This window comes from Shewanella sp. BF02_Schw, assembly GCF_014596695.2.
GTDB lineage: Bacteria > Pseudomonadota > Gammaproteobacteria > Enterobacterales > Shewanellaceae > Shewanella.
In genome coordinates this window covers 1,038,087-1,095,757 of sequence record NZ_JABKAW020000001.1, presented here as the reverse complement: position 1 = coordinate 1,095,757, position 57,671 = coordinate 1,038,087, and the positions used below count along the sequence as shown (strand labels likewise).

At 41.3% G+C, this 57,671-nt stretch carries 53 protein-coding genes and 1 riboswitch (2 of these 54 cut by a window edge); of the genes, 11 read left to right on the top strand and 42 right to left on the bottom strand.

Going from position 1 to position 57,671, the window contains the following annotated elements; genetic code table 11:
• Together HNW13_RS04965 and HNW13_RS04960 are read left to right on the top strand one after the other, a co-directional pair.
• Positions 1 to 683, top strand: partial view of an efflux RND transporter permease subunit gene (locus HNW13_RS04965; RefSeq protein WP_192115103.1) — the final stretch only. 2,383 nt of this gene lie to the left of the window's left edge; only the last 683 of its 3,066 coding nucleotides appear in the window; the start codon falls outside the window, past its left edge; the stop codon is at positions 681 to 683.
• 229 nt (positions 684 to 912) lie between these two features.
• Complete coding sequence (locus tag HNW13_RS04960; protein WP_101086860.1) at positions 913 to 1,797, top strand: MBL fold metallo-hydrolase; 885 nt, start codon at positions 913 to 915, stop codon at positions 1,795 to 1,797.
• Between the two features lie 117 nt (positions 1,798 to 1,914).
• On the opposite strand, the gene HNW13_RS04955 is transcribed toward HNW13_RS04960, so the two are convergent.
• From HNW13_RS04955 to HNW13_RS04935, 5 genes are all read right to left on the bottom strand, one after another.
• Entirely contained in the window at positions 1,915 to 2,646 is a 732-nt protein-coding gene (locus tag HNW13_RS04955) for a serine/threonine protein phosphatase (RefSeq protein WP_123884430.1), read from the bottom strand.
• A gap of 407 nt (positions 2,647 to 3,053) precedes the next feature.
• Positions 3,054 to 3,230: a Trm112 family protein gene (locus HNW13_RS04950; RefSeq protein WP_101086858.1), complete on the bottom strand. Its 177-nt coding sequence runs from the start codon at positions 3,228 to 3,230 to the stop codon at positions 3,054 to 3,056.
• Positions 3,220 to 4,227, bottom strand: coding sequence for a tetraacyldisaccharide 4'-kinase (lpxK, locus tag HNW13_RS04945; RefSeq protein WP_192115104.1), 1,008 nt, complete (start codon positions 4,225 to 4,227; stop codon positions 3,220 to 3,222). Before lpxK ends, HNW13_RS04950 begins: the two co-directional genes overlap by 11 nt.
• Positions 4,228 to 4,243: 16 nt before the next feature.
• Complete coding sequence (msbA, locus tag HNW13_RS04940) at positions 4,244 to 6,046, bottom strand: lipid A export permease/ATP-binding protein MsbA (RefSeq protein ID WP_101086856.1); 1,803 nt, start codon at positions 6,044 to 6,046, stop codon at positions 4,244 to 4,246.
• A 37-nt stretch (positions 6,047 to 6,083) separates the two neighbouring features.
• Positions 6,084 to 8,534 (bottom strand): DNA internalization-related competence protein ComEC/Rec2, encoded by a 2,451-nt coding sequence (locus tag HNW13_RS04935; RefSeq protein ID WP_279575198.1) that lies wholly within the window; start codon positions 8,532 to 8,534, stop codon positions 6,084 to 6,086.
• Between the two features lie 76 nt (positions 8,535 to 8,610).
• Here HNW13_RS04935 and HNW13_RS04930 point away from each other — a divergent pair, with 76 nt between their 5' ends.
• A complete protein-coding gene (locus tag HNW13_RS04930; protein WP_192115106.1) occupies positions 8,611 to 9,117 on the top strand; it encodes a DUF2062 domain-containing protein in 507 nt (168 codons plus the stop codon).
• Positions 9,118 to 9,189: 72 nt separating this feature from the next.
• Here HNW13_RS04930 and HNW13_RS04925 read toward each other — a convergent pair whose 3' ends face one another.
• A complete protein-coding gene (locus HNW13_RS04925) occupies positions 9,190 to 9,621 on the bottom strand; it encodes a MarR family winged helix-turn-helix transcriptional regulator (protein WP_101086853.1) in 432 nt (143 codons plus the stop codon).
• Between the two features lie 199 nt (positions 9,622 to 9,820).
• On the opposite strand from HNW13_RS04925, the gene HNW13_RS04920 reads away from it, so the two are divergent.
• Positions 9,821 to 10,615 (top strand): siderophore-interacting protein, encoded by a 795-nt coding sequence (locus HNW13_RS04920; RefSeq protein WP_192115107.1) that lies wholly within the window; start codon positions 9,821 to 9,823, stop codon positions 10,613 to 10,615.
• A gap of 212 nt (positions 10,616 to 10,827) precedes the next feature.
• Here HNW13_RS04920 and HNW13_RS04915 read toward each other — a convergent pair whose 3' ends face one another.
• Genes HNW13_RS04915 through HNW13_RS04895 form a run of 5 tightly spaced genes read right to left on the bottom strand, consistent with a single transcriptional unit; the run spans position 10,828 to position 14,886 of the window.
• Positions 10,828 to 11,070, bottom strand: a complete 243-nt coding sequence (locus HNW13_RS04915; protein WP_192115108.1) for a DUF3624 domain-containing protein — start codon at positions 11,068 to 11,070, stop codon at positions 10,828 to 10,830.
• Between the two features lie 14 nt (positions 11,071 to 11,084).
• Positions 11,085 to 11,666, bottom strand: coding sequence for a GNAT family protein (locus tag HNW13_RS04910; protein ID WP_192115109.1), 582 nt, complete (start codon positions 11,664 to 11,666; stop codon positions 11,085 to 11,087).
• Between the two features lie 24 nt (positions 11,667 to 11,690).
• Complete coding sequence (lolE, locus tag HNW13_RS04905; protein WP_192115110.1) at positions 11,691 to 12,932, bottom strand: lipoprotein-releasing ABC transporter permease subunit LolE; 1,242 nt, start codon at positions 12,930 to 12,932, stop codon at positions 11,691 to 11,693.
• Positions 12,929 to 13,633: a lipoprotein-releasing ABC transporter ATP-binding protein LolD gene (gene lolD / locus HNW13_RS04900; protein WP_162024358.1), complete on the bottom strand. Its 705-nt coding sequence runs from the start codon at positions 13,631 to 13,633 to the stop codon at positions 12,929 to 12,931. The genes lolE and lolD overlap by 4 nt, the downstream gene beginning before the upstream one ends.
• An 8-nt stretch (positions 13,634 to 13,641) precedes the next feature.
• Positions 13,642 to 14,886, bottom strand: coding sequence for a lipoprotein-releasing ABC transporter permease subunit (locus HNW13_RS04895; RefSeq protein WP_192115111.1), 1,245 nt, complete (start codon positions 14,884 to 14,886; stop codon positions 13,642 to 13,644).
• 157 nt (positions 14,887 to 15,043) lie between these two features.
• Here HNW13_RS04895 and HNW13_RS04890 point away from each other — a divergent pair, with 157 nt between their 5' ends.
• The 3 genes from HNW13_RS04890 to HNW13_RS04880 are packed head-to-tail and all read left to right on the top strand — an operon-like array spanning position 15,044 to position 20,216.
• Positions 15,044 to 15,643, top strand: coding sequence for a hypothetical protein (locus HNW13_RS04890; RefSeq protein WP_192115112.1), 600 nt, complete (start codon positions 15,044 to 15,046; stop codon positions 15,641 to 15,643).
• Between the two features lie 54 nt (positions 15,644 to 15,697).
• Positions 15,698 to 19,234, top strand: a complete 3,537-nt coding sequence (gene mfd / locus HNW13_RS04885) for a transcription-repair coupling factor (protein ID WP_192115113.1) — start codon at positions 15,698 to 15,700, stop codon at positions 19,232 to 19,234.
• Positions 19,224 to 20,216: a peptidoglycan binding protein CsiV gene (locus HNW13_RS04880; RefSeq protein ID WP_192115114.1), complete on the top strand. Its 993-nt coding sequence runs from the start codon at positions 19,224 to 19,226 to the stop codon at positions 20,214 to 20,216. Before mfd ends, HNW13_RS04880 begins: the two co-directional genes overlap by 11 nt.
• Positions 20,217 to 20,354: 138 nt before the next feature.
• Here HNW13_RS04880 and nagZ read toward each other — a convergent pair whose 3' ends face one another.
• Positions 20,355 to 21,380, bottom strand: coding sequence for a beta-N-acetylhexosaminidase (gene nagZ / locus HNW13_RS04875; protein WP_162023361.1), 1,026 nt, complete (start codon positions 21,378 to 21,380; stop codon positions 20,355 to 20,357).
• 233 nt (positions 21,381 to 21,613) lie between these two features.
• Between nagZ and HNW13_RS04870 the strand changes: the two genes are divergently transcribed.
• The gene (locus HNW13_RS04870) at positions 21,614 to 22,990 is read left to right on the top strand and encodes an L-serine ammonia-lyase (RefSeq protein WP_101086843.1); all 1,377 of its coding nucleotides are present in this window, start codon (positions 21,614 to 21,616) and stop codon (positions 22,988 to 22,990) included.
• Positions 22,991 to 23,199: 209 nt separating this feature from the next.
• Here the strand turns inward: HNW13_RS04870 and HNW13_RS04865 are convergent, their stop codons facing one another.
• The 3 genes from HNW13_RS04865 to HNW13_RS04855 all read right to left on the bottom strand — a co-directional run bounded on the left by HNW13_RS04865 (position 23,200) and on the right by HNW13_RS04855 (position 26,718).
• Entirely contained in the window at positions 23,200 to 23,667 is a 468-nt protein-coding gene (locus tag HNW13_RS04865; RefSeq protein ID WP_101086842.1) for a CreA family protein, read from the bottom strand.
• A gap of 325 nt (positions 23,668 to 23,992) precedes the next feature.
• A complete protein-coding gene (gene yegD, locus HNW13_RS04860) occupies positions 23,993 to 25,399 on the bottom strand; it encodes a molecular chaperone (protein WP_101086841.1) in 1,407 nt (468 codons plus the stop codon).
• Between the two features lie 254 nt (positions 25,400 to 25,653).
• On the bottom strand, positions 25,654 to 26,718 hold the full coding sequence (locus tag HNW13_RS04855; RefSeq protein ID WP_194956093.1) for a rhodanese-related sulfurtransferase: 1,065 nt from the start codon (positions 26,716 to 26,718) through the stop codon (positions 25,654 to 25,656).
• Between the two features lie 237 nt (positions 26,719 to 26,955).
• Here HNW13_RS04855 and HNW13_RS04850 point away from each other — a divergent pair, with 237 nt between their 5' ends.
• The gene (locus tag HNW13_RS04850; protein WP_192115115.1) at positions 26,956 to 27,672 is read left to right on the top strand and encodes a glutathione S-transferase; all 717 of its coding nucleotides are present in this window, start codon (positions 26,956 to 26,958) and stop codon (positions 27,670 to 27,672) included.
• Between the two features lie 176 nt (positions 27,673 to 27,848).
• Positions 27,849 to 28,049, top strand: coding sequence for a hypothetical protein (locus HNW13_RS04845; RefSeq protein WP_101086839.1), 201 nt, complete (start codon positions 27,849 to 27,851; stop codon positions 28,047 to 28,049).
• 205 nt (positions 28,050 to 28,254) lie between these two features.
• On the opposite strand, the gene HNW13_RS04840 is transcribed toward HNW13_RS04845, so the two are convergent.
• The 11 genes from HNW13_RS04840 to hinT form a co-directional block, all read right to left on the bottom strand.
• On the bottom strand, positions 28,255 to 28,803 hold the full coding sequence (locus HNW13_RS04840) for an NAD(P)H nitroreductase (RefSeq protein ID WP_101086838.1): 549 nt from the start codon (positions 28,801 to 28,803) through the stop codon (positions 28,255 to 28,257).
• A 158-nt stretch (positions 28,804 to 28,961) separates the two neighbouring features.
• Positions 28,962 to 29,555, bottom strand: a complete 594-nt coding sequence (locus HNW13_RS04835; protein WP_192115116.1) for a DoxX family protein — start codon at positions 29,553 to 29,555, stop codon at positions 28,962 to 28,964.
• A 92-nt stretch (positions 29,556 to 29,647) separates the two neighbouring features.
• Positions 29,648 to 30,493: a DUF6279 family lipoprotein gene (locus HNW13_RS04830; protein ID WP_192115117.1), complete on the bottom strand. Its 846-nt coding sequence runs from the start codon at positions 30,491 to 30,493 to the stop codon at positions 29,648 to 29,650.
• A gap of 321 nt (positions 30,494 to 30,814) precedes the next feature.
• Complete coding sequence (locus tag HNW13_RS04825; protein ID WP_192115118.1) at positions 30,815 to 31,813, bottom strand: phosphotransferase; 999 nt, start codon at positions 31,811 to 31,813, stop codon at positions 30,815 to 30,817.
• Positions 31,814 to 31,849: 36 nt separating this feature from the next.
• Positions 31,850 to 32,560 carry a nicotinamide riboside transporter PnuC gene (gene pnuC / locus HNW13_RS04820; protein ID WP_192115119.1) on the bottom strand — a complete coding sequence of 237 codons (711 nt, stop codon included), beginning with the start codon at positions 32,558 to 32,560 and terminating at the stop codon, positions 31,850 to 31,852.
• A gap of 5 nt (positions 32,561 to 32,565) precedes the next feature.
• The gene (locus HNW13_RS04815) at positions 32,566 to 32,826 is read right to left on the bottom strand and encodes a hypothetical protein (RefSeq protein WP_101086833.1); all 261 of its coding nucleotides are present in this window, start codon (positions 32,824 to 32,826) and stop codon (positions 32,566 to 32,568) included.
• Positions 32,827 to 32,879: 53 nt separating this feature from the next.
• A complete protein-coding gene (locus HNW13_RS04810) occupies positions 32,880 to 35,081 on the bottom strand; it encodes a TonB-dependent receptor (protein ID WP_192115120.1) in 2,202 nt (733 codons plus the stop codon).
• 55 nt (positions 35,082 to 35,136) lie between these two features.
• Positions 35,137 to 35,244, bottom strand: a riboswitch (TPP riboswitch).
• A gap of 125 nt (positions 35,245 to 35,369) precedes the next feature.
• Positions 35,370 to 35,762 (bottom strand): YcfL family protein, encoded by a 393-nt coding sequence (locus HNW13_RS04805; RefSeq protein WP_192115179.1) that lies wholly within the window; start codon positions 35,760 to 35,762, stop codon positions 35,370 to 35,372.
• A gap of 37 nt (positions 35,763 to 35,799) precedes the next feature.
• Entirely contained in the window at positions 35,800 to 36,267 is a 468-nt protein-coding gene (locus tag HNW13_RS04800; RefSeq protein ID WP_101086830.1) for a PaaI family thioesterase, read from the bottom strand.
• Positions 36,264 to 36,773, bottom strand: coding sequence for a PaaI family thioesterase (locus HNW13_RS04795; RefSeq protein ID WP_101086829.1), 510 nt, complete (start codon positions 36,771 to 36,773; stop codon positions 36,264 to 36,266). Before HNW13_RS04795 ends, HNW13_RS04800 begins: the two co-directional genes overlap by 4 nt.
• On the bottom strand, positions 36,773 to 37,126 hold the full coding sequence (hinT, locus tag HNW13_RS04790; protein WP_162023370.1) for a purine nucleoside phosphoramidase: 354 nt from the start codon (positions 37,124 to 37,126) through the stop codon (positions 36,773 to 36,775). Before hinT ends, HNW13_RS04795 begins: the two co-directional genes overlap by 1 nt.
• 203 nt (positions 37,127 to 37,329) lie before the next feature.
• On the opposite strand from hinT, the gene HNW13_RS04785 reads away from it, so the two are divergent.
• Complete coding sequence (locus HNW13_RS04785; protein WP_192115121.1) at positions 37,330 to 39,087, top strand: PDZ domain-containing protein; 1,758 nt, start codon at positions 37,330 to 37,332, stop codon at positions 39,085 to 39,087.
• A gap of 154 nt (positions 39,088 to 39,241) precedes the next feature.
• Here HNW13_RS04785 and HNW13_RS04780 read toward each other — a convergent pair whose 3' ends face one another.
• The 16 genes from HNW13_RS04780 to HNW13_RS04705 form a co-directional block, all read right to left on the bottom strand.
• Complete coding sequence (locus HNW13_RS04780; RefSeq protein WP_011636991.1) at positions 39,242 to 40,093, bottom strand: CsgG/HfaB family protein; 852 nt, start codon at positions 40,091 to 40,093, stop codon at positions 39,242 to 39,244.
• A 2-nt stretch (positions 40,094 to 40,095) separates the two neighbouring features.
• On the bottom strand, positions 40,096 to 40,497 hold the full coding sequence (locus tag HNW13_RS04775) for a curli assembly protein CsgF (protein WP_192115122.1): 402 nt from the start codon (positions 40,495 to 40,497) through the stop codon (positions 40,096 to 40,098).
• A gap of 12 nt (positions 40,498 to 40,509) precedes the next feature.
• Positions 40,510 to 41,088 carry a curli production assembly/transport protein CsgE gene (locus HNW13_RS04770; protein WP_244262860.1) on the bottom strand — a complete coding sequence of 193 codons (579 nt, stop codon included), beginning with the start codon at positions 41,086 to 41,088 and terminating at the stop codon, positions 40,510 to 40,512.
• On the bottom strand, positions 41,085 to 41,717 hold the full coding sequence (locus tag HNW13_RS04765; RefSeq protein ID WP_011636988.1) for a LuxR C-terminal-related transcriptional regulator: 633 nt from the start codon (positions 41,715 to 41,717) through the stop codon (positions 41,085 to 41,087). The genes HNW13_RS04770 and HNW13_RS04765 overlap by 4 nt, the downstream gene beginning before the upstream one ends.
• Before the next feature lie 150 nt (positions 41,718 to 41,867).
• Entirely contained in the window at positions 41,868 to 43,526 is a 1,659-nt protein-coding gene (locus HNW13_RS04760; protein ID WP_192115123.1) for a curlin, read from the bottom strand.
• Positions 43,527 to 43,546: 20 nt separating this feature from the next.
• The gene (locus HNW13_RS04755) at positions 43,547 to 44,077 is read right to left on the bottom strand and encodes a curlin (protein WP_192115124.1); all 531 of its coding nucleotides are present in this window, start codon (positions 44,075 to 44,077) and stop codon (positions 43,547 to 43,549) included.
• Between the two features lie 721 nt (positions 44,078 to 44,798).
• Entirely contained in the window at positions 44,799 to 46,343 is a 1,545-nt protein-coding gene (locus tag HNW13_RS04750) for a curlin (RefSeq protein ID WP_192115125.1), read from the bottom strand.
• Positions 46,344 to 46,384: 41 nt separating this feature from the next.
• Positions 46,385 to 46,918: a curlin gene (locus HNW13_RS04745; RefSeq protein ID WP_192115126.1), complete on the bottom strand. Its 534-nt coding sequence runs from the start codon at positions 46,916 to 46,918 to the stop codon at positions 46,385 to 46,387.
• A gap of 503 nt (positions 46,919 to 47,421) precedes the next feature.
• A complete protein-coding gene (locus HNW13_RS04740; RefSeq protein WP_243756168.1) occupies positions 47,422 to 49,212 on the bottom strand; it encodes a bifunctional protein-serine/threonine kinase/phosphatase in 1,791 nt (596 codons plus the stop codon).
• Positions 49,213 to 49,326: 114 nt separating this feature from the next.
• Positions 49,327 to 50,793, bottom strand: a complete 1,467-nt coding sequence (locus HNW13_RS04735; protein WP_192115127.1) for a NarK family nitrate/nitrite MFS transporter — start codon at positions 50,791 to 50,793, stop codon at positions 49,327 to 49,329.
• 11 nt (positions 50,794 to 50,804) lie between these two features.
• The gene (gene nirD / locus HNW13_RS04730; RefSeq protein ID WP_101086822.1) at positions 50,805 to 51,131 is read right to left on the bottom strand and encodes a nitrite reductase small subunit NirD; all 327 of its coding nucleotides are present in this window, start codon (positions 51,129 to 51,131) and stop codon (positions 50,805 to 50,807) included.
• Positions 51,128 to 53,731 (bottom strand): nitrite reductase large subunit NirB, encoded by a 2,604-nt coding sequence (nirB, locus tag HNW13_RS04725; protein WP_192115128.1) that lies wholly within the window; start codon positions 53,729 to 53,731, stop codon positions 51,128 to 51,130. The genes nirD and nirB overlap by 4 nt, the downstream gene beginning before the upstream one ends.
• Positions 53,732 to 53,973: 242 nt before the next feature.
• Positions 53,974 to 54,666 carry an ANTAR domain-containing protein gene (locus tag HNW13_RS04720; RefSeq protein ID WP_192115129.1) on the bottom strand — a complete coding sequence of 231 codons (693 nt, stop codon included), beginning with the start codon at positions 54,664 to 54,666 and terminating at the stop codon, positions 53,974 to 53,976.
• Positions 54,654 to 55,874, bottom strand: coding sequence for a glycosyl transferase (locus HNW13_RS04715; RefSeq protein ID WP_192115130.1), 1,221 nt, complete (start codon positions 55,872 to 55,874; stop codon positions 54,654 to 54,656). The genes HNW13_RS04720 and HNW13_RS04715 overlap by 13 nt, the downstream gene beginning before the upstream one ends.
• The gene (gene cobA / locus HNW13_RS04710; protein ID WP_192115131.1) at positions 55,867 to 56,751 is read right to left on the bottom strand and encodes a uroporphyrinogen-III C-methyltransferase; all 885 of its coding nucleotides are present in this window, start codon (positions 56,749 to 56,751) and stop codon (positions 55,867 to 55,869) included. The genes HNW13_RS04715 and cobA overlap by 8 nt, the downstream gene beginning before the upstream one ends.
• Positions 56,751 to 57,671 carry the 3' portion of a molybdopterin-dependent oxidoreductase gene (locus HNW13_RS04705; RefSeq protein ID WP_192115132.1) on the bottom strand. 1,896 nt of this gene lie beyond the right edge of the window, so only the last 921 of its 2,817 coding nucleotides appear in the window; its start codon lies beyond the right edge, outside the window; its stop codon occupies positions 56,751 to 56,753. Before HNW13_RS04705 ends, cobA begins: the two co-directional genes overlap by 1 nt.

The following is a 57,671-nucleotide window of genomic DNA, read 5'->3' as shown; positions in this document are numbered from 1 at the left end:
AAGATCTCACAACCGAAGAAGCGCAAACCAAAATTACTCAGGTGATGGACTCAGTGAACTTCCCCTACGGGTACGGCTACTCGTTACGCGGTGGTTTTGAACGCCAAGATGAAGACCAGTCCATCATGGCGGTAAATATGATCTTGGCTATCGCAATGATTTATATCGTCATGGCGGCGTTATTTGAATCACTGCTGCTACCGACAGCTATTATCACTTCGATTATGTTCTCAATTACTGGCGTGTTCTGGGCATTGTGGCTCACAGGTACACCAATGTCGGTAATGTCGATGATTGGCATACTTATTTTGATGGGCATTGTGGTTAATAACGGTATTGTACTGGTAGACCAAATTAATCAGATGACACCCGATTTGGATAAGCTAAGTGATACCATCATTAACGTGTGTATTACTCGTTTACGTCCGGTATTAATGACGGTTGCAACCACAGTGCTGGGATTAGTGCCATTAGCAATGGGAGATACTCAGATAGGCGGTGGTGGACCGCCGTATTCGCCAATGGCCATTGCCATTATTGGTGGGTTAACCTTTTCAACCGTCACCAGTTTGTATTTGGTACCATTATGCTACCAAGCACTATATCTGGTGCGCCATAAAGCCGCAATTAGACTAGGGCTAGCCAATGCATTTGCTCAAAAACTGCTGCCTTGGACCAAATAGTCCTACACTTCAGTTCTGCTGGTGCATCGTTATTGTTTACAGTCGTCAATGTTTGCTATGGTCAATGTTTGCTACGGTCAATGCTTAATAAGCTACATTGGAGAAGCGTGATTTTATTTAATCAGATGCTAATTCACTGGATGTTGTTGCACGATAAGTGATCAACTTGTTACGCTAGGCAGTATTAATAACAATAAAATAATTGCTATGACAGCAATGAGGGATCGTCATGAAACTAACATTTCAACGTCACATCATCGGACTCAGTGCAGTAGCGATGCTTGCATTAGCTCAAACGTCAGCCATTGCTGATGATAAGTTCAGTGATGTGGTCATTAAATCCAACAAACTAGACAATAATACTTACATGTTTATCGGGGCCGGAGGCAATATTGCGGTTTCTGCTGGAGATGACGGCATATTAATTGTTGATGATCAATTTGCACCTTTAGCCGATAAAATTACCGCCGCACTTAATGATATTCAACCTGGCTTGCCTAAATACATCGTTAATACTCATTACCATGGTGACCATACGGGTGGAAACGCCCACTTTGGTGAAACAGGCTCTATCTTAGCTCATCATAATGTTCTCGAACGTCTCAAAGCGGATAGCAGTACTCCTGCGTCAGCATTGCCCGTTATCACTTATGAAGACAATATCTCAATTCATTTTAATCAAGATACTTTAGAGGTTATCCACCTAGGTCCAGGCCATACCGATGGTGACAGTGTCGTCATGTGGCAAAAAGCAAATATTATTCACATGGGCGATTTATACTTTAAAGACCGCTTTCCGTACATTGATTTAGCGGCGGGAGGCTCTGTAACAGGCTATCGTGAAAACGTCAGTTTGATCCTCGATCGTTTAGACAATAAAACTAAGGTAATACCCGGTCATGGCGAGTTAGCCGATAAAAATGCACTGCTAAAATTCAAGCATATGCTTGATGACAGTATTAATTGGATGCGTGGTGAAATTGAAATGGGCCATGATTTAGCCACCATCAAAAAACAGGGCGTTCCAGCAAAATATGCTAATTGGGCTTGGGAATTTATCTCGGCAGATAAATGGATTGAAACTTTATATCAAGACCTAGCCGCAAAATCTTAACTAGATAATCCATTTCGGTATATCAATCAAGATCACTACCGGTCTGCATACAAAAAGCTTGCTGTCTAGGCAAGCTTTTTGTATAAAATACCAACGTAGTTAAAGGTATTACAGACACTATGCCAGTGTTAAAGGCGCTTGCCTGAAATGCCACAACACCCAATACACTGGCTTCAAATCTTTTCCACCAATATCTCGAAAAGGTCTCGCGAAATAATATAACCATTGCCAGGAAGCTAAAAATTGCTTGGCTTTTTGCCATATTGCTTCACCACCCGCTAAACGATAACAAGCAATAGCTTGATTAATCACATTATTATTGGGTCCAATATAGCGATATAAGCTATGGATAAACACCAACACATCTCGAATTTGTTGTGAGACAACTGATTTATGCTGTTGATTCGCCTCAAAATCGATAAATTTAACCTCACCGGCTTGCCAGCTAATGTCACGTAAGGCTGGACGACCATGAGCAAGCTGCATAGAGTGTAGTTTCGCTAATGCTACGCTGACATCATTTAAAATGGGTTGCCATAAGGTTTGGCTTGTACGCTCGAGCAGATGATTAATGGTACTTCCTGCGTCTTCGACAACCATGTAACCGTCACCAAAATCGACAACCGCAGGCACTGGTGCACCTAAATGACTTAGCGTATTTAATACACCAATTTCTTTATGCAATGCAGCTGTGGAGTTTTGCTTTAATAAACGCATCGCCCCTGCAAGATGCTCTACTTGCTTCAACCAATATCGCTTACCTTGGTATTCGAAAGGCACTACACGTTCGCCACGGTGTTCACGATAAACCTTAGCCACATGTTGTTGAAAACCATCATTCTCAGTCATAAAACAACCTAGTCATCGACTCACTATTACTGATGACTAAATTATCTTACTAACGTTTATAGAACTCAATTAAATCAATGGTTTTTAGTGCTTTTTGATAGAATATTAGCTTTATATAAAAACTTCATACATAGCTTGTATACAAACTAAAAACACAAACGATACATTTGGTTACCATTGATATTAATCAGTATGAATATCCGATCAATTCATCATTAAATAGAACACACGATAAATGACCATGATTAATGACTAAGGTAAAAATGATTAGATAAACGGAGCTAAGAGCAAACTGTTGATAGCTGAATAAGAAAAATGTTGCAGCTCAATATAATGGCTTTCCTCAAACAAAAAAAGCGCCCTTTTGGGCGCTTAATCATTCAATCATTTTTCACATCATCGAACCGTTATTCAGTCACTAACGCTGTAGCACGATTTTCTAACAATACCGGAATACCTTCGGTAATAGGGTACGCTAATTTATCAAACTTGCAGATCAGTTGTTGCGACTCTTTGTCGTAATCTAGCTTGCCTTTACATACTGGGCAGGCCACAATTTCGAGTAATTTTTTATCAAATGCCATGAGACAATCCTTTTTTAGTTTGAGCCACTTGCTGTAATTGGCTCAACAATGCGTGATCAAATTCTGAGTTAAGCTTCGCATTTACAGGTAAATACCACCAGTTTGATTGTGCAAAATCGCGACATTTAACCGCATCTTTTTCAGTCATTAATAATGAATGCTGTACGGATAAGTCACTTAATTGCTTTTGGTCAAAAGCTTGGTGATCTGCGAACTCAACTGTTTGTACTACTTTATAGCCTAACTGGCTAATACTATTAAAAAAACGTTGCGGGTTACCAATACCCGCCATCGCAACGACACTGTGTTGCTGATTAAACTTATCGTCTAGGTTATTGTCAACCTGACAAAGCGGCGCGGGCTCTAGTGCCATCAGCACTTCACCGGTTTGAGCTGGTCCGCCATTATTTATCACAAAATCAACTGAATTTAACCGCCACAAACCTTCACGTAAAGGGCCTGCGGGTAACAAGCAGTGATTGCCATAACGACGCTCACCATCCACTAAAGCAATTTCGATATCACGGCCTAAGGCATAATGCTGTAAGCCATCATCACTAATAATCACATCAACATCAAAGTCTGCTAATAATGTATGCGCTGCGCTCACTCTCTTGGCACCGACAACCATAGGTACTTGAGTACGAGCCACTATCATTGCAGGCTCATCCCCTACATCATTAGCTTTTGCATTAGGATTGACAGCAACAACACCATCGATATTAACTCCATAGCCTCGGCTTATCACACCTGGCTTGTAACCATGTTGGCGTAACAGTTCAATTAAATAAATTACTGTTGGAGTTTTACCACTGCCTCCCGCGGTGATATTACCCACCACTATTACGGGGACAGGTAATACTTGCGCTTGTTTTAGCCCACAACTAAACAGTAACCGCCTAATAGTGGATATTAACCAAAATACCCCAGATAACGGCAGTAATAACCATTTAGCTTGATGACCTTGATACCAAATGCGATGAATAAGCTGTTGCATCACAACCACCTAATCATTATTGACTGAACTGCATCTGGTAAAGATTAGCGTAAATACCGGCTTGGGCAATTAACTCACTGTGATTACCGCGTTCAACAATTTTCCCTTGATCGATAACCAAAATTTCATCAGCGCTTTCTATGGTTGATAAGCGATGGGCAATCACAATAGAGGTGCGATTATGACGAAGATTATCGAGGCCTTTTTGAATCGCTTTTTCCGACTCAGTATCCAATGCCGATGTTGCTTCATCTAAAATTAACACTGGCGCATCACGTAACATGGCGCGAGCAATGGCAATACGTTGGCGCTGGCCGCCTGAAAGCAACACACCATTTTCGCCGACTTGGGTATCAAGACCTTCAGGTAAAGTATCAATAAATTCCATGGCATAGGCTAATTCTGCTGCATGCACAATTTGTTCGCGAGTCACTTCACCTGGATAAGCATAAGCAATATTATTGGCGATAGTGTCGTTAAACAAGGTAACTTGTTGCGACACTAAAGCGACTTGATTACGCAGTGATTTTAGTTGGTAATCATAAATACTGGTGTCATCAAGACGGATATCACCAGTTGATAAATTACCATAAAAGCGAGTAATCAAACTGGCAATGGTCGATTTACCAGAGCCTGAACGGCCTACTAATGCAACCGTTTTACCCGGCTTAACTTCAAAATTAATCCCATTAAGTGCTGACTTTTCTTGGCCAGGATATGCAAATGTCACATTATCAAAGGTCAACTTACCTTCAACTCTATCGATACTAAATGCGCCATTATCAGGTTCTGGCGGGGTGTCTAATAATTCAAATACTGTGGTACAAGCGGCAATACCACGCTGAAATTCCGCATTAACACGGGTTAAGTTTTTAATCGGTTGTAGCATGGCTAACATGGCGCCTAAAATAGCAGCAAAAGTACCAGCGGTTAAATCCGTTCTCATGCTATCCCAAGTAGCGGCATACAACACAAACGCCAATGCGAATGAACCAATCACCATAATGAGCGGCTGGCTGATTGACTGCGCAACCGCAAGTTTCATGTTTTGGTAGCGGTTACGATCGTTAACTTGAAAAAAGCGTTCAACCTCAGTTTTTTGTCCACCAAACACTAATACGTTTTTATGGCCCTTAATCATCTGCTCTGTGGTTGCGGTTACACCGCCCATTGCAGATTGAATTTGCTTAGAAACCTTGCGAAAGCGTTTGCTGACAACACTGATAACCACGCCCATGATGGGGCCTATCACCAAAATGCATAACGACAATTTCCACGAATAGTAGAACATAATGCCTAACATACCGATGGCCGTCATGCTGTCTCGGACGATTGAAATTAACGCACTGCCTGATGCTCGAGCAATTTGTTCGGTATCAAACGTAACGCGCGAAATCAAATTACCGCTATTTTCACGGTCAATATAACTCACAGGTAAACGTAGGTAATGCTCAAACACTTGTTGACGCATATCCATAATGAGCTGAGCACTCATGTATGACACACAATAGGTCGACACAAAGTTAGCCACACCACGTAAACTAAACATTAAAATAACCGCTATTGGGGCCATTAACATAATGTCTTTATTGGCGTTAAAGCCACCGTGTGTTGGTAAGTCGACACCGGCGACTATCGCTGGAGTTTGACTAAAGCCTTCATCAATAAACGGCTTAATAAATGCGATAAACGCTGCATCGACAGCGCCATAAGTAATAAGACCTAGAACAGCCATAATAAACATGGCTTTCATCGGTACGACATAGGCCATCAAACGTTTGAAAACGACCCACATTTCATTTTTAGGTGATGCTGACATTGAATCCAATACTTAACTAGCAAACATGAATAACATTCTACTCTGCTTTAAGTGACTCACCAAATCTAAACAAACGGTTATACCAAAATGGGGCAATTTGCTGACGATAAGTGGTCACTTTGTATCCTTCATCAGTGAAGTTGATGCTTATTTGTCCGACATGGCCAGTTTGTAATATTTTACTGCCTTGTTGTTGATACCGCGCCACAATATCCGGTTTAGGAAAACCATATTGATTAGAGAAACCTGCGGTAAAAATAGCTAATTGGGGGTTAACACTATCAATAAAGGCTTGGGTAGATGAGGTTCGACTACCGTGGTGCGGAACGAATAAAATATCGGCTTGAATATCTGCATTTACCGCGAGAAGTACTTGCTCTCGTGGAGCTTCAATGTCTCCGGTTAACAATACTGTAGATTGACCGTCAAACAATTTAACCACGCAGGAGCGGTTATTATCATTACTATTGGCGCTTAACAGATTTGGGATAAAACTCAGTTGTACACCGCGCCAAAATAATTCACCGTCACAAGTTTTTACGCCATGTGATGATTCAGTTAAGGCTGAGACTGACATTGAAAAATCAGCAATTAATGTCGCCTGTGGAAATTGTTCGACTAATACGTTTAATCCACCAGCATGATCATTATCGTCATGACTCACGACAATATAATCAATATAACGAATCCCCTTACTCGCCAAAAAAGGCAATATCGCACGTTGAGCATAACTGAACTCGCCATAAGCAGCGCCAGTGTCGTAAATAACCCCGTGCTGCCCTTGCTGTAAAACCACAGCCATTCCTTGAGCCACATCGATGGCATGAAGCTGCCATGGTGTTGAACCTAACGAAGACGCTGGCGATAACAATATCTCATGGGTCACTAACTTGTTCATGATGACTGGCAGCATAAGCACTGACACTATAACGCGATAACTCCACTTGCGCTGACTCGGCACATAACCGCGTAACATCAACAATATCAGCGCAAAAACAAAAAAGACTCCCGCAGCTAACTCTTGTTCGGTTAACACCAGTTGTTTTAACGGCAAGCGATCACTCAACTGCAATAACCACGCAAAGGGCTCCAAACTAAAATTAGCCCACTGAAATATCATTACGCTTAGGCTTTGCAATGAAACAATATCAATCGCTAACAACCATAGGATGCACAACGCCAGTAACCAAATGCAAAAACTCAGCATGGTTAATGGAATAACCACCAAACTAAACCAAGGTACCAGCAGCATATTCAACCAGATACTATGAGGTGCAATGCCACCAAATAATATCCCTTGCAAAACACCGAGTAACAGCGCTAAACGCCATTGAATAGACCACAATATAATAAGTCCATGTAAAATTTTATCCTTAAGCTGTATAGATTTTTGGATACATTTGTCCCTCAAAGTGAACTTAGAAACTTCAATGTCTGGGTTAACAAGAGCAGTGCCTAAGCTAGAACGTTGATCTACCGAATCAGGTTTCACCGACAATAAAATAATCACCAATGCACCAAAAGATAACCACAACCCAGCACCTAGTGACGCAAAAGGATCGACCAACAATACAAAAAATAATGCATATACAAGTCGATCCCAATGATGACTAAATTGTTTAATAAAGCTGAATATCATCAATAAAAATAGCATCAGCAATGCGCGTTGAGTGGCAATAGCAAACCCAGATAAGTAGCCATAACCTAAGGTAAATGCTGCCGCAAATACCATTGCGAGTTGAATTTTAGCCAAATGCTGCCAAGAGAAAACATAACGACTTACCCCAATCAAAATGCCATAGAATAAACCGAAAACCACCGCCAGATGTAAACCTGAAATCGCGACTAAATGCCCTGCCCCTGTCTGCCGCAACTGCTGCCAACGTTCAGAGGTTAACGCGCTTTTATCACCAAAAATCAACGCTTGTAAAATATCGCCCTGAGAAAAGTGTGCCAATAAAGGCGATAATGTTTCCATGATCTGTTGACGCATCGATCCACTGTGACTAAGCAACTCAGCTTGCTTAACTCGACCTTTGGCTACAATATGTTTACTAATAAAGTACTTTTGCTGGTTAAAACCACCTTGATTTTGGATACTCGAAATCCCTTTAACCTTTGCACTAAATTGCCATATTTGGCCAACAACAATTTTATCTGGCTTTTGCCATGTTAATCGGTAATATCGCTCCACATTATTAAGCGACAACGTCTCTAAAAAAGCGTCTTGATAAGGTTTTGCCATGACGCGCACATCAAAACTAATCCAGTCGCTGTTTTGGCTAACTAGTGATACTATCTGCGCCTTAAACTCGATTTGTTGCGACTTTTCAGCATATTGATGCATATATAGACAATGAAACAACAGGCTCAGCCAAATGACGGCGAATAAACAGCCAGCCATAAGCGGCCCTTTGCGAAGGCAAAGAAGCATAGCCAAGAATAGAATGGGCAAACACCATATTGGTGCCAGCGAAGGCCATAACATCGCTGATAAAGAACAGGCGCAAAAGCCATAGATAAATCGATTCATAATGAATTAGTTAAGACATTAATCGACAAATATGCCAAAAAAATTAATACAAAGATTTATGCCAAAACCAGAAACACTTCGTGAACATAAGTATTTACGGATGTTTGGCACACTATTGCACAAACCTAATTTATGGGCATTAAATCGCAAATCAGCGCCAGGAGCCTTTGCTGTTGGGCTATTTGTGGCTTGGATCCCCATGCCATTTCAAATGGTCGTTGCTGCTGGATTTGCCATTATATTTAACGTCAACCTTCCGGTTGCTGTGGCGCTGGTATGGATAACAAATCCACTGACGATGCCTATAATGTTTTATGGTGCCTACTTGTTAGGCGCTAAAATCCTAGGTCATAAAGCACAAGCATTTCAGTTTGAAGCCAGCTGGGCATGGATTGAAGCATCTGTATCAACCATCGGCCCACCCTTTCTCGTTGGTTGCTTAGCTCTTGGCATTATCAGTGCGCTAGTTGGGTTTATTGTCATTAAAAGTATGTGGCGCTATTCAGTTTTGTTTAAATGGCAAAAGCGTAAAGGTTAGAAAGTCTTCGATTGATTGGCTACTTTACCCATGTACTCGTATTAAGGTCGCTGTAGCGGCCTTTTCTATGGGCTAAAGGTGTTGATTTAAATTTTGCGCCATCTTCTTTGCTAAACGCGTAAAATCCGTAATTTCTTGGTCTGTTAATCCACTTTTCATTAACTCATTCACACGTAATTCTGCAATAGACAATTTCATAACAACCTTAACTCCCGCAGGGCTTAAACCTAAAAAATAGCTGCGTTTATCGTTAGGATTGTTTGACTTTTCAGCATACTTCAGATTAATTAACTCTTTGATCAACCGCGCCAGTTGCGCCTTATCAATCAATGTTTTCTGCACAATATCATTTGCTGTTACTTTTTTATCTTGATTAGCAATAATTTTTAATACCCGCAAATGTAACGGCGTTAACCCAAATTCAGCACTATCAATAGCATGACGCAATGAACGCTTTACACTGTGTAATAAATTAAACAGCGGCTCTTTTATATTTTCAGACATAAGACATCCTCAAATTCATTTTAATACCCCATAAACAGCATCAAATTCAATTACAACAAACAGCAACTAGTTGACTTTATCAACAACTATTGATATAGTTGATATTATCTACTAACGACAAGGGTAATGCAATTATCAGTTACAGCAAACGAATAATTACTCCCAACGTTTTGCTAACCTATACGACAGGCCAGTTAATATGAATAATCCACCAGCCAAAAAATCACCAGCCAGATTAACTTTTATCAGTGACATCATTGAAATCAGCCCTTATTTACGAAGAGTGGTGTTGAGTGGTGAGCAACTGGCCAATTTCCCTGTCGATCAACAAGGGGCCTATGTAAAAGTATTAATCCCGCAACCCGGTGCAACAAGCGTAAATATGACATTAACCGGTCCTAATGCTGCGATTAAGCGCTCATATACCATCAGGGAGTTTGATCATGTGCTTGGCCAACTTAGCTTAGATTTTGTGATAAATAAGCACACGGGGCCAGCAACCGATTGGGCAAAATCAGCTAACGTTGGCGATACTGTGGCAATTGCAGGGCCAGGGCCATTAAAAATGAATCGATTTGATGTTAGTAACTACCTATTATTTGGGGATTCCACGTCTATCAATGCCGTTGATGCATTGATAAAGCGGATCCCCGCTACAGCTAAAGGGCATATCATTATGTTGGTGAATAGCCAGCAAGAGCAAACACTGCTCAGCCAGCACCCATTATTGAAAACCCATTGGTTAGTACTTAATGACGGTATCACTGCTGAACAACAGATAGCTTGGTTGTTAGATAAACTTGAACAGTTTGGTGATTTACCGTCAGACACACACGTTTTTGTCGGCTTAGAAGCTACCCAAGTGAGATTAGTAAAGCAATACTTGCTTGAGCAACAACAATTACCATTAAGTGCAATCAGTGCTACAGGGTACTGGAAGCGAAATACTGATGCTGACACCTTTGGTAAACAAAAACAGATGCAGCCGCTGTAGTGACTTTTGTTCAGTTAAGCAAAGCACTGATTAAGTGATGGGAAATAACAATCAAAATTTGACGATTTTCATTCAAACTTGTTATTTTTGAGACTGTAAATAATTTGGTTGAACAAGGCGCAGTATTTGATGACTTGCTGCGTCAAAAGTATATCCACTGCCAATAAATGCTACACAATTAGCCGGTAAAAGGACTGTTTTGACGCGGTAGATTACAAGCGGAGGCTCTTTAGACTGCGATAAGTCCACACCACCAAATGCAGTGTAAGTAATCCACTGAAACTAAGAGCAAAGAAAAGTAATGCAATGGATTCTACGGTCTTAGGCGTGTCCGCATAGCAATACCACCAAAGTGGCCATGCAATTATGCTCAGTAGGGTTAATTGCCACATGCAACGTTTACAGCGGCCAATTTTTTGTCTAAAAACAGAGTCGGAACATTGGTTACAGGACATTACAATTTTCTTTATCATTTATGCTGAGGATATTGATTATCAAACTCGCTCGCCAACATGGCATATAGATACTCATCACCCCATGCACCTTTAAAAAACACATTGTTAATAAAATGGCCTTCACGACGAAACTGCAACTTTTCTAAAAGCGCTGCACTGGCTAGATTGAGGCAGTCAGTTTGAGCAATAACTCGATGGCGAGATAATTCCACAAACAAATATTGCAATAAACGCGTTAACGCTTGTGCTGCTATTCCCTGCCCTTGAAATGCAGGAGCGATCGTAAAACCGACTTCAACTTGGTTGTCATCAATAAAATGTACTGCCAGATCGCCCATTAACAACTCATGCTGATCACTAATGGCTAATTGATACCATTGCCCTGCTTTAGCAAAATCTTGGTAATGGGTCGAATTGAATAAGTTTAGCGCATCTTGATAGTGATAATCGGTCCAACTCTGATATCGCGCAACACTAGGATCCGCTCTATAGGCGGTAAATGCCGTTAAATCATTAAGACTAAATGGCCTGATGATTAAACTACCCAAGGTTAACGTAGGACACTTTAGTGAATCCAAACTAGCATTACTGTCCATATCAACCTCGTTCGTTTATAGAGTTTACCTGCCCGCTAATGCTGTCGCTGGTGCTATTTTAGTGGCTTTCCATGCGGGGTAAATAGTCGCAAGTAAGCTCATGACCAATCCCATAACAATAACGACTATCACATCTTTACCGTGAAGTTGCGACGGTAAAAAGTCGATAAAATAAATATCTGACGCCAATAGCTGAATACCCAACAATTGCTCAAAGCCATTTGCTATCGCGCTCAAGTTATAGGCAAAAGCGACGCCAAACACACCGCCAATAGTGCACCCCATAAGCCCATTTAATGCACCCTGTAACATAAATATGGTCATTATAGCGCCACGACTGATGCCCATTGTCATTAAAATAGCAATTTCAGAGGCTTTATCACGTACTGCCATCACTAATGTCGACACAATGTTAAAGCACGCCACAGCAATCACCAGCGCTAATACCAAGTACATCACTATACGCACTAACTGAATATCTTGATAGACATGCCCTTGTGAGCGAGTCCAATCATTAATGTATAAATATTGTTCTTGGGCGAACCCCAAATCACGAGTAATGCTCGCTGCATTAAGTACATTAGCGACTTGAATGCGTACTCCGCTAACCGAAGTCCCTAGCGTTAACATATCAGCCAGATACTCCATCGATGTATAAGCCTGGATTGATTCAATTTCCCCGCCGACATCATATACACCAGAGACCACAAACCGATGACTTTTAGCCGAGGTTAATTGACTCTTATTGGCATCTGGGGTGAACATAGCTAACGTGTCGCCGACATTAAGCTCTAATTTAGTCAATAAACTACGGCCTAAAACAATATTATTTTGATCGCCCTGTAACGACTGCCATGCCTCTGTAGACATGTATTGGTTAATGCTCGACACATCAGCTTCATGGTTAATATCAATACCCGTTACCACCAGTCCTTGAAAACCACTCGGCTTTTGCACTAACCCTTGCAAGCGAATAAACGGTGCTACACCGGTAATTTGTGGTAAGTTTTGTGCGCTTTTAGCAATTACCTGCCAGTCGGCGATGGGTTCATTCACACCAACAAGTTCACCATGAGATGCCACGCCCAATAAACGTTGTTGCAATTCTTTTTCAAAGCCATTCATGGCCGACAACAACACAATCAGTACACCGACGCCTAACGCAATGCCCGCAGTTGAAGCAAATGAAATAAAACCGATAAAACGATTTGATTGCCTGGCACGAAAAAAACGCCAACCAATTGTTAATGGTAACCACTGACTCATTCGGCCTGCCCTGCACTATTAGGAACCACTTGTAACACACCATCTTTCATGGTCAATTGACGGTCCATTTTAGCGGCTAATTTATGATCATGAGTCACTACAACAAACGCAGTATCAAATTGCTGAGCCAGCTCGCGGATCATCGCATAAACATTATCTGCACTACTGGCATCTAAATTACCCGTTGGCTCATCGGCTAACACTAACTTGGGCTTGTTTATTAATGCCCGTGCTATCGCAACACGTTGACGTTCGCCACCAGACAATTGCGCTGGGATATGATGTAATCGATGCCCCAAACCAACACGATCTAGTAAGCTTTTAGCATCAACCAAAGCTTGTTTTTTATCTCTACCTTGGATAAACGCAGGCATAGCGACGTTTTCAATCGCAGTAAATTCGGGTAATAAATGATGGAACTGATAAATAAAGCCTAAATCGTTATTACGCACTTGTGCTTGGCGTACCGCAGACAATTTATATAAGTCTTCGCCATCAAGTAATACCGAACCCGACGTTGGCGAATCTAAGGTGCCCATAATGTGTAGTAAGGTACTTTTACCTGAACCTGAACTCCCCACTATGGCCAATTGTTCGCCTTTATAAACCGTTAAATCGACTCCAGACAATACATGAGTAGTCACTTCACCATCATGATATTGCTTGCTGACATGATTAACTTGTAATAACGCGGTTTGTATTTGACTCATTATTCGTATCTCAAAGCAGTAGCGGGTTGAACCCTTGCAGCCGATAGCGCAGGGTAAAGAGTGGCAAGTAAGGTAATTAATAGCGAGCCAACAATAATATAACTCATTTGATTTATCGACAATTGCACTGGTAATGTTTGCCCAACACCTAAAATAGAAACACCAAGACCAGATAGAATTTCATTTAAATTCAAGGTGACAGCAATACCAACAACCGTCCCTAGAATTAAACCTAACAAAGCATTTAATAATCCCTGCACAATAAATATGCCCATCACAGACGAGGTTGTGACACCTTGTGTTTTGAGTACAGCAACATCAGTGGTTTTATCGACCACCATCATGACCAATGCCGACACCATATTAAACGCGGCAACAGCAACGATTAAACTTAACATCAACGACATCATGTTTTTTTCCATCTTAACGGCCGAGAATAAGTGGCCAAAGTCTTGCCGCCAGTCGCTGGTTTGGATTTCAATATTTTGCTTAGCAAATCCAGCAACCACTTTGGGTGCTAACGCTGGCGCGGAAAATGGATCGTTCAAATATACCCGTAATTCATTAATGGTATTACTGTCTTGGCGCATCAATTTACGCGCATCATTATAATGCACATAGGCAACACTGGAATCGACTTGCGAGCCCATTTCAAATACACCAGCAACGGTAAATTTACGCTGACTCGGCACCGGGCCCATGGGTGAATAGACCACCCCGTCACCGCTTAACACTCTAACCTTATCACCCGCTTTAACGTCTAATTTGCGAGCTAGATCAGTGCCGAGCACAATTGAATACTTGCCAGCTTGTAACGTTGAAAAAGCATCTGAATAAGTATGAGCCGCAATGCTCGACAATGATTGCTCAAGCTCTGGGTAAACCCCATACATTTGTATAGCTTGAATGTTACTGCTCGATTGGATCATGGCTTGAGTGGTCGCACTAGGCACAATGCCACGAATATTTTGTAGTAAATATTTGTCCGCCAACAGGCTTTGGCTACTTTGTTGCCAATCCCTAAATCCCATATCACTGATCAGGGTCATTTGTGGCACAGCCCCTAAAATGCGATTTTTTAGCTGGCCTTCGAGTCCATTCATCACTGAACTGACCACTATCAATGCTGCAACACCTAAAAAAATACCCGATACCGCAAAGAAGGTAATAAAAGAGGCAAAAGCATTCGCTTTTCGGGCTCGCCAGTAACGGTAGCCAATAAAAAAAGAAAATCCTAAATTCATAAAAAAATACTAATCCTGTGCGCCTATTGGGGCGTATAAGTCAGACAATCAGGCAAAATGTGAATATGAAAACAACAAGCCAGCGTCTATGACTTGCTAAATCATTAAGTTGGGCACGATAATAGGGCTATTAGTGTGATAAATAAAGAGGCAAACCTTGATACCTGACAGCAATTCTTATTTTAGTGTGCCTCACCACTTTAATGTGTACTTAACTTCGTGGGATGCAAACCAAGCTTTACCCACAGATGATGAACTCCGCGACATGCAATCTGTTGGGTTAAAACTACTGACCGAAGTGAAAAGTCTTGAAGCAAATTGTTTACTGCAACTGCGCAATTTAGACAATGATGCTAAAGCCGTAGTGGATTTTTTAAAGCTACAATCGCGTAAAGTCGATTTAGTATTGCAACACGTGTTGGAAAAAGAAGTTCAAGATGGTGAGTTATTTAAAGGTGATCAATTTGGTGGCAGTGGAATTAGTATCCTTTCTTCACGTCCATTAGTTGTAAATGAATACGTTAAGACCCACATCTATTTGCATACAGAATTAGTGGCATTGCTGTGTCTGTGCCAAATACAAAGCTGCACCCCAGTATCAACAGATGACGCCATCAAAACCGCATATTGGCGCTGTGAACTTGAATTTAGCCAAATACTTGAAGATGATATTGAGCAATTAGTTAAAGCAAGCTTGAATGTACAACAAAAAATGCTCAAAAAACGTAAACAGAATATCGATAAACAGCGTAGCTGAAGCCTCGCCTCATTCAATACGACTTGATCGCAAACGGAACTGACAAAGATTTCAATGAACCTATTTAGTGTACTCACGCCGCCGAGTGTAAAAAAAGGCCAACAAACGCAAACTTTGGCAACATTGGGTGGCGTGTCGCAAGCCATCACCCTCGCCAACTTAATCAATAACCATCCTGGCACCAGTATTATTGTCACTCACGATACGCCTAGTGCGTTGTCGCTTGAGGTCGAACTGAGTTATTTATTAAACCACATCAATGTGAATGTATGTTTGTTCCCCGATCGTGAAACTTTGCCTTACGATAGCTTTTCGCCGCACCAAGACTTAATATCGCAGCGACTTGAAACCTTAGCCAATATTGGTCAAAGCCAGCACAATGTGGTCATCGTACCGGTAAATACCTTAATGGTTCGCCTACCTCCTAAATCATTTATGACTGCCAATGTCATGGTGCTTAATAAAGGCGACACATACAGTTTACAGCAAGCCAGACAACACCTTACTGATACCGGTTACCATATCGTCGATCAAGTATACGAACATGGTGAGTTTGCTATTCGTGGCTCTATTATCGATATTTTTCCTACTGGCTCAAAACAACCATTACGCATAGAATTGTTTGATGATGAAGTTGAATCGATACGTTTTTTTGATGTTGATACTCAGCGTTCAGGCATGGCTCGCGATGCTATTCGCATGCTGCCAGCCAAGGAATTCCCCACCGACAGCAATGCTATTGAAGGTTTTAGACAACGTTATCGTCGTCGCTTTGAAGTAATTTCAAAAGAGGCCGAATCAGTTTATCAACTCGTCAGCCGTAATTTAATGCCCGCAGGCATTGAAAACTACTTACCGTTATTTTTCGATGACACGGCCACATTGTTTGATTATTTGCCGCAAAACAGTCAACTGCTCACCTTAGGCAATATTGAAAAAGCCAGCTTAGCGCACTTACATGAAGTCAATGTCCGTTACGAAGACCGACGAGTTGATCCACTAAGGCCGTTATTGGCGCCAAAAGAACTTTACTTGCTTAATGATGAATTATTCGCGGCATTTAAATCTTTTACTCGTACCCAATTATTACAGCAATATATTGCCACCGACACCAATAATGCCGGCGAGCCGCTAGCTGAAGTTGCACTTCCAACGCATACCCTCATCGCTAACGTTGAAACACTGCCTGACATCAATGCTAACCATAAACTCAAACAACCACTCATTGCGTTACAAGAGTATTGTCAGCAGCATCCAAAATTAGTGTTTAGTGCCGAATCGGAAGGCCGCCGAGAAGCCCTGTTAGACTTGTTTGCCAAAATTGACATTAAACCCAAGCAGTTTGCTCATCTTAACGACTACCTCGCAGCCAAAGACAATATAGGCTTAATCGTGTCGCCTTTAGCGCGAGGTTGTGTGCTAACCGACACCGCAAAAGGTGCAGTAAGCATCATTTGTGAAACCGAACTGTTTGGTCAGCGTATTTCGCAGCAACGTCGCCGCGAAAAACAAAAACAAGTTAGCACCGATGTTTTAGTCAAAAACCTGGCTGAACTTAAAGTCGGTCAACCGATTGTCCACCTAGAGCACGGTGTTGCGTTATACCAAGGATTAGAAACGCTTGATACTGGCGGTTTGGTTGCAGAATATTTAAAACTGGAATATTCAGGTGGCGACAAGTTGTATGTGCCAGTGTCGTCACTGCACCTTATCAGTCGCTATAATGCCAGCGGCGATGGTAATACTCACCTCAATAAGTTAGGTAACGAAACCTGGGCTAAGGCCAAGAAAAAAGCCATAGAACGTATTCGTGATGTGGCCGCTGAATTGTTGGATGTCTATGCCCGTCGTCAAGCTCGTCCTGGCGATGCAATGAGTATTGATGAAGAAGAATACGCCCAATTCAGTCAAGGTTTCCCATTTGAAGAGACCGTCGACCAAGAAAGTGCCATTCACGCAGTACTTGAAGACATGCAAGCACCACGCGCAATGGATCGCTTAGTCTGTGGTGACGTAGGTTTTGGCAAAACAGAAGTGGCCATGCGAGCAGCATTTGTCGCCGTGAATGCCGGTAAACAAGTGGTGGTGTTAGTGCCGACTACCCTGCTTGCCCAGCAACACTACGAAAACTTTAAAGACCGTTTCGCTGATTGGCCTATCGTTATTGAAGTGATGTCACGCTTTAGAACCGCTAAAGAACAAAGCAGTGTTGTTGAACAACTGTCTGAAGGTAAAGTCGATATCGTTATCGGCACTCATAAATTACTGTCATCAGAAGCTAACTTCGACAACCTCGGATTATTAGTCATCGACGAAGAACACCGCTTTGGTGTGCGTCAAAAAGAAAAAATTAAAGCATTACGTGCCAATGTCGACATTTTAACCCTCACCGCCACACCGATTCCGCGGACATTGAACATGGCCATGTCGGGTATGCGAGATTTATCGATTATCGCCACCCCACCAGCTAAACGTTTGGCAGTAAAAACCTTTGTGCGTGAATATGACAAAGCCACGGCACGAGAAGCCATCTTGCGTGAAATTTTGCGTGGTGGCCAAGTGTATTATCTGCATAACAATGTTGAGACCATTGAAAAAACCGCGCAAAACATTCGCGATTTACTTCCAGAAGCTCGTGTTATCACAGCCCATGGGCAAATGCGTGAGCGCGATCTTGAAAAAGTCATGACAGACTTTTATCATCAGCGGTTTAACGTGTTGGTATGTACCACCATTATTGAAACGGGTATTGACGTACCCAGTGCTAATACCATCATTATCGACCGAGCTGACATGTTCGGTTTAGCACAGTTGCATCAGCTACGAGGTCGTGTTGGGCGATCGCATCACCAAGCTTATGCTTATATGATGACGCCTCATCCTAAACGTATGACCCCAGATGCCCGTAAACGTCTTGCAGCCATTGAAGCCCTAGAAGATCTTGGCGCAGGATTTTTACTCGCCACCCAAGATTTAGAAATTCGTGGTGCGGGTGAATTGCTCGGCGATGAACAAAGCGGCCATATCTCAAAAATTGGTTTTAGCTTATACATGGAAATGCTGGAATCAGCCGTAAAAGCCCTCAAAGAAGGGAAAGAGCCTTCTTTAGCCTATATGATGAGTGCCAAAGCAGAAATCGATTTACGCATTCCGGCGTTATTACCAGAAGATTACGTCAGTGATGTTAATATGCGCTTATCATTGTATAAACGTATCGCTAACTGCGAAACCGACACCATGCTCGATGAACTTAAAGTCGAATTTATTGACCGATTTGGTATGTTACCTGTGCCAACCCGAAATTTAATGGCGATTACTCTGTATAAACATCAAGCAACCGCGTTAGGTATTGTCAAAATAGAAATGCACGCCAAAGGTGGCAGTGTCGAATTTGGTCAAGAAAATCACGTCGATCCGATGTTTATTATTGGTTTGTTGCAAAACCAACCACAAATCTATCGAATGGACGGGCCAAATAAGTTAAAGTTCAACATTCCTGCTGACACAAGCAAAGAGCGTCTTGAGTTAATCAACACCCTGCTTGAACAGTTCGCTAAACATCAAATTTTGGAGACAAATAGTGCTTCGTAAACTTGCGATTTCTATCGCCGCTATCACAGCGCTATCCCACAGCTTTTCAGCCCATGCAGAATCATGGTTTGAAGTTGAAGTGTTTGTATTTGAACGCCAACAGCCGTCTGTTGAAAAATGGCTCAATGCCACACCACCAAAGCTCAGTAAAGACACTGTGGATATCATTACGCCAGTGATCAGTACCGACATAACCGGGGTTGCAGTTGGCTTAAATGGTTGTACTTCAACCGACTGGACCAATGGCGCCAGTAACTGTAATGACCCAAAAGTCAGTAACAGTATCGCGGCCCATCCAAGCGAAGTTCCGTTTAATATCGGAGCCAACAAGCCACAAACCGCATATTTAGGTCAAGGCCCATTACTGCTGGCTCAAAGCCAAGGTAAGTTTAATGACTTAATTCGAACGATCAGTCGCGAACCTTATGTTAAAAGCCTAGTGCATTTAACCTGGCAACAAAATATGCAGTCGCGTAGACGCGCTAAACCAGTGCGTATATTTGGTGGTAAGGATTTTTCAAAGAGTTTTGAATATCATGGCTTAGCGGTCAAAAAAACAACTCAAACAGAAGCCATGCCAAGTACAGAATTTGGTGCCTTAGGTAACGCTTATGAAGCGCCAAAAATAGGTCCTGTATGGGAATTAGATGGCTCGATAAACATTTATCTCAGCCATTATCTGTATATTGAAAATAATCTGGCTTTGCGTAAACCGACTCAAAAAATGCTTGAATCAAGTCCTTTAGAGTTTAATGAATATGCCGCTCTAGAAATAGAAGGTAAAAAGCAACTAGCACCTTATTTAGAAAGCATCCCGCTTATCCAGAATCGTCGTGTGCGCAGTGGCGAGATCCACTACTTTGATCACCCGCAATTGGGTGTTGTGATGCAAATTCGAAAAATGTCTCAACCGACTAATGTTAAACCCATTGATTTAACCGAGCGTGCTACCACTAGCCAACCAGCACCTTATACTGGTTAACAGCTCGATAGCTTAAGACTAAAAAACCGGATCAATTGATCCGGTTTTTTTGCTTAATGGCCTGCTCATTTACTCGACAACCTCTGCCCGGGAGAATAAATACGCCCCTTTAACTCGAGCTGTGGTTATTGAGACAATTTACAATGATTGTGCAATACGAGTAATGTCCATCGTCAATTGCTGCGCAGCTTGCCAACGCGATTGTTGCTCAAGCGCCTGCAAGGATTGTGCAGTATTACCCTTTAGCGATAATGCGGTATGTGTAGGTTCTGCAGCAGGCCAATCAAACTCGGTTAATAAAGCATTAACACCAACAGGATCATTACAGACCAAAATCATATCACAGCCAGCATCTAACGCCGCCTTAGCACGGCCAAGGTAATTACCAGCAAAACTGGCGCCCTTCATGCCTAAGTCGTCAGAAAAAATCACCCCATCAAAACCTAATTGCTGACGTAAGATAGTTTGTAGCCAGTAAGATGAAAAGCCAGCGGGATTAGGATCAATATTTGAATAAACCACATGTGCTGGCATCACACCTTGTAGCTGCTGAGAACCTATCAAGAGCTTAAATGGCTGCATATCAAAAGCTTCCACTTGCTCTTTAGTCCTTGGATCTACTGGCATGGCAATATGTGAATCGGCAGCAACACTGCCATGACCAGGAAAATGTTTTCCTACCGCAGCCATACCAGCCTCATTCATGCCAATGATAAACTGCTGAGCTAATGCACTGACTTCATCAGGATTTGCACTAAAACTGCGCTTCCCAATCACTTCACTTATACCATTTACGTCTAAGACAGGCGCAAAACTTAAATCAATATCACACGCTAACAGCTCAACAGCCATTAAAAAGCCACACTCTTTCGCCCATTGTTTAGCTAATGTTAAATCGCCTTTAGCGGCAGGTAAAATATCACCCATGGCAGGAATTAAACTAAAACCTTCACGAAAACGTTGAACTCGGCCACCTTCATGATCGACCGCAATTAATAATTCAGGGCGAATACTGCGAACACTTTTAACCAATTCAATTAATTGACTTTTATTTTCACAGTTGCGACTAAACAATATAATACCACCCACTTGCGGATGCTGTAATTGCTCAGTTTCTGTTGCAGATACAGTTAAACCTGCAAGATCCATCATTAAATAGCTCAAATCTTTCCCTTATCTATATAGCTGACAATCATGCCAGGTTAATCCAGTCACATTATGCATCAAGTATAAGGCTGGCTAATGTGAGAATAATGCATCAAAAAATCTAATGAACTGTCATTGATTAATGTGTGGGATACTCTACCAAGAATAAGAGATAAACCGCCAACATTACTTTTGACGATTATACTCACTTATAACGAAAACAATAAACGACTCAGCAAGGGTTAAACAACATGATTAGCGTATTTGACATGTTCAAAATTGGTATCGGTCCTTCTAGCTCACATACAGTGGGTCCTATGAAGGCAGGTAAAATTTTTATACAGCATGTCGCTGATAATAATTTATTAGCGAATACCGATGAGTTACAAGCAGAATTATTTGGATCTTTAGGCCAAACAGGTAAAGGTCACGGCACAGGAAAAGCGGTCATTTTAGGCCTGATGGGTGAAGATCCAGAAACCGTAGATACCGATGGGATTGATGCCATTTTAGACATTGTGTCTACGACTCAAAAACTTACCTTAGCAGACGGACGTCAGGTGAAATTTACTCGCGAAGAAGGGGTAACCTACCACAGACGTAAAACCTTACCTGCACATGCTAATGCCATGACCTTATATGCATTGTCTAAAGGCGAATGCATATATCAGCGTACCTATTATTCAGTTGGCGGCGGGTTTATTCTTGATGAAGATGAAATCACTCAACGTAATGCGTCTCCAGCAACGCCAATAGAACAAGCACCTTACGACTTTAATAGTGCATTGCAATTGCTGCAATTGTGCTGCGACAACGGCTTAAGTATTTCATCATTAATGATGGCCAATGAACTTAGCATTGCCAGTGAAGATGATATCAAGCAAGGTTTGTGGAAAATTTGGCAAACCATGAAAAACTGCGTTGAACGTGGTTATCACAAAGAAGGCATATTGCCAGGCGGTTTAAAATTACGCCGACGTGCGCCAGCACTCTACCGTCGTCTAAAAGCGGAAGGGCGAAATAACACTGACCCATTGACCGCTATGGACTGGGTCGATTTATTTGCTTTATCGGTTAACGAGCAAAATGCCGCAGGCGACCGCGTTGTTACAGCGCCAACAAACGGCGCAGCAGGGATTATCCCATCAGTATTGTGTTACTACGATATGTTTGTGCAAGAAGTCGATATCGATGTGTGCAGCCGCTATCTGTTAACCGCTGCTGCCATTGGTATTTTGTACAAGAAAAATGCCTCGATTTCTGGCGCTGAAGTGGGTTGCCAAGGTGAAGTGGGCGTAGCCTGTTCAATGGCAGCCGGTGCGTTAACTGAAATCATGGGCGGAACCGTGGAACAGGTTGAGAACGCCGCTGAAATTGGCATGGAACATAACTTAGGTTTAACCTGCGATCCAGTTGGCGGCCTAGTCCAAGTACCTTGTATTGAACGTAATGCTATGGGTGCTGTAAAAGCGATTAATGCTTCACGCATGGCACTTCGCGGTGACGGTAATCACAAAGTGTCACTGGATAAAGTCATTAAAACGATGATGGAAACCGGTAAAGACATGCGCAGTAAATACAAAGAAACAGCAAAAGGCGGTCTTGCGGTGAATATCGTCGAGTGTTAATTCACGTATTCATTTAATCTGCTCAATTCGACATGCCTGTTAGCGAACCTAACAGGCATTTTTGTATGCCTTAAATGGCGAGTTAACCTGTTAATGATTCATCGTGAAATCAATTAACCGAACAACCTATTTTCCCTTGTACCAAAACCAGATAACAAGATGGTAGAAAATGCATACGAATATGCCCGAAGCAAGACAGACCTTTGCCCTTAGTGAGCTGGTGCGAGGTCAACATAAGCTTTGGTTCCCCAAAGTGGAACGGTCGAAAGGCTGTGTTTGAAGCTTCCCGATGTTTCTTTGGTAGAGTAAGAGACATACATTAACGTTTGATTTTCAGCATCGAATATTCTTCTGATTTTCATGGTTTTGAAAAATATACTTTTTGATTTTTTAAACACAACTTCACCAGATTTACTTTTATCTATTTGTGCAATCATATCGGTGGTGATTTCCCCTGTTTGTCTGCAAGAAATAGAACTATCACTTGGATCTGAAAAACTAAGATTTTCTTCTATTGAGGCGATGTGACAAGTGACACCTGTTACGATGTCATCCTTTAAAATGTTTAATTTTATGTCTTGTGTCGTAAACATCCCAAGTGATACATCACCGACTTCATTGTCAGAACAAGCCGTAAGAAGTGCCGTTAACCCTAGCACTATTAGCATTTTTTTCATCGGTAACACCTTTTAATATTATGAGTTTATATCATCAAAATAGGTTGTTATAAAAAATTGAGATGTTCTGTCATTAAAGGTAAACCATTATGGCTATGCCTTTAATGACAAATAAGTCCACACTGACGCGCGGCCACCGCAGGCCATAATAATAACTAACATTGTCATCATTATGGTGAGCACGATAATCAAATTAATTAATCATATTGGTGGCAGACAAAGCATGCTTGTTGATCATTCTACTATTAGCACAATAATCAACCTTTAGCATAACCATCAGCCTTTAACATAACCATCAGCCTTCGCGAGCTAAGTGCAATGAATTTTAGTTAAATGCACTTTGAGCACAACGGGTTAAACCTGCGGTTACCGAACCGAAATGGTCACCCACCACCACTTTGGCATTGGGGTACACACTAGCAATTTTATTGTATATAGCTGGGCTTCGGGCCGTACCGCCTGTTACATATACAATATCAGGACTGGTTGGCATATCGCAATCTTGTTGCTCCGCTTTAGCGATAGCCGTTTGCATCGCTTGTTTCATTAATGCTTCAACTTTCGCTAAGGGATCATTAATGGCTTGCTCAAACTGTGCTGCTGTTAATGGGACTAACAGCCCCTTTTCAATAAAATCTAACGAACATAGAATGGTATCATTGTCTGACAAACTAATTTTCGCCGCTTCAGCTTGGCGTACCACTTGATAACTCATTTGATTCTTTTGTACTTTTTGTAAACGAACTAATAGTTCAGGCTGCTGCGCTTCTTTGATTAGCTGCTCAACTAACTTACGAGAAGGTAAACTAACAAAGTCACGTTGGGCACTAATATCATTGACGGCCACCGCGTTCCAAAAAGGTGTTCTTGGCATAGGTTTACCGTTAATCATTAACGTGTCTGCACCAAAGCTTGGCATCAATCCAGTCATCGCTAACGCGATATCTAAATCGTTACCACCAATCCGTTGACCTGAATGGCCAAAGCAGTCTGGGCTGCGGTCTTGTTGCTTAATGTAGGACGGCCCCATCTTTACCACTGAACAATCTGTCGTACCACCGCCAACATCGACCACTAACACGGTATTGTCATCGCTAAGGTTTGATTCAAAATCCATACCTGCAGCTAAAGGTTCAAATAAAAACCTCACATCAGTAAAGCCTGAACGAGTAGCCGCCAGGCGTAAAATGGTTTCAGCTTGTTGATTACTGTCTTGGCCACCTATGCCTTGAAAATTAACCGGTCGACCTATCACCGCATGGCTCGCTGCGCTAAGCGATTTTGCGTTTAACGCTTTATCGGCTAGTGTTTTAACATGTTGCATCATCAAGGTGACAATGTCTTCAAATAAGGCTATTTGTTCAACACGTAATCCATTGGCACCTAAAAAAGACTTTGGAGAACGGACATAGAAACCTTCTTCAGGCATGTCTAAATAAGCATCTATCGCAGCTTGGCCAACAAATACGGCTTGTTCATTCGGCGACAGATCAAGCTCATGGCGCATTTGTTTAGCACGCATTAACTGAGAACTGCGTAAATGAGAATACTCTGCTTTTAAGTGTTCTGGTAATCCTTGGTATACCGCCTCGGCAATAAGCTCGCGATCCATTGCGTACAACGTTGAAGGCATAAAATCCGAATGAGTTGATAATGGTAATAACGATACCGCATCATCAATCATTACCCCAATCGCACAGTTGGCACTGCCGTAATCAAATCCAACAAACATTGACTTACCTTCTGTCATCTAATCGAAAAAAGCGCTCAAAATAACACACTTATGACACTTGCTAAACCCTTTATCACTGTTTTATCTCCCGCTTGGGTAAAGCGAGTCCCTTATCTTAAAAGGCAACGCTGTATATGGCGTTTAAAATGATAAAAATCTAACTAACCTGAAATAGGGTAACTGTTAATACTGTGCCCATAACAAAAAAGCCCAATCTTATGTAGATTGGGCTTTCGTTTTAGCAAAGGTATTCATTAGCCTTTGTTATTCATTTTTTCTTGTGCTTTACGCTGAGCTTCTTTTTGTTGGCGACGAGCATCAATCACTTGCTTTACATCGCTACCAATATGCGCTTCACCGCGTTGCTTGGCTAATTGTACTTGACGCTCACGCTCAATAAACCGCTGACGTTGTTCTTCAGGCACCTTATCAATGCAATGTGGACAGCTGACTCCTTGAACATAGGCTTCAGTTTGTTTTTCTGCTTCAGTAATTGGCATACGACAAGCATTACACTGATCGTATTGACCTTTTTCTAAGCTGTGATTTACCGCTACGCGGTTATCAAACACAAAGCATTCACCTTCCCATAAGCTTTGCTCTTGCTCGACTTCTTCAAGATATTTTAATATGCCGCCTTCAAGATGATATACCTCATCAAAGCCCTGCTCTTTCAAATATGCAGTAGATTTTTCGCAGCGAATACCACCGGTACAAAACATCGCCACTTTTTTGTGTTTAGCCGGATCTAAATTTTGCTTCACATATTCAGGAAACTCACGGAAAGTCTCGGTTACTGGATTAACAGCATTTTTAAAAGTACCAATCTTCACTTCGTAATCATTACGGGTATCAACCAACACCACATCTGGATCTGAAATAAGCGCATTCCAGTCTTTAGGTTTCACATAGGTCCCGACGACTTTACGAGGATCAATACCTTCAATACCCATAGTCACAATTTCTTTTTTCAGCTTCACTTTGGTGCGATAAAAGGGCATTTCAGCGTCAAAAGATAGCTTAGTCACGATATTATCTAAACCAGGTTGAGTGCCCAACCAGGCCAATAAAATATCAATCGCTGATGAGGTTCCTGCAACAGTGCCATTAATGCCTTCTTGAGCAAGCAACAAAGTGCCTTTAATTTCGTTTTGTTCCATGACACTCAGCAATGGCTGACGAACGGCCTCAAAATGCGGTAATGCCACGAATTTATATAACGCGCACACAGCGACTTGGGCTTGAGATGCAGCTGGTATAGATTTTTGAATAGATTCTTGTTTAGGCTCTTGTTTAGACGCTTGTTTAGGTTGTTGCATAAAAATGAGGTCTCCGCTGGCTGGAACTTAATTTCCAGTGCATATTACTGTGCATATAAATAAGGTCTGCACACTGTGCACAGACTCAAAAAAACGGCCGAAAGTATACCTAAATCACAGTCAAAAAAATACTAAAACCAGCAGATGTACTTTTTTACAATGTTGGTAGCGGTTAATTTTGGGTTTTCAGCCAAGAAACGTTACTCTATTAGCAAGACATCATTTTATAGACACCTAATGAATTCTGCCATTTTGTACACCTTTCGTCGTTGCCCTTATGCTATGCGAGCACGTATTAGTCTTCATTTGAGCCAACTGAATCCGTTAGTGCGTGAAATAGAGCTTAAAAATAAACCCGCAGAGCTGATCGCCATTTCGGCCAAAGGCACAGTGCCGGTTTTAGAGTTTACTAACGGCCAAGTGATCAGTGAAAGTCTAGATATTATGCGCTTTGTATTAACTGAACACCCAGCGCCAGAAAACCATTACTTAACCACAGAAGAGTATCAAGTCCTGCAATACTGGTTAGATAAATCAATGACTGAATCGCTCATTAATGCCAATGATAATCAATTTAAACCATGGTTAGATAAATATAAGTATGCCGACAGGTTCCCTGAATACAGTCAACTTTGGTATCGACAACAGGCAGAGCTGTTTATTCAGTTGTTGGAAAGGCAGTTGCTGCAACACAACTATTTGTGTACCGACAGCCCAACACTAGCTGATTTTGCTATTTTTCCGTTTATTCGACAGTTTGCTAATGTTGAACCTTCGTGGTTTGACACCATGCCATACCCTAAAGTTAACGCTTGGTTAACCACATTAATCAATAGCCCGCTATTTAACGTGACCATGTGCAAATATCCATTGTGGTTACCACAAAAAACTTTGATTTACCTCAAACATTCAGTACGTAATGATGGACAAGTAATACCTTTGTGCAAAAATTAAAAAATTATGAATATTTAATGGTTTACGGGCTATTAATCGGATAATTTTTAACGTAAATTAAAGGTGTTAGCAGTGAATAGCCGTTTAAGAACATGGATTTCTATTATTTTTACTGCAGATTTTAATTTTAAGCTTACACTTAGATAAGTCATTGCTGGAACGCAAAGGAACATGACATGAATAATATGGATATTACGTTAGTATTAATGCTCATTGCATTACTGATTTTACATATTCACTTTTGCTATCGAGCCTATACCTCGAAAGCACATATCAAACATGGTCAACGTGTAGTGTGGTCTATGCTGAGTTTGTTAATGGGACCATTAGGCTATTATGTCTATCAAAACATGATCCCACTCGAGTTCTACGAATAGATTTGTTTTAGAGCTTTGCTTTGAAGTTCAGTGAATAAAGTCTGATTGTTTCTTAATATATTATTGAACAAGAGCTTGTTAACCCTCTTCTCGTCGTCCCGCTAATGCTTTTAAGCCGAGATCTTGGTGTTTGTTTTGCTTTGTACTTATGGCCTGCGGCCACCAACGTCGTGGCCCATTGGTCATAACCCCAACCTTGCAATGCTTACAAATATCGCGCAAATTGCTGGCCACTTTTAAGCGGTTTAGTGGGAGCGAGCACTGCTGGGGTGCCAACATATAAAAAGCCAACAATTTGATCGTCTGCGGCTAATCCTAATGCGTTATTCACATTAGCATCAAAAGCAAAATCGCCTGTACGCCATACCGCACCTAGCCCAATCGCAAATGCCGCCTGCTGCATTGCCATCGTGGCGCAACCCGCTGCTATATGCTGTTCTAAAACGGGTACTTTATCATGCGTTTGTGTTTTGGCGACGACCGTAATCACCATAGGCGCACGATAAGGCATGTTAGCGACTTTAGTCAGAAAAGTATCATCTGCACCACTTTTTTTAGCCGCATCAACAAAAATATCTGCCAACTTAGCTAAGCCATCATCTACCGCAATAATAAATTCCCAAGGCGTTAATGCACCGTGGTCTGGTACTCTTGCTGCTGCATCAAGCAAAAAAGTGAGTTGTTCGGCATTTGGTGCTGGGGCAACTAGGCGAGGCGTCGATTGGCGAGTCAATAACAGTTGTTTGGCGTCCAAGATACAATCCTTTTGAGTAAATTATGCTGCCGATATTAACAAAAATCCCACGTATTAGGTGGGATTTTTTAGGGTTGTTCTATGTAACCTAAACTCGAAATAACAAACGCCTCTCAAACAGCCCTTTTTTATACTGAGTTCAGGTGATGTAAACAAGGTTACTTTAACAACCGGCGTCCTATAAAGTAATCAACGCTGGTGTAACGGCCGCCACCAATCACAAATAATGCCAATAACATAATTAGATACGTCATCGCGAATTCAATACCATTATTTAAAATAACAAAATTACCTGAACTGGTTAGCCATTCATAATTACCGCGCTCTTGTAAAATAGCTTTCGCCGCAGAAAGCTTTTCCGCTGAAGCTAACACTTGCTCATTCGCCAACCACGAACTTGGGTCGGCAATAGCCAACCAACCATTGGGTAAATGCACCGCAAAAACAGCAACTAGCATTGTGACCATCATTGGCAATGCCACGATTCGAGTGGCTAAACCAATCAACAGTAAAAAACCACCGAACAATTCAGTGCCTGCAGCTAACGCAGTCATGACTTCTGGCATAGGTAAACCCAATCCCCAGTCAGGATTGCCGAACCATGCTGCGGTGTCTTCAAAATGTGACAATTTGTTGTATCCTGCCTGCATTAGCACTGGCGCAAGATAAAGCCTTAGCAGTAAGGCGGCTAAGCCTTCTGTATGTTTAATCACATTTAAAAATTGTTGATAAAATCCACTTAGTGTCTGCATAAATAATCCTAGCTGAAATCGTTGTTGTAGTAATAGACCCGCTGAAGATTAAAAATATTTCAGCTTTGGAGACTAACGGATAAAAATAGATATTATTTGTCTAAGTGTAATTCAGTTAAATCTTCTACTAATTCAGCTAATTTTTTATCAAAGTGCTTACGTTGTTTTTGACTAAATGTTTGATTAAGCGTAATCAACATTGAGCCAAACTTACGGGTATTTTCGGTAACATTATCTCGATAAACCTCTGATTTCAGTTCATCTGGCGAGATAATTAATAATTTCATTTGTTGGGTAAAATAATCAGTTTGCTGACGGCGTTTCAGTGCTTGTTCAAATTGACTTAGCCATTCATGGCGATACTCAAGCCACATGTCTAACGTGGCTAAACGCTGAGTATTAGCTTGATGAATAATGTTTTTTTGTTCATCTGTAGCATCGCCAGTCCATTCAGATAATTGCTCGGCGATTCTTTTATCTGAGTCTTTTATCAATTCAGCTTGATCTTTGCCGGCGTATTCTTCGATTAATTCTTGTTGTTCTTTTTTTAGCTGCGCCAGTATCTGATCAACTTGTCCATCAGATAAGCTCGCCATAATAGGTAACAGATCAGGCATAACAAAATCGAAAATTCGGGACCAATGTGCCTTCGCCATTGACACTTGGTTAAGCCATAGCTCTGGGGTCATTGTTTGTTGATTAGTCAATGTCGATAATAAAGACAGTTGATCACGATAACGCGGTAATTCTTGTTGGCGATGCCAGACTAAAAACGATTCAATAATAATATCAAATTTATCTTGCTGTTCTGAGGTTAACTCTACGTACTCTTCAACTTCCCACTCTATCGCCCAATCCAGAAAGAAATAGCTTACTTTGGTTGAGCAGCCGACAAAAAATAAGCTACTTAACAGTAGGATAATCAATTTTTTAGACACAGATAATTCCTTTATCAAAATTTATATCAAATCCAGTAATGATGTGATCAATCAGAGTCACTCAGATTTTTCAGTTTGAGACGCATTGTTGAAAGAATGGTTGTTCCCTTATGAAACAATGCAACAAAAAATAGAAAGTCTGAATGACTCCCGCAGGACGGGTTTCAGAACCTTCTATGCTGCTTAATATGATTTTGACGTAGAAAAACTATGTCTATAATCTTATTACTTGTCTAGTAGGCGCTGAATGACCAGATATTTATTAGAACTGGTATTACTTCACTTATACTTTATCAGAAGCTTGTACTTTATCAGAGCATATTAGCAAGTGATTAATGTAAAATACTTTGTAAAGTATTGTAAGTATTGTGTAGATTTTTGCGGTTCTTTGGCTGCCATTAATAACGCCCACATTGCCGAAAATAACCAAAAACAATTTATTGCAGCGGGTAATGCCGCTTTGGCCGCAGACACATCGGTGAGGCTTGCAACCTGACAGTATTGCATAATCACGTTATCGATTAATTGGTTAGCTTGCTTCGTTGATAGTTGATGACTAGCCACGACGCTGGCTAAATCGAACAACGGATGGCTCGCCACAGCATATTCATAGTCTATACAAAGCAGTTGCTGAGGGGCTCTGCCGCTAAGCAGTAAATTGTGTGGAGTTAAATCTCTATGACAAAAAGTCGGCAGCAACACACAGGCTTCTAACTGCGATAACCAATGTCGAACAAGCCCATTTAAGCGTAACAATTGCTGCCTCGCATCATGCCATTTTGGATCTGTTTGCGACCCCGTTAATGAATCTAATTGGTATGCATATTGTTGCCATTGCTCACTAACGGTAATGCTTTTCTCCGGCACCGGCAACACACTGAGTTTACAAAATAATGCACTAAGCAAAGGAACGGCATCCACAGCCGCAATGGATTGATTTGTCGATTGCCCAAGTGATAAGTGACTGCGCATTGAGGCAAATATCGACCAGTCTGTCTCTGGTTGATCAATAAACTCACTCAGATACACTTGCTTATCATCACTGACCCAAATCAATGCAGGTGCAATGTTAGCCACAATTGCAGCTTGCCAACATTCAACTTCAAGCGCTCTATCGCACCAATTACTGTGAGGCTGATTTACTCGTAAGACCTTATCGCCATCTTCACAAGATAACTTAATATTAACATTACTGATCCCTGTGTTAAGAAAAGACACCGCAGTACATTGCGTAGCAAGCTGCTGAAATAATGTGGTTGGTATGGCTTTGTTGATTATATTAAGCACATCGATAGGTAGAGATAACAACGGCTGGGACATCAAATATTTACTCTAATAAAATGATATTATGGTTGGTTATGCACCAACCACCTCTTGACTCGTATTGTGTTGCGTTATTATATGATGACGATATTTCTTACGCCACATCATGTATCCGCCAACTGCCATTGCGACGTATAAAACAAACAAACCCGATGTCAGCATTAAGCCTTTTTGGAAGTAAAGGTAAATAGACACAAAATCAATGACGACCCAATAGAGCCAATTTTCTAGCACTTTTTTCGCTACTAGATAGGTTGTAACGATAGCAAAACAAGTGGTTGCCGCATCGATATAGGGAAATGCGGCCGACGTGTAATGAGCCATTAAATATCCCACCAGCATAGACACTAATGATGTCGCGCCGATAAGCCGAGCGTGAGTACTCCAAGACCAACTGGTAATATTAAGGTGATTGGTATCTATGTTGTGCTGAGTACCATTATGCAGCTCAGAATTGTGCAAATTGCTTTGCCGAGAAGGTGGCACGTGCAACCACAACCAATAACCATATACCGCCATCCCCATATAATAAATATTAAGGACTGACTCCATCAATAACGATACATTCCAAAATAGTACAGTGTAAATGGCGGTACTAATAAATGCTGCCGACCAACACCAGATGTTAGTCCGCATAGCAAGAATTAAGTAAGCAAGCGCTAGCATAACGGCAACCGCCTCCCAAAACGTCATTAATGACGCTTCACTAAAGGCTTGTTGTAGCGTTATAAATAGATCATTCATTGTGGTTATTCGCTATGAGCTAGGTTGAGCTCACCACCGATAAATTTACACACAAAAACAGCTTTGCCCCACTTTTGATGTGCGGCTTGCATTTCAACGGCTAGCATCGACATTACATCAGCATACTCGCCACAGACTTGGGTTGCCATCGCGTTAGTCACTCGTTGAATATTGTCATAACTATCCACTCTGCCGATAAACCATTGGATAGGATCGAGATAGTTTTCATTGAACGGATACATACTGATTTCTGCAGTTAACTTCATTTCTATTCCTTAATAAAAATCGCTGCAACAAAGGCTACAGCGATTTTATGTCATTACATAAATTGAACTTCTAATGTCACACCCATTTGGCGCGGATCACCGTAACGAATATATTGTTTATCGACCCAATCTTGATCTGGTTCGTTGCCAAAGTAAAAGCCTCGCACACCATATTGTTCATCAAACAAATTGCGGCCCCATAAATATGCCGACCATGTTGGCGTTTCATAGCCTAAACGGGCGTTATAAATGGTATAGGCTTCTGACTGAGATTCATTGCTGTCAGAATAATAAAACTGGCTTTTACCACTGGCATTCACGTTTGCAAACCAACCAGAATCAGCAACATAAGTCATACCAGCACTGTAAGTAAATTTAGGCGAATGCGCTAAGTCGCGCCCAGATAAATCGACGGTTGAACCGTATTTGTCACTGTATTGATATTGGCCATATTCAGTTTCCAACCAACCGAAACTACCATAGAACTCAATATTTTCTGTTAAATACCATTTTGCATCGAGTTCCGCGCCATAGTTACTTGAACTGCCAGCATTTTCGGTAAATAGAATAAAACGCTGCGGGCTATCTGGGTCTTGTAAAGAGGCGGCAACTTGTTGGTCTTGGCGGTCCATATAAAATAGCGCCAAGGTAGAATCCACTTCGCCATCAAACCAGCTCGATTTTAAGCCAACTTCATAGTTATATAAAATCTCAGTGTCGAACTGTTTCTTGTCAGACAATTCAGCAGGCAGTGTCATATTAAAACCACCTGCCTTATAACCGCGGGCGACACGAGCATAAGCATTGTGATTAGGATTAATGGCTTTTGACAACGCAATATGGCCGCCCCACATATCTTCTGATGGGGCAAAGTCATCTTTATTGCTGTCACTATAATCACTATCGCGGCGCTCGAAACGTAACCCAGTCGACAATAAGTAATCATCACCTAAATGGCTGTCTAGTTGGCCAAATATGGCATAGTTTGTCGCCTCATAATTTGACTGCAACACTTCATCTGGCCAGGTGTTGTATTCCGAGTATAAGTCGTTATCTTCTTTTAAATTCATCGCGTATACACCCAATAACCAGTCGGTACTACCGGCGAAGATGCGTCCTGCATCTTTGGATGATAAACGGAACTCTTGGGTTAAGGTTTTACGATCGCCCTTTTTGTCCCAGGTGTAATCATAAACACAAGGTTCAGTACCTGAGGCCGCCCCTGCGTCGTCATACACAGTACATGCTTTACTCGCCCAATAATCCGAATTGGCCCAATCACCATCATATCCATTATGATGATCAGTTTGCGCAAATGATGTTAATGATGTGAAGTCAAATGCTTGCATACCCGTGTATATGAACTTAACCCCTGCTCCAGTCGTTTTTTGTGTATCAACACCGGGTTGGTCAGTTAAGGTATTACTGCGATTATTATCTAATGTCCACACATCGTAACCATTATCAAAATTGGCATGCAATAAGGTTAAATCAACTTGAAGATCGTCAGTAGCGTACCAACGGAACTTAGCCCTAGCCGTTAACTCATCACGTTCATTGGTATCATCACGGTTAAGATAAAGGTTGTCACGGTAACCATTTTGATTGTGCTGTTCTAGTGATACACGGTAGAGCAATTTACCTGAGTCATTGAGTGGACCAGAGCTAAAACCAGAAAGAGTACGAAGATTATCATCACCTAAACTGACTTTTGCGCCATGTTCAAATGATTCGGTAGGGTCATTACTTTTTAAGTAAATTAATCCAGCTAGTGCATTAGCACCATATTGAGTACCTTGTGGACCGCGCAAGACTTCAACTTGCTGCATGTCGTACATACTCGACACCATGCCAAGGCCTGATAGGTCGATATCGTCGACCACAAAGCCAACTGATGAGTTAGGTGCACCTTGATATTGTTCTTGTTCGCCGACACCACGAATTTGGAAATATTTAGGACGAGAACTGCCACCAGACCAGTTAAAGTTGGCAATAGAATTGAGCACATCTTCAAAATGTTGCGCCCCTTCGTCTTCTAATTGCTGGGCATCAATAACCGTCACGCTTGACGGCATTTTATCAAGGCTAATATTACTAAAATCAGCATTAACAACAATCACTTCCATTTTTTCATATTCGGGAGTGACATTTTCAACATCGGCCGTTTTAGCCATAACCACAGGCGAGCTAAATGCCACCATTACCGCTAAGGCAATTGGTGTTTGGTGTAACCTAGTAGAGTTTTTCGTGAACATAGGACCTCAAATAGTGATTTTGAGATCCGGCAAGAGTAGCGAATAAGAGGTGCACATAAATAGTGTGGCCCATTCCTACGCCGGTATAAGCCGGATCAGGTTCTAAGGGTTCGTCATACAGACATCTCAGTTCAGGTTTTACTGAACACCCCTTGGCGATCACGATTATAAACTAACTTCACCATGAATACACGAGCAGCGATACAATTTGATAACGCAAAAATATAATTGATTAACTTTATATTAAATCTCAGTAATCATGTCTCTTCAAGTTCTCTGTAGCGTGGCTTAATTTGAGAAAGCTTCGCGCACATAAATCTCAAATCGAATACCTTGTGTATTGGGCGCTACCGCACCCACTTGCAACTGCTGTTTACCATGTAATTTAACCGACTTCCAACTGCTTGCTTCATCCTCAACTGTAAATCCGCTAGCATCGTACCAAGTGAACTTATATTGTAGACGTAGGTCAGTGCTCGATTTGCTCTGAATTAGCGCCGATGCTTTGATTAAGTCAGCAACCATGACAGATGAAATATCCACAACACTGACATCACTGGCAAAAGAGCTGCTATCGACTCTAACCTGCCCGCTTGAGTCTACCGAAATACCTGCCGTGTTATGCGCACAGGCGCTAAGCAACAATGCTAATGCGAACACAAATATTGACGTTATTTTTATGCTATCTCCTTATTTGCTGTTAATGTAAAGCGTGGACTTAATCTATCAAAAAATGTGCTCTGGCAGTGGCTATCAATTGTTTACGGTTTGTTTGCCAACAGTTCATACTGACGTTAGCCACACGGCGGCCTTGGCGAGTAATTTTACATTCTGCAAAGGTATCTTGATGTAAACCTGCGCGTAAATAGTCAATTGAGAAATCAACAATTTTAGGTACTTTCTTGGCTTGCATAAATACCATTAATTGCACAATTGCCGACATTTCCATAAACCCAGCAATCACTCCGCCATGTATTGCAGGTAAAATCGGATTACCAATGTTGTCATCTTTAGCCGGCAGTCTAAATACCATTTCATCACCAAAACGGGCCACTGACATGCCAATAAATTGTGAGTAAGGTACTTTCTCAAGTAGGTAACTATAATCATTCAGTTCAATGGCACGTTTAACCACATCTTGAACATCTAAACCCTTTTGTGTCTCTATTTGGGTTGGCTCACTCATGATTTCGCCCCCGGTAAATTCCCCATTAACACTTGACGAAACTCTTCGCCGACCATTTCTGGACTAATTCGCATAAAAGAACCCACCGCGTGAGCGATAGGTTCATCAATACTGTCTTGATATGCTATCGCACGGGTAAAAGCAACGCTTGACGATAAACGATAGCATTCAGCAAAGGCATAAACTGATTTATGAGGCTCTGCAGGTTTCATGTAATCGACACGTAAATCCAATGTTGGAGACAACTCTAACGATTGGTACTTCTTCAAAATGGCGCATACCACGGCTGTGCCACAAGCGGTATCTATCAAGGTTGTGATCACCCCACCATGAATGACTCCGGTGTCGGGGTAACCAATAATATCTTGACTGTAAGGTAACTCAATTAACACATGATGCTCACTGGCTTCTTGCACTGAAAGCCCTAAACGACGGCACTGAGCTAACTGGTTGACAAAACGGGTGGCAACTTCAGTTAACGGGAAAAAATCACTGTTAATTTTCATTATCCACGACTCAGCATTGGGCCTAATGGTTTACCCCCTAAAAGATGCATATGAATATGGTACACCTCTTGACCACCATGCTTATTGCAATTCATGATTAAGCGATATCCATCTTCAGCAATACCGGCTTCATCGGCAAGTTTGGCCGCTACTGTTATCATCCGCCCTAATGCTAATTCATCAGACGCTTTAACATCATTTGCTGTCGCGATTAAATGATTGGGAATAATCAGAATATGCGTAGGAGCTTGCGGAGCAATATCCCGAAATGCGGTGACTAATTCATCTTGGTATAAAATATCCGCTGGAATTTCACGGCGGATAATTTTGCTAAATATGGTTTCTTCGGCCATTTGGATGCCCTCATTAGATAACTGCATTGATGCTATTGATAATACTATCAACTCTTTGAACTATCACTCCAGTAAAAACGCTTTTTATGGGTAATATTTTGCCTAAAATGGGATTCGTTTGCTTAAGTGAGTCAATTTTGGCAGCATTGGTTATTATAGCTCAATCGTTTTGATTGCGACTTGCCACTCATTCGGAATTCTTTATGCATTATCATATTCATGCGGTCGACCCAAAAGCTCATTTATTTGAAGTGACCTTTACGCTAAAAAACGCCAATCCATCTCAGATTTTTTCATTACCAGCATGGTTACCTGGCAGCTACATGATCCGCGATTTTGCCAAAAATATTATTGAAATTGATGCCAAAGAGAATCTACAATCGCTTGCAGTCACTCAATTAGATAAACAAACATGGCAATTGAATAACCAAGGCAGTGATATCACTCTGTGTTATCAAATTTATGCATGGGATTTGTCTGTTCGCACTGCACACCTTGATACTAATCATGGCTTTTTTAATGGCAGTAGTGTGTTTCTAGCGGCTAATGGTCTTGAGTCTCAACCACATATCGTCACCATGGCTAAACCTGCACTTGCAGAATTAGCTCATTGGACGCTAGCCACCAGCATGACTAGAGCATCAGGTGAACAATTTAGCTTTGGTGATTTTAGCGCTGAAAACTACGATGACTTAATTGACCATCCCGTTGAAATGGGTGAACTGACCATTGAAACCTTTTTCGCTGCTGGTGTGCCACACGATATCGTACTCAGTGGCAAACAAAGAGCAAATATGGCTCGATTAGCCAAAGATTTACAAGCGATTTGCGAATATCAAATTAATTTATTTGGCACTCCAGCACCCTTTAAGCGTTATGTGTTCATGACAACCGTTTTGGACAATGGTTTTGGCGGTTTAGAACATAAAGCGTCAACAGCGTTAATGTGCTCTCGCAACGACTTACCTTTGTCACTCGATGCGCCAGTAGATAAAGGTTATCGCACTTATTTATCACTGTGCAGCCATGAATATTTCCACTCATGGAACGTTAAACGGATTAAACCTGCTGAGTTTACGCCATTTGATTTATCACAAGAGTCTTATACTTCTCAATTGTGGGCGTACGAAGGTATCACGTCATATTACGATGATTTAATTACCTTTAAATCTCAGTGTATTGATGAGAAAGGTTACCTTACTTTACTCAGTCAAATTATGACTCGAGTATACCGAGGCGAAGGTCGCTTTAAACAAACCTTAAAGCAATCAAGTTTTAATGCTTGGACTAAGTTTTATAAGCAAGATGAAAATGCCGCCAATGCCATCGTCAGCTATTATACTAAAGGCGCATTATTTGCCTTGTATGTAGACTTAACCATCCGTATTGAAACCCAAGGAAAACATAGCCTTGATGATGTTATGCGTCAACTTTGGCAACAATATGGTTTAACGGGTGTTGGTACTGAATCGTCAAGCCATCAACAGATTGTTGAAACGCTATTAAATCGTCCTTGTGACGATATCTTTACTTATCTCGATAACACAGACGATTTGCCGCTAAAAGAATTACTGGCTCAAGTGGGTGTAGACATGAGTTTACGGGCCAGTGAAGGTACAACTGATTTGGGTGGTGCTGAAGCCACTGGTTATAAAATTGGTTTTGGCGCTAAAACAAAAGTGGAATCATTAGGGTTAAAAATTCTAACGGTTAGCCAACACAGTCCTGCACATCAAGCGGGATTAAGTGCGGGTGATTTATTGATTGCAGCAGACAACTTGCAGGTAACGAGTCAATTTGAACAGCAACTGCAAAGTCGAACCCTTGGCGAACAAATCACTTTGCATTTGTTTAGACGAGATGAATTGATGCAAGGAACATTAACGATTAGTGAAGCGGCTTTAGACACTATTTCGCTTAGCATCAACGATGCGACTAAAACACAATTATGGCTTGGTTAATACGGATAAACAATTCACCGATTTGAGAGTTAATTTACTGAATATTTTCAATATTATTCACAAATCGCAATCAAAACTGTAAACAAAAAAGGATATCAATTTGATATCCTTTTTTATTAACCTTCTCTATTAATATACAAATGTATCAATACGACTAGCTTTGCTTAATCCGTTCTAATACTTGATTTTCAGTATGTGCCTCTAACCAATATTTTTGTAATGTTGGGTTTTTTACTCCAGATGCTGCATCAAGTAAATTCCAAGCTCGTTTCCAAATACCGTCAGCAATCATATGCACGACCGCACTTTCTATCGCCGCGGCAATACACAAACTCACAGGTTCATTTGAGGTATAACCCACTTCTGATTCTAATAATTCTTGCGCATCAATAAATTTAAATACACCAGCAGTAATTTCTTTTGAAATAACGGCCTTAGTGGTTGTCACACTGCTTAATAATCGACCGGTACGGATATCAACCGCACGTAAGTTAACCGTTATGCTATCGACACGGTATTGACCCGATACGCCGATTCCCAAATAACGAGCGCCTGCGCCACCGGTTTTAATATTAGTGTCGTAAGCTACTATGCCACCTTCCATCAAAATTTGAGCACTGTTTAATTGTGGCAACTTACTCGCGTCACCATTGAGTCCTGCACGAACAATTTTTCGTTCTGTCAGTAAATTTTGCAATCCTTCACGCTCAACAGGCACAAACCAAGCAGAATCATTGAGCGCCTGAGCTAAGAAAGCGGTTCCAGACTGAGGTACAGCGGTTGAAAAGTTACTCGAAGGTATCGGCTTGTATTGGCCCGTTTGATCACGGAAATCATACACTGCAGCCACCATACTTCCTTGGGGAGATGGTAAACTCACTAAATCGTAATAAGTTTCGCCTTTTGGCATTAAACTCGTGGTTGCTTCAATACCGTCGAATTCACTTTCTATCGATGAACACGCGCTCAAAGATAAAATAAATAAGCTAAGCACTAGTCTTTTCATGATTAGCCCCCTGTTGTTGTGCCGACAATACCACCAACTTCGATGATGGTCGTCTCGCCGGTTAATAAATCAGTGATGTGAACCAGTAACGATCCATCTTCATTGACCACATTTATCTCAAAGTCATCGGTTTTTAAATAACCTTCACCACCATTTGCAGCATCATTAAACAGTTGACTCATTAAGCGTGACTGTAATGAACTTGCAAGCCTGTCAAGCGCTGTAGGGGCTACATAAGAGGAGCCACCTTGATGTTCATTTTGCGCTGACGCATTCGCCAGTAAATAACTACCATTAAGGTAACTCCCCCCAAAAGAAGGATTAACTGGGGTATATACCAGTTGCGTCGCAGCTAAGGGAAAACTAAATGATGTTATTGATAAGATTAATAATAATTTTTTCATATGCATTCCCTGCTAAAACTCATCAGGAGCAAGATCGGGGTCTGAAAATGCCGCCCATTTTGCCTGTTGTTGATATTGCAACAAGGAAGCATTTACCCGCTTTGCTGCCATGTTCGCTTGTGCATCAATATTTCGCGATGCTGGGGATAAAAACGTCACAAAAACCGGCTTGCGATTATGCAACACTAAAATTTTACTACCACTTCTTGCTGTGGCTTGCTCTACAACAGTGAGCCCCGAGTGGTTGCTCATGCCATTGATATCACGATAAGCGCTAACAAATTCTCTATAAAAACGGTGGCCAAATCTTGTCATGGCTCTATTTAAGATTAACCCATCAATTAAATCAGCTTCACGCTTAGGTTTTGCATCACTGACACTCACTACAGGTTCAGTTGAATGCAATAAATTCTCTTGGGCTTTTGAAGCGGAGGATTCTGGAATAACTTCATCTGTGGTGGGTGCAATATTAGCTTTAGTAAACTCTGGAACATTAACGTCAACATCTTTACGATCATCAGCAATAGCATCACTTAACAAAACTGCCTGACTAGCCATCAGGCAAAGGAGTATCACTGATGGATATTTCACACTCTCACCTCATGCATGTGAGTTTGCGCCCAAGCAATGGCTTGACCACGACTAGACACACCAATTTTTCGAAACGCACGATAGAGATGCGTTTTAATGGTGGATTCACTGACAAATAGTTGATTAGCGATATCGAGATTTGTGCTGCCAGACAACAACGTTTGTAATACCTCACGTTCACGAATGGTCAGTTGCTCACTGTCATCGTCATGGTTAACACTCATTAACGATTGATAGAGATCTTGAGGGATGACACTACGGCCTTTTAGTATTTCATTTAAACCGCTACTAACATCAGCTAAATTAGCATTGGTATAGAAGACACCTGTTGTGGTCGATGGATGAATTAAAAATTTTGCATCAACTTGTTTAGGGAAATTTAGAAAAACGGTACGAATACCACAATATTCACGTTCAATAACGCGTTGTAGTTGATATGCTTGCTGAAGATCAATTGTTGCTAAATCGAAAACCACCATTGAGTTGGTTTGTGTGGAAAGTAACTTAGACATATTACCTGGCTGAGCCTTGGTTAGTTTAACCAAAAACTCTTGTGGCCAGCGAGAATCGAGTAAATCGATTAACAACTGTGAACGCGATACAATCATCCAATTTTCAACTTTAAACATTCCTAACACTCCATGTGGTATGAATAAACTGTGATATCAATAAATAATATTGATACCTAGTCCGTATCAATGTTTATAAGTTTAGCAAGTGGATTACCGTATAACAATTAGTCAAAAGGGTGCTTGCGCACCCTTCATTATACTTTTGTACTACATCCCTTGAACAACAGTAACTGAGTTACCGTAGCCAATTGAAGTTACATTAGCCGTATTACTCGCATCAGTTTGAGTAATTGATACCATGTTGTTACCCGCACCATTAACAAAAACATCTGCATTATGTAATGTACCAGTTTGAGAAATCATAATATCATTATCAGTACCTAACCAAGACTCTGCGATAGCAGTATTTAGATCCCCAGTTTGGTCGATATCTACTTCTGATGAAAAGTCTGATGAATCAGCATAAGCTTTGTTTTCATTACCGATTTGATCGATGGTAATTACGTTTTCAGCACCATATGTTCCAGCGCCTACATTAGGACCATAATAATTATTTGTTCCTGGCAAATTACCAACATAGTTATTATTACCTTCTTGATTAATCGTAACAGTGCTATCACCACCTAGTTCAGTTGAGGCGCCAGCATAGTTCTCGTTACCAGTTTGATAAATGAATACATCATTATCATGGCTATCTGTTCCTTGTTCAACAATTGCAGTATTGTCACTACCAATTTGTTCGACTAATGCGCTATCACCTAAACCGTCCTGCATAACCGTTGCTAAATTACCCATTCCAGAGGCTGAACCACTTTGAGTAACAGTTGCATTATTATCCACATTAGTTTGGTCAACATTTGCTACGTTGTCATATTCAGACTGGGTAATGGTTGACATATGGTCCGAACCGACTTGATCGATAGTCGCAGAATTGCTAAAACCACTTTGATAAACTAAACCAGTATTTAAGGTGTTCCCACTTTGACTTACAGAAGCGTAACCATCCTGGCCTGATTGACTTACATAAGCAGTATCATTATCACCTTGTTGATCAACATCAGCTTCGTTGTTTTCACCAGTTTGATAAACATCTGCTTGATTGTCATTACCGTTTTGATAAACATCAGCAAGATTTGATAGAGCTGTTTGTTCAATATAACCTGTATTATCATTGCCTGTTTGTGTCAACGTTGCGACAGTATCATCTGTATTAGCACTGTAACTAGTGTTTTGAGTATTTTGGTAAACATCACCATTGTTACCTGCACCTGTTTGAATAATTGATGCTTTTGCTGAATCAGAATCATCTTGATTAATGTAAGCATCATTTCCCCCCCCAACATTTTGGATAATAGTAGCATCGGCAAAATCGGACCAATGGTTACGAATCTCAGCAATATGTTCATTACCATTTTGATCAATCATTGAATTTGAGCCATCACCATCATCTTGTAGTATTTCAGCGCTATTTAAATTACCCATTTGAAGCACAGTTGCTGCCGCATTTGCACCATTACTAAACTGCTGTTCAATATTTGCATCGTTATCTATACCATTTGTGTCAATGGTTGCGGTTGCGGTCTGAGTTGTATTATGCTGAACAATATGACCTTCGTTTAATGATCCCTGTTGGGTTATAAAAGAATCTGAATCTGAGGTATTATATTGATTAACAGATGCATTATTACTCGCGCCACTTTGAATAACTGTCGCATCATTATCAGTACTATTTAATTGCTGATTAACGACAACTGAATTTTCCGCACCACTCTGATTCACATTTGCAGTATTACTATCGCTTGCATAAGCCCCTGCTGAAGTAAATATCGCTGCTGAGATTAATAACGCTAATTTAGAATGTTTCATCTTCGTATTTCCCTTTACTCTTAGTTAGATAAGCTTCCCTGGGTCACAACAACATGTTGTGATACACCCCATTGGGTCACACTTACAGCATTTCCGGAGCCGTACTGCTGGATCCAAATCGCATTTTCACTACCTGTCTGATTTATAATGGCTAAATTGTCCGTTCCAATTTGACCAACATCGGCCATCAGGCTAGAACCAAATTGGTTAAGTAAAACAACATTATTAAAACCAGCTTGTAGTATATTGGCTTCGATATCATTTCCTGACTGATTTGCAATGGCATAATTATTTGTGCCCTGCTGTGTAGTGAGAGTTTGATTATTAAAGCCAGATTGAGTTGAAATAAAATGGTTGTTACTACCAAGTTGATTGATATTAACCAACATATCATCGCCAAATTGATTTACATTAGCTTGATTACCAATCGTAGCTAATTCATCAACATCGCTAATATCTTGGCTAACACAAGGAGATGAGGATATGCACAAAGCAAAAGTTAACACCCCTGCTTTTGCCGTTAAGCGATAATTATTTTTACGCTTTTTCAAGGTCATGCTTCCTGCCCCTTGTGCGATGTTGGTGACAATTTAACTAAAAAATTGAATAAATCATCAATCATCGCTGTGCCATTGATAGTGTCAATATTATGGCGTCTTACAATTGAGCACGAATCAACCCACAGTATTAAACCGTGATAGACCTTAAGACTAAATGACCTGCCCCCCCCTACCTTTGTACTATTAAAATAAAAATAATCATTAAATAACAGCACCTTAATTCTCACCCGCGACTATTTTTAATTGATAAATCTGTTGAGGACGGGTAAAAATATTTATCAAAATTTGGTATAAAGCTAACGAGTAACTCATCTATTTAAGCAATGATTAAACATAGAAACAACATGATAGAGGTCATTTAAGTAGAACCCACTTCCATGAATAATCCATTAGATCGGTTTCTGGTTTTGCATGATTGACACGCCAACGGGCTAACTTTGATCGTTCAACAAATTTTCTTGAGCTGTTGAGACAATTGATTTTGGTGTCACATTATCGGTTGTTGGTGCAATTTCCACTTTGTAAACGTAGGGCCTTGATATCTGTTGTTAAATATTGAGCTTGCAAAACTATCAGCGAATGTATCTATTACGACTTCAAAAAATGCCAATCTTAAAAATATCAAAGTGAGATTTTTAAGATTGGCACAATATCTTTAATTATTAATGTGTAAATAAAGAGGGTGCTTACACACCCTTCTTTTACTTTAGTACTACATGCCTTGAGTAATGGTCACTGTATTACCAAACCCAATGCTGCTTACAACTGCTGAGTTATTCATATCGGTTTGGGTAACATAAACCACATTGCTACCATCACCAGAGACATATACATCAGCTAAATGATTGCCACCAGTTTGATCGATAACAATTTCGTTAGCTTCGCCCCATTCAGATTCAGCATATGCTTCGTTATGATGTCCAGACTGGTCTATATCAATAACTGATGACAAATCAGCAGCATCAGCATAGGCCTTGTTATGATGGCCATCTTGATCAACTATAACGACATTATCGGCCCCCCACGTTCCAGCACCGATCCCTTCACCATAAAAGTTGCTCCCATTGGGTTTGCTATTAACTTCATTATGATGCCCAGTTTGATTTACTGTAACGGTACTTAATCCGCCATCGTCAGTTGATGCACCTGCATAGTTATGATGACCCGACTGGGTGATTGTAATTGTGTTATCAAAACTGTACTCCCCTTGAAACACTACGGCTTCGTTTGCGAAACCCGCTTGCGCAACCGTAGCGGTATCATCCATACCCTCTTGGTCTACAGTCGCACTATTACCAGAACCTGAATTACCGTTACCGTTGCCATTCCCAAGAGTTAAAGAACTTTGAGTCACTGTCGCAGTGTTGCCTACATTGGACTGATTGACGGTTGCAACATGCTCAAAGTCCATTTGCATTACCGTTGCGACTTGATTTAAACCATATTGGTTAACTTGAGCTTCATGATTACCGCCATTTTGTGTCACATGTGCATCATGAGATTCACCATTTTGATATACATCAGCCATGTTAGACAAACCTGCTTGCTCAACTAAACCTATGTTACCATTACCTATCTGCTCTAATGTTGCGACCGTATCATCGCTACCTGAGCCGCCATAATTCTGGTTATTTTGCAATATATCACCATCGTTGTTTGAACCAATTTGGGTTAACGACGCACTTGCAGCATCTGACGTTTCCTGTTGAATATAAGCATTATTGTTAGAGTTGCCGGATTGATTAATGGTTGCATCTGCATAATCTGACCAATGATTATAAACTTCAGCAGTATCCTCACTTCCAGTTTGATTAACCGTAGACTGTGCACCATCACCATCATTTTGAGTGATGGTTGCTAAGTTACCGTTGCCCATTTGATTAACAGTTGCTTGCGCATTTTCACCATTAAAAAATTCTTGTGTTATATCTGCTTCGTTACGGTCACCAACTGATTTTACAAAGGCACTAGCTGTACTTGTTGCATTATGTTGGTCAATCAAAGATGTATTATCATTTCCCTCCTGATTTGATGAAGCTTGGGAGTTTGCCGTTTCTGCCTGTAAAATAGTTGAAAGATTATTATTACCGAGCTGCTCAATAGTTGCATTATTAGCAACACTATTGCTTTGTTGAACAACCACCGCGGTATTTAGCTCTCCCTCTTGACTAACATCGGCTTCGTTACTGCCTGCATACGCACCAGCAGAGGTCAATAAAGCTGCTGAGATTAATAAAGCTAATTTAGAATATTTCATCTTTGTATTTCCCTTCATTTGGTTGAAATAAATAACTCAAATTAATTACTCTGAGTCACGCTAACGTTTTGCATTGTTCCCCATTGAATAACGCCAACAGCACTTCCATAACCATTCTGCTGGATCATAATGGTATTATCACTTCCGGTCTGACGAATAACTGCTAAGTTGTGTGTTCCAATTTGACTCACATCCATTAGCAAATTGCTTCCTGCCTGACTGGCAATAACTCGATTACTAAACCCTGATTGGTAGATACTGGCTTCAATATCCGTCCCGGACTGGAATACAGTAACGCCATTGAATATGCCTTGTTGATGAGTAAAAATTTGATTGTTGTAGCCAAATTGACTTGAATCAAACTGATTATTGAAACCGCTTTGATTTAAATTAATGGATAGTGCATCACCAAACTGAGTTACATTGGCTGTATTATTAATGCCTATGGCAAGTTCATTAATATCACTCAAGTCTTGTTGGCCAAGGCTAGAAAACGACATCACACACAGAAAAATAGCAAGAACCTCAGTTGTTGCATTAAGGTAATATTGATGTTTACGCTTGTTCAAGGTCATATTCATGTCCCCGGGTTATTAAACATCAAGAACATCTTATTCATGTCGCTTAATAACTTTTACATTCATTGTTTCGATATTGTGGCTCTGTCATACCACATTCGAATCAACCTTGAGTATTAAACCAACATAGACCTATAGGTTATATTAATTCCACCCCCAGACTTAATTGCAATAGCTCACCTAATAAATTGATCTAAATCAATTTTATGTTAGTTTTTTGAAAATAAAAAACAACACATATGACAAAAAAATTATTTTCGAATAATGGAGTTTTTTAAAATAATTAATGCTATTTACATTTTTTTGATGTAGGCGGATAGTTGATATGAATAGCGCTATTTATATAGATAGTGCTATTGATATAGATAGGGTTATAAATAATTATTTCGATGTGAAAAGTTATCACATAAAATATAATTGTTTATTAATAAGTTAATTTATTTATACGCATTAATTTACTACTCACTTGTAAGCTTTATGTTTAAAACGCACTCTCATAATCAATTATTCAGCAAAGAAGCCACTAAACATATAAACAACACGATTGAAATCACTTGCCAAAAACGTACTGGGTTGCGAGTTATAATGGGCACATAATCATTTATTGTGTGATTCGCTTTGGCAGTGGTTAATTGATGAATTAATTCACAGGTATCCGCTTGGCGTAAATTAGGTTCAACATTGAGTGCTTTTTTTAATGCTACGTCAATCCACTCTGGCACCATTGGGTTTAATTTATGTACACTAATATATTCTAAACGTTGGTAATCCTGCCGCGTTCGGCATTTCTCGAGTTTGCCTTTAAAAGGCAATTGCCCAGCCAACATCTCAAAAGCAATCACTGCAAGCGAAAATAAATCGGCACGACCATCGGCCTTATAACCCAGTATAACTTCAGGGGCAGTGTAATCAGCCGTACCCAAAATACGATCTCGAGTTAACGGACTACTAATTTCTGCCACGCCTTTGATATAACAAGAACCAAAATCAATAATTTTAACCACGCCATCTCGGGTGATAAAAATATTATCCGGTTTTAAATCTTGATGCAGCGTTTCGCGACGGTGAAATGCTCTTATCCCTAATTCGATTTGTTTTAGCAACAGTAACACCTCTTCTACTGGGGCCTTTTTATGTTGAGTTAACCATTCACCTAAGCTTATCCCCGATAAAAACTCGGTGACATAATACAAAGCGGACTTTATGTTATGTTGCTCTACAACCTTAACGACATGAGCACTGCTAATGCGCTGCCCTACCCAGCTCTCTAACATAAAGCGCTCTATGTAAGCGGCATCATCTATGTAATTGACGGAAGGTGTTTTCATGCAAAAGACTTGGTTTTGCCCATTGACGACTCTATACACTTGGCTGCGTTGTGATTGATGAAGTATATGAGTTACCTGATATCCATCAAGCTTCATTCCAACGCTAAGTGGGGGGGGGAATGGTTGACGCGACAAGCTTTGATACACATCATCGATAGCTTGTTTAGGTAATTGTCTGACACTTAATAACTGCGCACTGAGATTATCTTTACTGCCTAAATCGAACGCCTTTTTATTCAACGCTAAGCAGAATTGTTCACACAAATCATCGCTAAGCGTTGGATGTTGCTGACAAAGAGCCGTCAATTTTCGGTGTATTTCAAATTCAGTGAGTACGTCATGAACTCCATCCGTTGTCAGTAAATAGAGGTCGTCAACTTCAACTGACAAGGTTTTATAGTCCACATCTAATTTAACATCCATCCCCAAAGCACGAGTAAGATATTGGTTTGATGAGTTAATATTAGTACTGTGATCATGAGTTAATTGCAGTAATTCGCCTCGGCGAAAACGATAAATACGTGAATCGCCCACATGCAACATGTGCACTGAACAAGACTTAAATACCAATGCACTAAAGGTACATACAAAGCCACGTCTGGCATCGCGATAGTCTTGCCCCAATCCATACAGCCAACGGTTTAATGCTGTTAATACTTTGGTACTCGATGTTTGCACACTCCAAGTTTCTGGGGTCGAATAATAATCTGCAAGAAAATTACTAACACTAATGGCAGACGCATGAGCCCCACCTTCAGCGGTACTGACACCATCACTGATAACACTAACAACACCTTTCGACGTAAGTGGTATCCCTGAAGGAATACGAATACCTATGGCATCTTCATTTTGCAGTTTACGTCCTTTTTCAGAAGCTTGGCCTACAACAAGCTGCAAAGTTGCAGCAAAAGGAAGCATGGCATCTACACTATCCATCGTTTGTTCTAATGACTCTGAAGCCATAAAACCTCTCACTCTAAGATTAAGCTGTTTTATCAATATAAAAACTCAAATTGCTTAAACATAAACAATTTGAGTTTTATGGCACTATGTTGCTCTGGCTACTTTACTCGAGCACTAACTTACGCTGATTAAAGTGACTTCGCCTTGATCGTTTACTTCAGCAATATGACCTTTGGGTTCTTTCATAAAAAATAATGTCACAAAACCAAATACGGCACTTATCGCAATCACATAAAAGAAAGTTTGAGTGGATACGATAGAATATACGGTTAAGAAAAACACTGCACCGACGTTACCATAAGCCCCTGTCATACCCGCTATTTGCCCTGTTAAGCGACGCTTAATCAGCGGCACAGCAGCAAACACAGCCCCTTCGCCACCTTGAACAAAGAATGAACATGCCATAACGACTGCGACAGCCAAAGGTAATGACCATGACGAGTCGATTTGTGCTACCGACAAATAACCAATCGCTAACCCTGCAGTTAATATTAACAAGGTGGTTTTACGACCAAACTTATCACTTAACCAGCCACCGCCAGGACGAGACATTAAATTCATAAAGGCATAGCTTGATGCCAACATACCCGCTTGTGCCATGCCAAGCTCGAACGTTTCTGCAAAAAAGAGTGGCAACATCGATACCACTGCAAGCTCAGAGCCAAATGTAGTGAAATACAGCACATTCAATACAGCAACTTGCTTAAACTGATAGCGTTCAAACTCAGGTACTTCCATTGAAAACAAATGTTTATTCACTTGGTATGTTTGGTAAAAATCGAACAAAAACACCACCACCAACCCAAGATAGATAAGGTAGGTTGCATCTTGAGTAAACATACTCACACCAGCAGGAGACAGTTTCCAACCTAACAGCGCTAGCGTGGCATACATTGGTACCTTCATAATGATCAGTAACACATAGTCACTTTTACTGGTCACTTCTAAGCCGCCGCCCTTTTTGGGCTTAAAGTAAGTCGAACCTTTTGGGGTATCGGTCACATTGAAATAATAAACAAATGCAAACAACAAACTCATTAAGCCGGTAATGCCAATGGCATAACGCCATCCGTCTGGGCCACCAAAAGCAAGTGCAACGGCAGGTAACGTAAAGGCTGCCGCAGCTGAACCAAAGTTACCCCATCCGCCATAAATGCCTTCTGCTGTACCTAACTCTTTTGCCGGAAACCATTCACTCACCATACGGATACCAACCACAAAACCAGCACCAATAAAGCCAATCAGAAATCGGGCTAAGGCTAACTGCTCAAAAGTGTCGGCTACCGCAAACATAAAACAAGGGATTGAACAGATACCCAATAAGGCAGAATAGGTGATCCTTGGACCATATTTGTCGGTTACCATACCAATGATAATCCGCGCCGGGATTGTTAATGCCACATTGAGGATCAACAAGGTCTTAATTTGTGATTTAGTCAGCCCTAAACTGTCGGCGATCACGCTAACAAGTGGCGCTGCGTTAAACCACACAACAAAGGTGATAAAAAACGCCATCCAACTTAAATGCATGATTTTCATCTTGCCGTGGAAACAGAAAATATTAAATTTTTCAGCACTCATATTGCACCCCTTTATGACTGAGCCAAGACAAAAACATTGCCTTGTTCAGTTTTAATTTCGAATGGTTTAACCACTAAATCAACATTTTCAATACAACGTCCGCTATCCAAGCGGTAATGTTGTTTATAAAGCGGCGAAGCAACACAAAGCTCACCATCGATTTCACAAATAAGTCCTCGGGACAATAAACTCACACCACTGGCAGGATCTACATTATCAAGGGCAAATAAACCGTCATCCCCTAAATTGAAAATGGCAACCGCACGTCCTGCTACCCAAGCCGCTATTCCGGTGCCTTTTGGCATGCTTGCTTCGCTACACACATTGACCCAAATCATGCTAATTCCTCCGCAGCGAGTTGTGCTGCATCGTCTGTAATATCGTTAATAGCTATCGTTCCTGCCCCTGCGTCTTTAATACTCGGGAAACGTTGCTCACGAATTCGTTGGTAAGCACTGGTATCTGCTTCTGGCGCATCATTTGGATTAACAAACTCATTAAAGCGCGCCAAAAAGGCCGGTTGTTCAAGGCTGGTTTTCCACTCACATTGGTATGTCGCGGCAATATGGTCCATCTGCTGCTCTAAGGTCGAGTTAATCCCCAATGCATCGTCAATAACGACTGATTTTAAATACGCTAGACCACCTTCTAATGAATCCATCCAAGTCGAGGTTCGTTGTAATTTGTCTGCAGTTTTGACATAGAACATCAAAATGCGATCGATATATTTATAGAGATCTTCAGTGGATAAATCAGTGGCAAACAAATCACCATGACGGGGGCGCATACCGCCATTGCCAGCAACATACAAGTTCCAACCTTTGTCGGTTGCGATAATGCCAATATCTTTGCTTTGTGCTTCAGCACATTCACGAGTACATCCAGACACAGCAAATTTTAATTTATGTGGACTGCGTAAGCCCTTGTAACGGTTTTCTAAATCAATCGCGAAACCAACGGCGTCTTGCACGCCGTAACGACACCAGGTGCTGCCAACACAGGATTTTACCGTGCGCAATGATTTACCGTAGGCATGGCCTGTTTCAAAACCAGCATCAATGAGTTTTTTCCAAATTTCGGGTAGCTGCGATAACGTTGCGCCAAACATATCAATACGTTGGCCACCGGTTATTTTAGTATAGAGGTCATATTCTTGGGCAATTTGGCCCATGGCTATCAGCTTAGTTGGGGTAATTTCACCACCAGCGACTCGCGGCACAATAGAGTAAGTGCCGTCTTTTTGGATGTTGCCTAAGTAAGCATCATTGGTGTCTTGCAATTGCACATGACTGCTATCTTGATTCAACACATATTGGTTTTCTAAGCTAGCAAATATGGACGCGGCGGCAGGTTTACAAATATCACAGCCATATGTATGACCACTAGCTGAAGGTTTTCCATGCTGAGTGATTAAGGTATTAAAATCATTAATGCCTTCGACTTGGCATAAGTGATACAAGGCTTGTCGGTCATGATCAAAATGGGCGCAAATTCCGGCATTAAAATCGAGTCCTGCAGCTTGTAAGGTTTGATCAATAATTTTTTGAACTAACGGCGCACAACCACCACAACCCGATGCCGCACGGGTACATGCTTTAATCTCGGCGATTTTATGGTTGCCAGCGGTCACGGCCCCAACAATGTCGCCCTTGGTTACTTGATGACAAGAACACACTATAGAAGTGTCTTTTAAATCGGCTTCGTTTTCTGCACCGGCTAGCAATAACTCAACTGCGGAACCTTCAATCTCGTCTTGAGACAAATAGCTATCAAGCAAGCGGCTGTAATCGCTGTTATCACCAATCAGCACTGCACCTTTTAAAAATTTACCGGTTTCGTCTAACCATAATTTTTTATAAATACCCGCTTGGTTATCAGATAACTCAACAAACTGTGCGTTATCAAAACCACGGCTAGCACCAATAGCGGCCACATCAACACCCAATAATTTAAGTTTGGTACTCATGTCTGCGCCGGTAAATGACTGCGACACGCTATTAGATGTTAATGAAGCAATATGCGAAGCGACCACTCGGGCCATTTGGTAACCAGGTGCAACTAAACCAAATATTTTTTGTTGCCATAACGCACACTCACCGATGGCATAAACATCGGGCGCTGAGGTTAAACAGTAATCGTCAATTTCAATGCCCCCACGTTCACCGATACAGATATTTGAAACTCGAGCTAATGAATCTTGTGGACGAATACCGGCAGAAAACACAATCATGTCAGTTTCAAGATAAGACTCATCATTAAAGGTCATTCGGTGCATTGCCGTTTCACCGTCAATAATCGCAGTGGTGGCTTTTGAAGTATGTACACTCACGCCGAGCTGTTCAATTTTACTGCACAGTAATTCACCCGCTTTATCATTTAGCTGAACGGGCATCAATTGTGGTGCAAACTCAACAACGTGGGTTTTTACCCCGAGCTGCATCATGGCATTGGCGGCTTCTAAACCTAATAGTCCACCACCAACAACCACCCCAACTTGACTGTTTTGAGCTGCGGCCTGAATCGATTCAAGATCTTCAATGGTGCGATACACTAAGCATTGAGCACGATCGTTACCTTGTATCGGTGGCACAAATGGAAATGATCCCGTTGCAAGCACTAAGCGGGTATAAGAATAATGATCACCTTGCGCGCTAGTCACCGTTTTGGCGGCAATATCAATTGCCGTAATAGGTGTGTTTAAGTGAAGCGTAATGCCCCAATCTTGATAATCTTGCGCGCTGGTTAACATCAGTGGATCGGCGCTACCGGTCTCGAAATATTTTGACAGCTGCACTCGGTCATAAGCTGGACGCGGCTCTTCACCAAACACGTGCACATCAAACGTTTTATTGAGACCTAAACTGCACACTTGCTCAATAAAATGATGACCAACCATGCCATTACCAACGACCACTAACTTGGGTTTTGAGACTGCCATATCCAACTCCTTCATGCCTTGGACCGTAAAAAGCAAAATGGCGCCAACTCCGCTTAAGGAGTTGGCGCCATTGCCTGTTGAGATCCAAATTTTTAAAATAAATTGTTGAGGTAAACGACCCCGTTAATTGCTGCCATTCACACTATCGTCAATCTGATACTTTGTTCATTATATGTATTGTTTGCAGGCTCTAAGCCAACTACAAAAAAGACTTAAGCTATTGATTTATTAGCCTTAAAAAATCAACAGCCTTTACTAAATGCTCTACTGTTGTCCATCTTGGTCACAACCGCACCAAAGTGAGGCGCACCATCATTGTTCACTGCGGTGTTTAGTGATTTTGACTTACCATGATGCTGAGTCACAATAGCAATAATTTGCGCTGACATTTGAGCTAATGACAAACCTTTTTGCATCGCTTGTTGTTGAATAATCTGGTGCGCTTTGGTTTCATCGAACCCTTGCTGCATAACGATAAGCTTGGCCTGACTAAGTAGTTTTATACTGCGGATTTCATCATCCAGTTTCTTAAATTCGGCGAGTGTTTTACTCGCTGCATTAAAACGTGCTTGGGCCAAACTAATGACACTGGTTAAACGATTAACACTTAACATCTCAGGAATAAAAGTGATGCGACCACAATCAAGTAACTCGGTTAATGCTGTCTGCTGCCATGTTTTGGCATTGACAACTATCACCATTGGCTTATTGGTTAATGTACGCTGAATAAGTCCTTGGATTTGAGCGTGCAATGTGTCGGTTAATATCAACAAGGTATCAAATGTTTGTTGATGTAATCGTTGCTCAATTTGGCTCACAGAAGTTAACACCGTGACATGTCCAAACGCTGCCAAACAAGCTTGGTACTTTACAACTTCACAATCGACCACTGGCACAGCTGAAAAACTCAGGTCACAAAAAATTAAACTGCGCATAACCACTCCTCGTTCAGCCATTTGGCTAATGGATTGTCTGTTGAACTGAAGCGGTTTGCCCAACATTGTTGACTCAAGTAAACGGCTTGCTCCGCTGCCATAATCTTTTGTGAATTTGATTTGTGTGAAATGGATTCTGGTGAAATTGATTCCTGTGGAATAATCGCTGTATTTAATTTGTGGTTAAGTAATAACAATACTGCAGCCAACGTTGCCGTCATACTGCTAAGCGCCTGCTCAATCATGGTGCGCGACATTAATGATATCAGCGCATCAGCAGAAAAAGGCTCTTTTTCGCGCCATAACAGCGCAAGAATGTCGCTAGATAATTCAGCTTGACCCACTTTTGCACCAGAAAAGCCTTCTAATAACGTAGGGATAGATAAGCTCGATACCGCTATATTATCTGTCTGTCCGTTGACGACAGTTATCGTGGTAGCCACTCTTGGATTACACTCGGTTTCACCTTGTAAGCCTTTAAAAATAGCCACACTGCCGGCGTGATATTCGCTTTTCTCAAATAAAATTTCGCATATTCCTTGGTGTACCGTATCTAACCCAGGGTGAAAATAACTGCGAAGGCTTATTGGTGCATTAGTTGGGTTCATGCAACGCGCTGCGGTTTGAATCAAACTGCGTAGACCTAATTCTTGATGTAATTGACGACACTCATCTAACACTGGTGCTAAGTCACCGGCGCATACGTAAACAATGTTATCTGAATGCAACGCCGCTTTGGCCATTTGCGGTGTAGTACAACACGCAATATTAAGCGACGCTAAACATGATTCAACATGGCGGCGATGAGGTAGAGCTTGGCTGTCACCGTGTAACATCACTCGAACACCCTGTTTTGCTAATAACTTAGCGACGAGTAAAAGCCAAGGTAACTGCTCGCGCTTGCCCGCATACACAGGCCAGTCGATATCGACCTCAAGCGAATGCCAATCTTTGTCTACAGTGCGACGTAAACCGGCCACCATGCCTGATATTTCTTCAGTCGTCTCGCCGCGCACGCGCATGAGCATCATGGCACTGGCCATTTGTGCGCGCGTTGCTTTTCCTTTAGCAAAACCTTCAAGCAGCAAACATGCCTCGTCAAACGTTAATGCACGAGAGCCTTTTTCGCCCTTACCTAATGCTTTTATCAACAAACGAAAGTCAAACTCATCCACGGATGTCAGCGTTAACTCACCTATTTTAGGCATATAAAGCCTCGTACCCATATTCTAATGGGGGTTGTGTTGCAGCTACATCAATATCGGCAAGCAAAGCATTCAGCTGTTGACCAACAGACACCACGTCACCAATGATGATTAACGTCGGCCCAGAGTCTTTAATGGTTAACGCGGCATCGGCCATAGAAGCGACTGTGGCATAAGTAACAATTTGATTCGGTCTTCCACCATTGGTAACAAATGCTACCGGCAGATTAGCGCCACATTGAGCATCGAGTAACCCAATTGAAATGCTTGGTGCTTGTTCTTTACCCATATAAAACACTAACGTAGATTGCGCCGCTAACAATGCTTGCCACTGAGTTGGAGCATTGGCATTATCGGCATCGGTCATTTTGGTGCCGGTGATCAGCGTGACACTACGGGCCATACCACGATACGTTAATGGAATGCCGGTACTTGATGCACAACCTAACGCTGCGGTAACACCTGGAATAAATTGCGAACGGATACCATTTTGTGCAAGGTAAAGCGCTTCTTCTGCACCTCTACCAAAAATATGCGGATCGCCGCCCTTTAAGCGCACCACTTTTAATCCTTGCTGCGCCAATGTCAGTAATAATTCATTAATATCGTCTTGCTTTTTACTCGGCTGACCACAGCGTTTACCCACAAAGTGACGCTGACAACTAGGGGTTACTAACGTCAAAATGTCACTACTCACCAGGCTGTCAAACACCAACGCTTCAACTTGTGCCACTATTCTAGCGGCCTTAAGTGTCATTAACTCTAATTGACCACAACCCGCACCAACAATAGCCACATCACCCGCGTGTAATTCATTTGCGGCATGCCCTAAAGCATTTATAGATTGATGACCTTTTATCATTGCTTCTACTGTTTTCATTAGGCTACGTCCTCTGCTACTGATGGTTGATGGTCAATGTCGGAATAAGATTCGCAATAAGATAAGGCATCTTTCCAACTCTGCTTGGCACACTGCTTAACTTCACTATGACAACTGCCACATTGACGGCCGCAACCGAGTAATAACTGGGTGCTATCTAACGCCTGCTCAAAACTGATATTCGCTAAACCGTCACTCATCACTTGGTCGTTAAATTGTTGATTGATTTCGTCGTTAATGTTCGCTTCGGTTACCCCTGTACAAGCGCAGATTAACGGACTATTTCCGGCTTTTATTTGCTGATGTAGCTGTTTAATTAACTGTTTATCGACAGGCTTACCAATAAAATCATTCATCTGATATAGGGCCACATTCACTTGAGTATGAGACAATACTTTTAATGCCTTAAGTAATCCTTTATCCATATTGCATTGGATATATAAAGGCTGGCCAACTACCGTTAAAGTCCATTTTAGTGAATGCGCTGTTGCTTGGTAGGCAAAACTGTCGTCGGTATCGGTAAAACCAATGTGATGACACACTCCGTTCTCTAGCGTTTGTGCAACTTGCCAACATAGCCCGTGAGCAGAAGAGTCGTGTTGACCAAAAACCACCCCTTGCAGCGCAAGTTCAACAGGGGTTAATGTCACGGGTTGACACTTAAACCCAGGTTGTTTTGATATTGGGTCGACACGTGCATCTAATGCTTGATTCACGCCTTTTGTCAGCGAAAACTGTGCAGACCAATGCATTGACATCAAAGCCATATTTGTCGGTATGTCATCATCGACAACAGCGCGAGCCATCGTGAATGAGGCGTGGGTAAAAAGGTCGGGGTTAGCGGTCTCTGTGGAGTATTGTTCAATTTGATTTTGAATAGCTTCAATGCGGACCAAGCCACCTTCTGTTAACGACAATGC

Coding starts and splice junctions, on each gene's coding strand:
- HNW13_RS04735 (WP_192115127.1), bottom strand. CDS start 50,793: ATGAGTGCTGAAAAATTTAATATTTTCTGTTTCCACGGCAAGATGAAA.
- HNW13_RS04950 (WP_101086858.1), bottom strand. CDS start 3,230: ATGGCATTTGATAAAAAATTACTCGAAATTGTGGCCTGCCCAGTATGT.
- HNW13_RS04865 (WP_101086842.1), bottom strand. CDS start 23,667: ATGAAAAAAATGCTAATAGTGCTAGGGTTAACGGCACTTCTTACGGCT.
- HNW13_RS04765 (WP_011636988.1), bottom strand. CDS start 41,717: ATGTTTAAAGTTGAAAATTGGATGATTGTATCGCGTTCACAGTTGTTA.
- hinT (WP_162023370.1), bottom strand. CDS start 37,126: ATGGCCGAAGAAACCATATTTAGCAAAATTATCCGCCGTGAAATTCCA.
- HNW13_RS04870 (WP_101086843.1), top strand. CDS start 21,614: ATGATTAGCGTATTTGACATGTTCAAAATTGGTATCGGTCCTTCTAGC.
- HNW13_RS04910 (WP_192115109.1), bottom strand. CDS start 11,666: ATGGACAGTAATGCTAGTTTGGATTCACTAAAGTGTCCTACGTTAACC.
- HNW13_RS04760 (WP_192115123.1), bottom strand. CDS start 43,526: ATGAAACATTCTAAATTAGCGTTATTAATCTCAGCAGCGATATTTACT.
- HNW13_RS04925 (WP_101086853.1), bottom strand. CDS start 9,621: ATGTCTGAAAATATAAAAGAGCCGCTGTTTAATTTATTACACAGTGTA.
- HNW13_RS04780 (WP_011636991.1), bottom strand. CDS start 40,093: ATGAAAAGACTAGTGCTTAGCTTATTTATTTTATCTTTGAGCGCGTGT.
- HNW13_RS04720 (WP_192115129.1), bottom strand. CDS start 54,666: ATGCGCAGTTTAATTTTTTGTGACCTGAGTTTTTCAGCTGTGCCAGTG.
- cobA (WP_192115131.1), bottom strand. CDS start 56,751: ATGAAAACAGTAGAAGCAATGATAAAAGGTCATCAATCTATAAATGCT.
- HNW13_RS04800 (WP_101086830.1), bottom strand. CDS start 36,267: ATGAGTGAGCCAACCCAAATAGAGACACAAAAGGGTTTAGATGTTCAA.
- nirD (WP_101086822.1), bottom strand. CDS start 51,131: ATGATTTGGGTCAATGTGTGTAGCGAAGCAAGCATGCCAAAAGGCACC.
- HNW13_RS04750 (WP_192115125.1), bottom strand. CDS start 46,343: ATGAAATATTCTAAATTAGCTTTATTAATCTCAGCAGCTTTATTGACC.
- msbA (WP_101086856.1), bottom strand. CDS start 6,046: ATGTCAGCATCACCTAAAAATGAAATGTGGGTCGTTTTCAAACGTTTG.
- HNW13_RS04930 (WP_192115106.1), top strand. CDS start 8,611: ATGCCAAAAAAATTAATACAAAGATTTATGCCAAAACCAGAAACACTT.
- HNW13_RS04740 (WP_243756168.1), bottom strand. CDS start 49,212: ATGGCTTCAGAGTCATTAGAACAAACGATGGATAGTGTAGATGCCATG.
- HNW13_RS04745 (WP_192115126.1), bottom strand. CDS start 46,918: ATGACCTTGAACAAGCGTAAACATCAATATTACCTTAATGCAACAACT.
- mfd (WP_192115113.1), top strand. CDS start 15,698: ATGAACCTATTTAGTGTACTCACGCCGCCGAGTGTAAAAAAAGGCCAA.
- lolE (WP_192115110.1), bottom strand. CDS start 12,932: ATGAGTCAGTGGTTACCATTAACAATTGGTTGGCGTTTTTTTCGTGCC.
- HNW13_RS04920 (WP_192115107.1), top strand. CDS start 9,821: ATGAATAATCCACCAGCCAAAAAATCACCAGCCAGATTAACTTTTATC.
- HNW13_RS04915 (WP_192115108.1), bottom strand. CDS start 11,070: ATGTCCTGTAACCAATGTTCCGACTCTGTTTTTAGACAAAAAATTGGC.
- nirB (WP_192115128.1), bottom strand. CDS start 53,731: ATGGCAGTCTCAAAACCCAAGTTAGTGGTCGTTGGTAATGGCATGGTT.
- yegD (WP_101086841.1), bottom strand. CDS start 25,399: ATGTTTGTTGGATTTGATTACGGCAGTGCCAACTGTGCGATTGGGGTA.
- HNW13_RS04850 (WP_192115115.1), top strand. CDS start 26,956: ATGAATTCTGCCATTTTGTACACCTTTCGTCGTTGCCCTTATGCTATG.
- HNW13_RS04935 (WP_279575198.1), bottom strand. CDS start 8,534: ATGTTATGGCCTTCGCTGGCACCAATATGGTGTTTGCCCATTCTATTC.
- HNW13_RS04845 (WP_101086839.1), top strand. CDS start 27,849: ATGAATAATATGGATATTACGTTAGTATTAATGCTCATTGCATTACTG.
- HNW13_RS04895 (WP_192115111.1), bottom strand. CDS start 14,886: ATGAATTTAGGATTTTCTTTTTTTATTGGCTACCGTTACTGGCGAGCC.
- HNW13_RS04825 (WP_192115118.1), bottom strand. CDS start 31,813: ATGTCCCAGCCGTTGTTATCTCTACCTATCGATGTGCTTAATATAATC.
- HNW13_RS04785 (WP_192115121.1), top strand. CDS start 37,330: ATGCATTATCATATTCATGCGGTCGACCCAAAAGCTCATTTATTTGAA.
- HNW13_RS04960 (WP_101086860.1), top strand. CDS start 913: ATGAAACTAACATTTCAACGTCACATCATCGGACTCAGTGCAGTAGCG.
- HNW13_RS04715 (WP_192115130.1), bottom strand. CDS start 55,874: ATGCCTAAAATAGGTGAGTTAACGCTGACATCCGTGGATGAGTTTGAC.
- HNW13_RS04835 (WP_192115116.1), bottom strand. CDS start 29,555: ATGCAGACACTAAGTGGATTTTATCAACAATTTTTAAATGTGATTAAA.
- HNW13_RS04955 (WP_123884430.1), bottom strand. CDS start 2,646: ATGACTGAGAATGATGGTTTTCAACAACATGTGGCTAAGGTTTATCGT.
- lpxK (WP_192115104.1), bottom strand. CDS start 4,227: ATGCAACAGCTTATTCATCGCATTTGGTATCAAGGTCATCAAGCTAAA.
- HNW13_RS04810 (WP_192115120.1), bottom strand. CDS start 35,081: ATGTTCACGAAAAACTCTACTAGGTTACACCAAACACCAATTGCCTTA.
- HNW13_RS04775 (WP_192115122.1), bottom strand. CDS start 40,497: ATGAAAAAATTATTATTAATCTTATCAATAACATCATTTAGTTTTCCC.
- HNW13_RS04795 (WP_101086829.1), bottom strand. CDS start 36,773: ATGAAAATTAACAGTGATTTTTTCCCGTTAACTGAAGTTGCCACCCGT.
- HNW13_RS04855 (WP_194956093.1), bottom strand. CDS start 26,718: ATGCAACAACCTAAACAAGCGTCTAAACAAGAGCCTAAACAAGAATCT.
- HNW13_RS04815 (WP_101086833.1), bottom strand. CDS start 32,826: ATGAAGTTAACTGCAGAAATCAGTATGTATCCGTTCAATGAAAACTAT.
- pnuC (WP_192115119.1), bottom strand. CDS start 32,560: ATGAATGATCTATTTATAACGCTACAACAAGCCTTTAGTGAAGCGTCA.